The organism is Vibrio sp. 10N.222.55.C7 (assembly GCF_041473335.1).
Classification (GTDB): domain Bacteria; phylum Pseudomonadota; class Gammaproteobacteria; order Enterobacterales; family Vibrionaceae; genus Vibrio; species Vibrio crassostreae_C.
In genome coordinates this window covers 1-45754 of sequence record NZ_JBFRSC010000066.1, presented here as the reverse complement: position 1 = coordinate 45754, position 45754 = coordinate 1, and the positions used below count along the sequence as shown (strand labels likewise).

The following is a 45754-nucleotide window of genomic DNA, read 5'->3' as shown; positions in this document are numbered from 1 at the left end:
GCACTAGCGGAAGCTGATGCTGAATCAACACCAGAACCAGTAACGCCAGCTATTGATGCTCAACCAAGTGTTGAGCCTCAAACTGAAGCCCAAGTTATAGCTCAGGCGCAAGACGACGAAGAGTTTTCGTTTGATGATTTCGACTTACCAGAGTTTAGTGAAGAAGACGCACTAGCGGAAGCTGATGCTGAATCAACAACAGAGCCAGCAACGCCTGCTATAGACTCTCAATCAAGTGTTGAATCGCAACCTACCGCTGAGCCTCAGTTAGATGCTGCACCACAAGTTGAAACTGCGAAACCAGAAAGCGAAGAAGAATTCTCGCTTGATGACTTCGAACTACCAGAGTTTGGTGAAGACGATGCGTTAGCGGAAGTGGTGAGTGAACCAGATGAAGCACAGTTAGAGCAAGACTTAGCGCCTGACACAGAGAAGTTCGAGTTCGATGACCTTGATCTTCCGGAGTACGATGAAGAAAGCGCAAAAGCAGACTCTGTTTTAGATGATATTGAGCAAAGCAATGCCGAGCCGGTGGCGGAAGCCCAAGGCGTAGAGTTCGATGAGTTTGATTTACCGGAATATGGTGAAGATGAAGCCATCTCTGATGCGTTTGCTGAGAAGCCAACACCACTGACTTCTTTCAGCCCACAAGGCGAAGAGCAAGATGCGTTGCATGATCTGTTCTCAAATCCGCAGAGCTATAGTCAGGCTGATGATTTCTCGAATGCTGAAGACTCTGAACCGGCTGGTTTTGCACAGCCAGAACAATCACTGAGCGCGGCTTCAGAGCCAAACTCAACGCCTGCAGCGGTTCAAGACGAGCCACTAGAAGGCTTTGATGACTTTGATGAGACAGCATTAGCTGAGTTGCTTTCTGAAGATGTTCAAGACTCTGTCGACAACATGTTCGATAAGCCATTGGACGCAACTTCGATTGATAGCGCAGGGTTAGATATTGACGCCATGCTTGAAGTCGGCGGCGAAGACTGGAAAGGCTTTAACCTAGCGCCAGAACAACAATCGAGCATGCATAATGATGTGCCTGATGACCAACAAGAGATTTGGGCATCGGCTGAACAGCAAGCTGAACCGAAAATCAAAGAAGAGAATTGGGCTGAACAAGACAATCTAACCGAATCAGGCAACAGTCGTGATAAGCAGTACATGACGATTGATGAGCTAATGGCTCAAGTCGAGCAAGAAGGTGAAGAAGTCATTAATCCAGACGATGAAGAGCTTAAACTGGATGTGGGTCTTAACGAATTCCCTGATGTTATCGGTGATATTGGCAATTATGATGTCGACAGCAATGCAGAAGCTGCGGGTAAGCTTGATTTGGCCAAAATCTACATCGAGATGAGTGACTCGCAAGGGGCAATTAAGCTTCTAGAAGAGGCAATCGTTGACGGCAGCGATGATATTCGTCGAGAGGCAAAAAATCTTATCGATACGTTAAACGGTCGATAAATTTACAAATCAGAAAGGGTAGCGTTGGCTACCCTTTATTTTAAGGCGATACAGAGCGCTATCGTTTCATTTGGTTTTTCAACAGCATCGTCTCGGTCGATGCTGATTGTTTATTGAAGTTTTAGCCCCATCCTATTTGGGCTAGCACTGATTTCCGTATATAATTCTCGCCCATTTTCAAAGAGAACAAGAACATGAAAATTGCTTTAGGTATTGAATATAACGGTACCCACTACTTTGGTTGGCAGCGCCAACGAGACGTGAAAAGTGTCCAAGAAGAATTGGAAAAGGCTCTTTCAGTTGTCGCGAATCACCCTGTAGAAGTTATGTGCGCAGGTCGTACAGATGCCGGTGTTCACGGTACGGGACAAGTCGTTCACTTTGAAACTAATGTCGATCGTAAAATGGTGGCATGGACAATGGGCGCGAATGCCAACATGCCAAAAGATATTGCGGTTCGTTGGGCGACAGAAGTGAATGAGGATTTCCATGCTCGTTTCTCGGCAACTGCTCGCCGTTATCGCTACATTATCTTTAACCATGCACTACGCCCAGGCATTTTGAATTCAGGCGTGAGCCATTATCATGGTCACCTTGATGAGAAAAAAATGCATGAAGCGGGTCAGTACTTACTTGGTGAGAATGACTTCACTTCGTTCAGGGCAACACACTGTCAATCTCGTAGCCCATGGAGAAACATGATTCACTTAAACGTGACTCGTCATGGACACTACATTGTGATCGATATTAAAGCGAATGCGTTTGTTCACCACATGGTGAGGAATATTACTGGTAGCCTTATTGCCGTAGGTAAAGGTGAGCAGAAACCAGAGTGGATCCAGTGGCTTTTAGAAGCTAAAGATCGAAAAGTAGCCGGCGCAACTGCAAAAGCGGAAGGTTTGTATCTGGTGGATGTTGATTATCCTGAACATTTTGAGCTACCACGAGAGCCAATTGGTCCTCTATTTTTGCCGGATAATTTGAACTAAATGTGAGACTTAGGTTCAAAAATTATTACGGTTTAGTGCGTAAGATAGTCCCAGAAAATAGGTACAACCAGTTTTTTATCTACAGTCGCTGTTTTATGTGCTTTAATTCCCACGCATAATTCCCAAATTTATTTCTTTCGCAATCAAGCGGAAGAATCGAAACAAAAAGGTCTTCCATGAGTTGGCTTGAAAAGATTTTAGAAAAAAGCAACATCGTAACATCTCGTAAAGCATCTATCCCTGAGGGTGTTTGGACTAAATGTACTTCTTGTGAGCAGGTTCTGTACCATGCTGAACTAGAGCGTAACCTAGAAGTATGTCCAAAATGTGACCATCACATGCGCATGAAAGCACGTCGCCGTCTGGATACATTCCTAGACAAAGGTGAGCGTGTTGAACTAGGTGCTGATCTTGAGCCACAAGACAAGCTGAAGTTTAAAGACTCTAAGCGTTACAAAGAACGTATCTCTGCTGCTCAAAAGAACAGTGGTGAAACAGACGCATTAGTTGCAATGAAAGGCGAACTATTGGGTTTACCTATCGTAGCGTGTGCTTTTGAATTCTCATTCATGGGCGGCTCAATGGGTTCTGTTGTTGGTGCTCGTTTCGTGAAAGCGGTAGATGCTGCTATCGAGAACAACTGTGGTTTAGTGTGTTTCTCTGCAAGTGGTGGTGCTCGTATGCAAGAGGCATTGATGTCTCTAATGCAAATGGCGAAAACCAGTGCTGCGCTTGAGCGTTTATCTGCGAAAGGCCTACCGTTTGTTTCAGTTATGACTGATCCAACAATGGGTGGTGTTTCTGCAAGTTTGGCAATGCTTGGCGATATCAATATTGGTGAACCAAAAGCACTGATCGGTTTTGCTGGACGTCGTGTAATCGAACAAACGGTACGTGAAGACCTTCCTGAAGGTTTCCAACGCAGTGAGTTCCTACTAGACCACGGTGCTATCGACATGATTGTTGACCGTCGTGAGATGCGTCAGCGCGTTGCAAGCCTTGTTGCTAAAATGACCAACCAGCCTTCACCATTAGTAGTTTCTGTGAACGATTCACCGAATGAAGCTACTTATGAAGTACCAGAAGCGCCAGAAAAAGGGTAAAGTACCTTCTAACAAACCAACTTAATTATGGTTATGAGTTAGATGAGTCAACAACCTATTCCTCAAGCCACATCCTCTTTGGAGATGTGGCTTGATTATTTATCAAACATCCACACAAGCGCTATTGATCTTGGATTAGACCGAGTTCAGGCCGTCGCCTCTAAGGCAAACCTCACCAAACCTGCTCAACATGTTATTACTGTTGCCGGAACCAATGGCAAAGGCTCAACATGTGCACTGATGGAAGCGATTCTATTGGACGCTGGTTACTCAGTTGGTGTCTACAGCTCTCCTCACTTAATTCGCTATAACGAACGTGTTCGTATCAACGGCCAAGATCTATCTGATGAAAAGATGGTTCAGTCTTTCGATTTCATTGAGAAAGAGCGTGGCGAAATCAGCCTGAGTTTTTTCGAATATGGCACTTTAGCGGCGTTACGTGCATTTCAAACTGAAGCGGTTGATGTTGTGCTTTTAGAAGTGGGTTTAGGCGGGCGTTTAGACGCGACCAATATCGTTGAGCATGATGTTTCTGTGATTACTAGTTTGGCTGTCGACCATGTTGACTGGCTAGGTGATGACATTAATGTGATTGGTTTTGAGAAAGCGGGCATTTATCGTAGCGGTAAACCCGCTATCTGTGGTCAACCCAAGCCACCGGCTACGGTTGCAGCGCACGCTGATGACATTAAGGCTGAGTTCTACCAAGTCGGTATTCAATACACTTATGATGTTGACGGTGATACGTGGAACTGGCGCAGTGGTGCATTCCAACTAGAATCGCTACCTATTCCAAGCCTGCCGTTACCTAACGCTGCAACAGCGTTGATGGCATTGGGCACATCAGAGCTTAGTATTAGCGACGTGAACGTGGTTAACGGCATGAAGAATGCGCAGCTTCCTGGGCGTATGCAGCAAATTAGCGAACAACCGGTGATTGTGCTTGATGTAGCACACAACCCGCATTCTGCTGAGTACTTTGCGCAGCAAGTCGCGAAGAAGTATGCAGGCAAAAATTTACACGTTGTAGTCGCCATGCTTCATGACAAAGATATCCCTGCGACATTGGAAGTATTAGCACCAATCACAACACATTGGTACCCAGCTTCGCTGAACGGTCCACGAGCCGCAACAGCGGCTGAATTGTGTCAAAGCTTACCTCAAGGAGTAGAGCAGCATTCAAACCCTGTAGCAGCGTTTGAAGCGGCTTTAGCTTCTGTTAAAGGTGACGATGTTGTACTGGTGGTCGGTTCTTTCCATACTGTGGGTGAAGTATTGGAGCATTGGCAGAAAAAAGGAAACTAAATGGCAAGTAAATTCCAAAGCCGATTAGTCGGTACCATCATTTTAGTGGCCATTGGTGTGATTGTATTGCCCGATGTGCTAGATGGTAAGAAGCTCCACTATAAAGAAGAGTTTGCAAGCATTCCGATTAAGCCAGAGCTTGATAGTAATGTTGAAGTGTTTGAAGTACTCGACCCTGTTGAAGATCAGATTGCACTGCCGGATTCTCCGGTTGAGCGAGTGGTTGAAAGTGGTGTTGATAATTCAGATAAGCAAACTGCGTCGGCTGCCAGTAACAAAGAAGCGGATAAAGTGGCAGTGGTGGTTAAGCCAGTACCGGAAAAAAATGAATACCAAGACAGTGCTTGGATTATTCAATTGGTGGCTTTGAAGAATGCAGATAATGCAAGAGTTGTAGCTGAAGGGTTACAAGAGCAAGGTTACCCTGCTTATACGAAAAAAGAAAAAACATTTACGCGAGTAATTATTGGCCCGGATGTCTCTAAATCCAAACTTGAGCGACAAATTAAGGAATTAGAAAAAATTACGGGTTTAAAAGGCCAGTTGCTTAAATTTAAACCGTTAAACCCATAGGAAAACGTTTGCGTCAGCATTTTTTATGTTAAAATGCGCGCCAACTTAAGATGAAGAATTCATGAATTGGTTAGATTTTGTCATTTTAGGCGTGATCGGCTTCTCTGCCGTGATCAGTTTAGTTCGCGGTTTCGCTAAAGAAGCGTTATCACTTGTTATTTGGTTTGGAGCATTTTTTATTGCTAGCCAGTACTACGCTAAATTAGCCATGTACTTCACCAATATCGAAGATGAGATGTTTCGAAACGGAACTGCGATAGCAGCATTATTTGTTGCAACGTTAGTTGTTGGTGCCTTAGTTAACTATGTCATCGGCCAACTAGTTCAGAAAACAGGTTTATCTGGTACTGATAGAGTGTTAGGTATTGTCTTTGGTGCACTGCGGGGTGTACTAATTGTTTCAGCAATACTTTTCTTTGTTGATACGTTTACTAGTTTTAATAAAAGTGAATGGTGGGATAATTCTCAACTCGTTCCACATTTTAAAATGGTAATTGAGCCTTTTTTTGAACATATCGAAGCGACATCAAGTTTCTTATCTTCTGGCGCGCTTTAGCGCCAGTTAATGTCGAAAATCGAGGATTAGGACATGTGTGGTATTGTTGGAATCGTGGGTTCAACACCTGTAAACCAGTCTATTTATGACGCTTTAACGGTATTGCAGCATCGTGGCCAAGATGCCGCTGGTATTTGTACCATAGAAAGCAATCGTTTCCGTCTGCGTAAGGCGAACGGTTTAGTAAAAGATGTTTTTGAAGCAAAACACATGCAGCGCCTACAAGGTGAAGTTGGTATTGGCCATGTTCGTTATCCTACTGCGGGTAGTTCAAGTGCGTCTGAAGCTCAGCCTTTCTACGTAAACTCTCCTTTTGGCATTACGTTGGCGCACAACGGTAACCTGACGAACGCAAACGAAGTTCGTGAGAAGTTGTTCGAAAAAGACCGTCGTCATGTAAACACAACCTCTGACTCTGAAGTTCTACTGAACGTATTAGCTCATGAGATCGATACTGTTAAAGGTAACGTAACTTCAGATGACGTTTTCCGCGCTGTGGCAAATGTGCATCGTACAATTCGTGGTGCTTACGCCGTAACGGCGATGATCATCGGCCACGGTATGATCGCATTCCGTGACCCACATGGTATTCGTCCATTGTGTCTTGGTAAGCGTGAAGTTCAAGGTAAAACAGAGTACATGGTTGCGTCTGAATCGGTAGCACTCGATGCTGTTGGTTTCGACTTCATGCGCGACGTAGCACCAGGTGAAGCTATCTACGCAACGTTTGACGGTGAGCTTTTCACTAAGCAATGTGCAGACAACCCACAACTAAACCCATGTATCTTTGAGTTTGTATACTTTGCACGCCCAGATTCATTCATCGACAAAATCTCGGTTTACAGCGCACGCGTTGAGATGGGTGAGATGCTTGGTATGCGTATTAAAGAAGAGTACGCAGACTTAGACATTGATGTAGTTATTCCAATCCCTGAAACATCAAACGATATTGCGCTACGAATCGCTCAAGCGATCAATAAACCATACCGTCAAGGTTTCGTGAAAAACCGCTATGTTGGCCGCACATTCATCATGCCAGGTCAGCAACAACGTAAGAAGTCGGTTCGCCGTAAGCTCAACGCAATTCGCTCTGAGTTTAAAGGTAAGAACGTTCTTCTGGTTGACGATTCTATCGTTCGCGGCACAACATCAGAGCAGATCATTGAGATGGCTCGTGATTCTGGCGCAAATAAGGTCTTCATGGTTTCAGCTGCTCCAGAGGTTCGCTTCCCTAACGTTTACGGCATTGATATGCCGAGCGCGACAGAGTTGATTGCTCATGGTCGTGATAACGAAACGATTTGTAAGCAGATTGGCGCAGACGCCTTGATTTTCCAAACGCTACCAGATCTGATTTCTGCAGTGGGCATGGGCAATCAAGACATCTCTCGTTTTGATACTTCTGTATTTAACGGCGAGTATGTAACGGGCGATATCGACCAAGTGTACCTAGATTTCCTAGACTCTTTGCGTAATGACGACTCAAAGGTTCAGCGTGAGATTCAACAAGATCTTGCTAACTTAGAGTTACACAACGAAGGCGCTTAACTAGCGTTTCGTTAGTCATACAGAGTTTCGCTAGCGATACAGAAAATAAAAAACCAGAGCATCGGCTCTGGTTTTTTGTTTATAGAGAAGGGGATTGACCTTAATGAATGTGGTATGCGATCACAAAATCAATAAACAATCTCACTTTCTCTGGTAGATGGTCTTTGTGGTTATAAAGCATGTAAATATCACGAGGGTTAGCGCTCCAGTCTTCTAAGACTTGCACTAAGCTGCCATCTTCAATGTATTCACGAATCATCACGTCAGGCATCAGGGTGATACCTAGGCCTTCTGAGCACGCTTGTCTTACGACATTAAGCGCATTGGCGTTGAAACGGCCTTTCTCGCTATTCACCACCGTCTCTTCATTCGAATTACTCAGCTGCCACTTAATCAGCGGGTAGCCTTTGAGTAGCGAATGGTTCGCTAGCTCTTCAGCATGGCTTGGAGCTGGGTTCTTCGCTAAGTACTCAGGGCTCGCGATGAGAATATCTTTGACTTCACTGATTTTTCGAGCGATTAGGCTTGAATCACGCTGAGGGCCGACTCGGAAAATTACGTCCCACTCCGTTGGATCCAGCTGATCCGCTTGGTTGTTCATCATCAGCTCAATATTGATATCAGGGTATTGAATCATGAATTCACTGAACATTGGCATCATCATGCGCTTGGTCAGGTTTGAGGGTGCCGTAATACGAATCTTACCGGAAGCGCCTTTGCACACGTCAGTTAACTCTTCTGCAGTAGAAGAGAGACGTTGCAACAGCGGAGAGCATTCATTGAAGAAACGTTCGCCTGCCTCTGTTAAAGAAAGTTTACGCGCGTGTCTATTGAGAAGCCTAAGGTTCAAAGAATCTTCTAAGGCTTGGATGCGTCGTGTGATGGTCGCAACCGGAATCATAGTCTTGCGCGATGTTGCGGTGTAGCTCCCATTTTCAACGACGAGTCGAAAGAGGTTTAAATCATCTAATTTCATAAATCCAGACACATTTGTTTACAATCTCATCTAATTTATACGTAACAGTGAGATCAATGTTTGCGTTACGTCAACTCGTTGCACTATTTACAAGTATTCCAACCCTCGTCACGAATTACCAGTAAAGAGTGCAAATTTGTGTATTTAGCATTTTATTACTAAGTTTTATATTAGTTCTTAGAACAGATAACAATAATAATTCGACTTAGTTTTGTGAGGTTATAGATTATGTACAAAACTCACAGTCAGCCAGTAATGACCTCGGCTCAGGAAGTAATTAACCAAAAATGCGTGATGTTGGTTGATGATGATCCTATTTTTCGCCGTATAACCAGCGCGTACCTAGACAAGGTCGGTTATAAAGTGGTTGAGGCTGAAAATGGACTGGACGCTTTGCAGAAACTTAGAGACTCAGCGCCAGATTTAATTGTGTGTGACTTATCAATGCCAATACTTGATGGCATAGAGCTTGTGGAAGAGCTCAGTTTAGAGTACCCGTCACTGCCTATGATCGTTGTGTCTGGCACTGATGATATGTCTGACGTGGCGAAAGCCTTGCGATTTGGTATTAAAGACTTCTTGGCGAAGCCGTTAGAGGATCACCGTCACCTAGGAAGTGCGATTGCGAATACATTGACAGATTCGTTCGATAACATTTCAGACCAACGAGATTTTTCGAGCCAATGGTTCTGTGTGGATGATGGGGGAGAGATCCCTGAAGACCAAGAACTGCATTGGCACCTGAATTACCTTCAAGATAACCCAAGCGCAGCAAAAGACTTACTGCATGCGCTGCTTCCAGAGAAAGATACGCGACAAGGCTCATGGCGTTGCAGTTACCGGTTACTGCAATCAACAGAGATGATGCCACTTGTGTTTGACTATGCGTGGATGATGAACGGGCAGTTTGCTTTTTACCTCGTCGATTCATCGTCGTCTGATAATGGCGGCTCCGCGACAACATTGTTAGTGAGAGCGCTGTTCCACGATTACATAAGAAACAGAAAAGATTTTAATGTTGATCTCAAAGATATTGCTGAAATCTTAGAGAAGGGGATTCGTTGCTCTAAATGCTCCACCCCAGTGAATGCCTTGTTTGGTGTTGCTGACCTTGCCGAGGGAACCATCTCCATTTTGCCTGCGGGTCTAGACGGGCAATGGTCGAATGGTGAATTGAATCAATATATTGCAGCAGGTGAGCGCTTGGGTGAGAACTGCAAGAAGAACTTTATTACGCGGGACCTTCCGATCGAACAGGGCTGCCAACTGTCGTTGAGCCTACTTGGAGCGGCAAGTTTTAGTTTAGACATACACCAAGGGTCTACTGATTAACCCTATATTTCCTCGGTTTTTGTGAATAATTGATTAAGGTATAGTTGCGCAAATGGTGTGGCTATGCCTTTTTTGTTAAATGTCGATTTAGCAAAGCGGGTTTGGTTCGCCGGATACTTACCTTCACTAACAAAAACAAGAAGCAATCATGGCAGATAACAAAGACTTTCAAGACCCGTTTAATGTATTCTACTTTTTAGGATTTTTAGCCGCATTTTTAATGATTCCATTGCTACCAGCAACACTTACGTTGATCCGTGTATTCAATGGTTACGCAACATTCTAGTTAAGCTGTCGTCGCCGATTGGTGATAGCTAACTCAAGGAGGCCACAATTAGCGTTCGAGTTTTAAGCCTCAATATTGCTGGTGGCCTTTGTATATTTCTCGCAGTTCTAGGGATAGTTTTGCCCGTTCTGCCAACCACTCCTTTTCTCCTTCTTGCCAGCGCATGCTTCATGCGAAGCAATCCGAAAGTTCATAAATGGATGCATGAGCACAAAACGCTGGGTCCTTTGCTGAACAATTGGTATCAACATGGTGCCGTCACCAAACAAGTTAAAACGCGTGGCGTATTCTTTATCGTGTTGAGTTTTGCGTTATCCATCTACTTTGCCCCTATCATTTGGGTCAAGGCTTTCCTAATTTGTGTACTTGTTATTCTTCTCACATGGTTTATGCGACTTCCAACCCATGAGTTGGTTGCTGACAGCAAAGAAAATCACTACCATTAAGCCAGTGTGCCTGCTTGTATAGCGGGCGTTTATTATTTCAGCAATCAGAGTTATGACTCTCGTTGCAATGAATACCAATCGTACCTTTCCTTAATTCCGAGCGTTGATGTTTGATTCGTTAACGAGAGTTTGGAAAGCGGCCTAATGAAGTGCATAAGATTATGAACACAGAAAAAATCTCTCTGATCAAAGCAAGCATCAAAAGCATTCCTGATTACCCTAAAGCGGGTATTTTGTTCCGTGACGTAACAAGCTTGATGGAAGATCCAGTAGCTTACAAAGCGACTATCGACCTGCTAGCGGAAACATACAAGGACATGGGCTTTACTAAGATCGTTGGTACTGAAGCTCGTGGTTTCCTATTTGGTGCGCCTTTGGCACTTGAGCTAGGTGTTGGCTTCATTCCTGTTCGTAAGCCGGGCAAGCTGCCTCGTCAAACTGTGGCACAATCTTATGAGCTTGAGTACGGCACCGACACTCTAGAAATCCATACTGATGCTATCGTTGAAGGCGATAAAGTGTTGATGGTTGATGATTTGCTAGCAACGGGCGGTACGATTGAAGCAACAACAAAGTTGATTCGTCAGCTTGGTGGTGTGGTAGAACACGCTGCATTTGTTATTAACCTTCCAGAAATCGGTGGTGACAAGCGCTTACAAGGCTTAGGTCTAGAAGTGTTTAGCATCTGCGAATTCGACGGTCATTAATCCTTTTCGGAATTATTCATGAGCTATCTTGCGTTAGCGCGAAAATGGCGACCAACCAAATTCAAAGAAGTGGTTGGTCAAGCCCATGTTTTAACAGCATTAGAGAATGCCCTTAGCCAGAATAGGTTGCACCACGCATACCTGTTCAGCGGTACACGAGGTGTTGGTAAAACAACCATCGGTCGTTTGTTTGCTAAGGGACTCAACTGTGAAACAGGCATTACCTCAACACCTTGTGGTGAATGTGCAACCTGTAAAGAAATCGATGAAGGTCGCTTTGTTGACCTGCTCGAGATCGATGCGGCATCACGAACTAAGGTAGAAGATACCCGCGAGCTTCTGGACAATGTTCAGTACAAGCCTGCACGTGGTCGCTTCAAGGTTTACCTAATCGATGAAGTCCACATGCTTTCCAGGCACAGCTTTAACGCGCTTCTAAAGACCTTAGAAGAGCCGCCTGAGTATGTGAAATTCTTGCTCGCAACAACGGATCCACAGAAGCTTCCAGTAACGATCTTGTCGCGTTGTTTGCAGTTCCATCTCAAGCCGATCAGCGTTGATAATATTCACGAGCAGCTCGATCATATTCTTGAACAAGAAGATGTGACGTCTGAATCTCGTGCGCTTGGAATGATTGCTCATGCTGCTGATGGCAGTATGCGTGATGCGCTAAGCCTTACAGACCAAGCTATCGCATTAGGTAACGGCAATGTCGTAACAGATACTGTTGCTCACATGCTAGGAACACTGGATACCGACCAAGCTATCCACTTGCTTGAAGCGATTAGCAGTAAGCAGCCACAGCAAGCGATGGCGTGTATCCAAAGCCTTGCTGAGAAGGGTGTCGAGTGGGATGGTTTGCTGAATCAGCTTGCGACTCAACTGCATCGTCTTGCGATGTTCCAAGCTTTGCCATCTACACTAGATAAGGCACAGCCTGACGCTGAGAAGCTTGAACTACTGAGCAAAGCGCTTAGCCCACAAGACATTCAACTCTACTACCAGATCGTGTTGAAAGGTCGTGAAGACTTACCATTGTCGCCAACCGCTCGCGTTGGTATTGAGATGGTGGTTTTACGCATGTTGGCATTTAGACCAGCTGAACAAGCGGTTGCTACGGCAATCTCGACTCAGTCGGCAAGCCCAGCGCCAGTTCCAGCAGCTCAAGCTCAGAACGTTGCTCAGTCAGTGAGTCAACCTGCGCCAATGGCAGCTCCGAGACAGCCTAAGATGCAACAACAGGCGCCTCAACAGCAAGCTATGCAGCAGCCACCCGTGCAGCAGAATCCAGCACAGTATTCAGATTCGCAAGGTTACGCTGAACATTCAGGCAACCAAGGTTATCCTGAGCAGGATTACCCGCATAGCCAGTATGACGCGCCTCCTGCTTATGATGAGCGTCCAAGCTACGGTGCAGAGCAACCTCAGCAGCAACAAACGAATTATCAAAACCAGAGCCCGGTTCAACAGCCAAGCGCTGCACCTTCTGCTCCGCAAGAGCAGCCAGCGCGTGCAACTTCGCCTGTGAGTGGTTTACGCCACCAATTACGTTCTCAACGTAGAGGCAGTTCGGCAACAGAAAACAAAGGCTCGGCGTCAAAAAAGGCTAAAGCGACACCAGCTAAAACTTCAGTTCTTGATCGAGTTGCTCAGCAACACGGTGGTTCTGAGCGGGTGTCGCCAGCTTCTTTATCAGCCTCTTCGACAGAGAATGTGACCAATGATAATGAACCTTATCGCTGGAAACCGTCTAAACCTGTAGTGAAAGAGGTAAGCAAAGAGCTTACACCTACTCAAATAAAGCGTGCGTTAGAGCATATTAAGACACCGGAAATGGTCGACAAATTGCTTCAAGAGTCGATTGCTCAAGATGAATGGTCAGCCACGATTCAAAAGCTAGAGACAGCCAAGCTTGTTGAACAGTTAGCATTGAACTCAGTGTTTGCTAAAAACGACACATCAATCACTTTAACGTTAAGAGCGAGCCAAGCTCATTTGAATACCGACCGTGCGCAGAGTGAGCTATTGCAGTCTCTCAATACTGTGCTTGGGGAAGAGTGTCATTTGAGTGTTGAAATCGGTGATGGTGGAGAAACGCCGCTAGAATTACGAGAACGATTGTATCAAGGTAAGTTGAAAGACGCGTTTACCGCTTTAGAAAACGATGCCAACGTACAGTTCATTGAAAGACGTTTTGCCGCTGAACTCGACAGAGACAGCGTTCGTCCTATCTAGAACGTTTTCTTGTTTAGTGACCGGCGTATCATCCCAGATAAGCAAATCTGAGAACTGAACATCGAGGGGTTGAATCACACTGTTTTAACCCCCATTTAAGCTCGTATAGCTTAATTAATTTTTAATAAACCAATTAGACCAGAGAGTATTAACATGTTTGGTAAAGGCGGTATGGGCAACATGATGAAGCAAGCCCAGCAAATGCAAGAGCGCATGCAAAAGCTTCAAGAAGAAATCGCAAATATGGAAGTTACAGGTGAGTCAGGTGCTGGCCTTGTAAAAGTAACGATCACTGGTAGCCACAGCGTTCGCCGTGTTGATATCGATGAAAGCCTAATGGAAGACGATAAAGAGATGCTTGAAGATCTTATCGCTGCAGCTTTCAACGATGCGGCTCGTCGCGTTGAAGAAACTCAAAAAGAGAAAATGGCTAGCGTAACTGGCGGAATGCAACTTCCACCAGGTATGAAGATGCCTTTCTAAGAAACTATTTCTAAAGGTTTATTCAGGCTGCGGTTTGTGTTGAACAGGCTATTACTTGAAAATTAGAACGGTTAAATATGCGTACCAGTCATATGCTGGAGCATTTGATGGAGGCCTTACGTTGTCTACCTGGGGTTGGCCCCAAGTCGGCGCAGCGTATGGCCTTTCATTTGTTACAGCGCGATAGAAAAGGCGGCCTACAGTTGGCTGAAGCTCTTAGCCAAGCAATGACCGAAATTGGTCACTGTAATGAGTGCCGTACTTTTACTGAAGAAGATACCTGCCACATTTGTACCAATCCTAAACGTCTGGAAAATGGTCAAATCTGTGTAGTAGAGAGCCCAGCAGACATTGCAGCTATCGAAGCAACAGGCCAATATTCTGGTCGTTACTTTGTGCTTATGGGTCACCTTTCACCACTTGATGGTATTGGTCCAAGTGATATCGGTCTCGATGTTCTGGACTACCGCTTACGCCGTGGTGATATCTCTGAAGTAATCCTAGCGACCAACCCGACAGTTGAAGGGGAAGCGACAGCGCACTACATTGCTGAGCTATGTAATGCCCATGAAGTGAACGCAAGCCGTATCGCTCATGGTGTTCCCGTTGGTGGTGAGCTAGAGCTGGTGGATGGCACCACGCTTTCGCACTCCTTACTCGGTCGTCATAAGATCTAAAAAAGCCGCTCATTGAGCGGCTTTTTATTTGTTTTAAACTCATACCTATTTAATGCTTAATCCTTCCCACGTATTGCTTTGTATATCACGGCTCCAATCACGGCTCCAATAATCGGTGCAACCCAGAATAACCATAGTTGCGAAACAGCCCAATCACCGACAAATACGGCTACACCAGTACTTCGCGCAGGATTCACCGAGGTATTGGTTACAGGGATACTGATAAGGTGAATTAGGGTCAAACAAAGACCAATTGCGATAGGTGCAAACCCAGCGGGTGCTTTCGAATCCGTCGCGCCCATAATCACGAATAGGAACACCATGGTCATGACCACTTCACAAACGAGAGCTGCTGTGAGCGAGTAGCCGCCCGGTGAGTGTTCACCATAACCATTTGAAGCAAAGCCAGATGCCGCAGCGTCAAAGCCTGCTTGGCCTGAAGCAATCACAAATAACACACCACCCGCGATAATACCGCCAATGACCTGGGCAATAATGTAAGGTGCGACGTCTTTGGCATCAAAGCGGCCACCGCTCCAAAGACCAATTGTAACAGCAGGGTTGAGATGACAGCCGGATATATGGCCAATAGCAAAAGCCATGGTGAGTACGGTTAAACCAAACGCGAGGGAAACCCCGAGTAAGCCGATACCTACATCGGGAAAAGCAGCGGCTAAGACGGCACTACCACAACCACCTAACACCAACCAAAATGTACCGAATATTTCTGCGATATACCTATTCATAACGATCCTTATTAATCTGTACCAGTATCAACAAGATAGTTTAGATTTCGCAGAAGTGTGAAATCTTGTGTATATAGTTGAAAGAAAGAACAGAGAATCTTATGTAATCACTTCGAACTCGCACTAAAGATCGTTAAGGTCAGTCGTATTCTATCGCTATTTTAGCAAGTAAGAGTGACCTGATAATTAGCCGTATTTGTGTCAGTATTCTTTTTATTTAAACTACGATGAGTTGATAAAAATTAAGTAAGTTCTACTTCTACCAACACCCCAAAGTGATCTGATACAACCGGATAAAAATCGTGATTAAAAATCACCTTATGCTGCTTTACCACTACAGGCTGATTACTAAGTACTAAATCAATGCGTAACGCTTGGCTATTTTGCTCCCAACCATCAATGTTTTTAATGACAGTGGTTCCATCATCTTTGATTTCAGCAACTTCATAACAATCCATCAAACCGCGTTGTAATACGTAATCATAGCCTTCATTACGTATATGGCTTGGGTTGTTGAAATCGCCTAATAGAAAGCTCAACTCTGTTGGTAAAGTTGCCTTGATTCGGTCGAACTGATCCTCAAATGAGTTCTCTGAGTCATTCCACCAGCCACAATGACAATTATAAAGATTAAAATCACCCTGTTGAGAGGTCACTTTAATACGCACTGCTCGCCGATGTTTCCAAAAGCTCACATCATAGCTATCACTTAAATCAATGACCTCATGTTCGACAATCGGTAGTCGCGTTAAAAATGAGAGCCCCTCTTGATATACTTCATAACTTTGATGAACGAAATCCCACGTAAGTTGGTAGTGATGACCGTATTCCATGAGTTTTTTCTGTAATAAATAACCATAGTTATTCGCCAACACAGTGTGATTGGTTAATATATTGGCATCAACGGCCGGGCTATCTTGATGTTGATTCACTTCCTGTAATGCAACCACATCGCACCCTTGCTCGATAATGGCTTGCGCGACCACATCTAACTTTTCTAGCTGTTTTTCTTCTTGCCAACTGTGGGTATTTAGTGTCATTAACTTCATTATTATTCACTTATTTATTCTAGTGAGATAAAACGCAGCGCAAGGCTGCGTTTCTCGAGGTTATTTGATCTAAAAAGAATTACGCAGGTTGTGCTGAATATTTCTCTATTAACTTAGATTTAATAACATCCACCCCAGGGCCATAAATAACTTGTACACCCTGTTCTTTAATCACAGCACCAAGAGCCCCTGTCGGCTTCCATGACGCATATTCAGCAACCAACTTCGGATCATTAACTGTAATACGCAAGCGAGTCATACAAGCATCAATCTCAGCAATATTGGCACGGCCACCTAAATTCTGAATAATAATGTTCATCTTCTCATCTTCTGACATCGATTCTGAGCTTTCATCCAGGTAGTTACCCATACGACCCGGTGTTGGTAACTTCAATTTCACGATTAGGAAGCGGAACAATCCATAGTTAACCACAAAGAAAACAATAGAAACTAATGCAAAGCGAACCAGATCACCACCGATGCCCGCTGAAACCATCATAGGTATACGAGTGAGTAACTCAATCAAACCAAAGGCATGTACACGTAGGTCCATCACATCGACCAACGCAAATGCAACTCCTGTTAACACAGCATGTGCAACATACAAAACGGGAGCGATAAACATAAACATGAATTCAATAGGCTCAGTCACACCGGTTAATAACACAGCAAGACAGGCAGATAAGAACATTGGCTTATATTGTGCGCGCTTATCACTATCAACACAGTGATACATCGCAAGTCCAATACCAATCAATGAAGAGGCTGCGATAATAACTTGGCCTGCTTTAAAGCGTGCTGGGTGCACCGTATCTAACAGGTGTTGGTAAGTTGTCGGATCGCTTAATTTAAGATTATTTAAATCGCTGACCCAAGCAAGCCATAATGGATCTTGACCATAAACACTTGAGCCCGCATTCATCCCAGTCAAAAGCTCATAAGTACCACCCAACTCGGTGTAATTCATTGGAATAGTTAAAGTGTGGTGTAAACCAAATGGCAGTAATAAACGCTCTAACGTACCATACAAGAAAGGAGCAGTGATCGGCGCAGTGTCTTTAGAGGTAGCAATCCATTGACCAAAATCATTAAGCGCACCTTGAATTAAAGGCCATATTACAGATAAACCAAACGCAATAATCAGCGAATAGAAAATAACAACAAAAGGTACAAAACGCTTACCGTTGAAAAATGCTAATGCCTGAGGTAAGCGAGCGAAGTCATGATAGCGGTTAAATAAGTTGGCACCTAAATAGCCAGACATAATACCGATAAACACACCCATATTTAGGGCAGGAGCACCCAAAATATTCGTGAAGAATTGAGAGACAGGTAACTCAGAACCAAATAGGCTCATCACAACCGCTTCTGGGTCACTGAGCATAGCGTTATCCACGCCCAATATAACCCCAGTGATACGGTTGATTAAGATGAAGGCAATTAGCGCGGCAAATGCGCCACCTGCACGCTCTTTTGCCCACGAGCCACCAATCGCGACCGCAAATAATAGGTGAAGGTTAACAATGATCCCCCAACCTATGTTTTCCATTATAGCGCCTAGTGTTTCAATGGCACCAAACCCACCCGCATACATTGCGACCACTTTACCTAGTGATATCATGATACCAGCGGCAGGCATCACCGCGATAACAACGATAAGGGACTTCCCAAATCGTTGCCAAAAATCAAACGATAGTAACTTACTCATAAATAGTTCCTTGATTTAAATACAGGCTAACGTTATCAGCGCCTAGCCATAAATATAATTTAGTGCTTTCTTGCAAATATATACGCGGCATAAGCGGGGGCTATTTGCGTTGTTATAAAATCTGAGCGAACGTGTTCATTGTTAATATTCTGATTATCAAGCATTAACTCGCCTAATTGGGTGCAGTCGATATCAACAACGCTCTCTTGTGGACTTAAATTGGTAATAATGGTCCATGTCATATCTTGAGCAACACGTTGATAAACATAGATATTAGGATCGTTAGCTAGCAGTAATTGATAACGGCCAACCACTAAGCTTTCATGTGACTTGCGCAAAGCAATCAACTGCTTATAGAAACCTAAGATCGAATTTGGATCTTGCTGTTGTTGCTCAACATTGATATCTGCATACTGTTGATTCACCGAGAACCAAGGTTGCACCTCAGAAAAACCGGCAAAATCCTGGTCATTCCATTGCATTGGCAAGCGACTGTGGTCGCGGGATACTTGATTTAACAAGGCTAAGATATCGGCATCGCTCTGACCTTGTTGCGATAGCTTTTGAATTAAATTTCTCGCAGACACATCGTTAAATTCGTCAAGAGAAGTAAACTGATGATTTACCATACCAATCTCTTGGCCCTGATAAATAAATGGAGTTCCTTTCATCAAGAAATAACAACTCGCTAACGCGGTAGCACTGGCATACCTAGAGTTAGGATCGGCAAAAGTATCAATACTACGAGCTTGATCGTGGTTTTCTAAATAAAGCGCATTCCAGCCTTTACCTTCTAAGGCATCTTGCCAACGCGATAAAATGCGTTTGAACGCCACGAGATCGAAATTCTCGTTGCTTTGTTCTTCCGACCATAGCTTCATGTGTTCAAACTGAAAAATCATGTTAAAAACACCACCTTGATCGTGCTCGGTCGCTTCAGCAACCCAAGGCAATGCGTTGTCGGCCGTCACCCCATTGGCCTCACCAACGGTCACGATATCAAAAGGCGAAAACGCCTGCTCTTTTAACTCATACAGATGTTTTTCAATCCCTGCCACATTCATATGATAATCGAATGAAGAGACATAGTTTTCACCCTTTGGATTGGGTAAAGAGGGTAAACCAGCTTGTTTTTGAATATGGCTAATTGCATCGACACGGAAACCATCAATACCTCGTTCCAACCACCAATGAATCATTTTAAATAGTGCTTGTTTAACTTCAGGGTTTTCCCAATTAAGATCTGGCTGTTTTTTAGAAAATAGGTGCAAATAATATTGTGCAGTTTTGTCATCATATTCCCATGCACTACCATGAAAAATACTTTCCCAGTTATTTGGTTCGCAAGTCGGCTTTTCAGCTGTAGGCTCACAACCATCACGCCAAATATACCAATCACGCTTAGGGCTATCTTTGTTATCTCGCGATTCGATGAACCATGGATGCTCATCGCTAGTGTGGTTTATCACTAAATCCATAATAATGCGAATGCCACGTTCATGAGCAGCAGTGATTAATTTATCCACATCCTCAAGGGTTCCAAAGTCAGGATGAATCGCTTGATAGTCACTGATATCGTAACCGTTATCATCATTCGGTGATGCGTAGAATGGGCAGATCCATATTAAATCAATGCCCAAATCAGCAAGATAATCTAGCTTAGCAATGATCCCATTGATGTCACCAATACCGTCCTGGTTTGTATCATAAAAACTACGGGGATAAATTTGGTAGGCAGTTGCTTTCTTCCACCACGCGAGTGGTTTTGAATGTAGATTATTAGCGAGTGTCATCGGTTATACTATGTGTGTTATCGTTAACACATAGTGTTAAATGGAACCTATTTGGACTCAATACAATTTCAGAGAAACTGTGAACTTTCTCTCATTCTTATGTCGAATGTGCCTTCAACGGAACTGAAATCGCGCTTGAGCAATTTTTTGACAGCTTGGTAGCCCACTTGATAGTAGTTAAAAGCGACAGTAGTCAGGCTTGGGACTAACAAATCGCTGTAGTCATAGTCACCCATGCCTACAATCCATAAGTTATGACCAATCTTGAGTTGCTGTTCTTTGGCGCGACGATATAAACGAATAGCAATATTATCGGTGGCACAAAAGTAGACATGATTAGGCTGTAATTGAATTGCTTGGTAGCCGGCTTTGTCCTCCGAGTTGGCTAGAGCTTGTAGTGAAAAATTCAACTCAGGGACGGTGTCAGTAATGGTGGCTTGCATCAACTTAGTACGGCTGGAAAGCATACGCTCATCATAAATATAATGTACGGCTGCCAGCGGTGCCTGCTGTTGTTTTAACTGAGTGATGGTTTGGGAAACGAGTGCTTTAATTGCAGCATGGTCGGGGTAATATAAACAGCAATGGTGGGGGGTGTTTTTACCAATAAATAACACATTGTCTAAGGTTTGATAAAACGTCTCTTCGACACTGTGCTTTGAAGCAATAATAATAGTGCCCAATGCATTTAAGCCATTAAACTCTCTCACAGCTTGGCATTCTGACTCATGGTTAAACCCTGAGGCATGAAAAAGCATTCGTACTTGTGATTCATTGGCAGCCGCCAGCGCCCCTTTGATTACTAAACTGGTTGTATATGACTCAATGCGAGGAGCAACGAAACCAATAATATTAGATTGGCTACGAATGGAACGAGCAAATATATTAGGGGTATAATGATTTTCTTTGACGATAGCATCAATTTTAAGGCGATTTTCAGCCGAGACATAACCGTCATTAAAGTAACGTGACACGGTCATTGTTGAAATTCCAAGCTGTCTTGAAATCTCCGCCATGGTCATTTTTTTACTCATCACATTTTCCTTCCATAATGTATTATTGCCATATTATCCAATATATTGGCTGACAACAAAGTAAATAAAAACGCTACCTGATGATATACACATAGTACTTCAAGTTTATAAGATATTGTCCACTTCTTGACCTGAACTGAATACCCGTAGTTACGGCCTTGCTCGCTCAGGTCTTCAGTGCAACGACTGCTAATTTAAAAATGGGCAGGAGATATCACCGACGTAGCTACAAACAAATATTGGCTATAATTAGTTGCCATTATTGACCTTTATTCAAGGCAAGTTATTGGTTGGTTTATGGGTACGAGAATAAAGGCCTCATTGATCTGTGATGTCTTATCGATGGCTTTATTTCGCCGAGAGTTTCCTGAAACGGTTATTACTCATAGCGAGGTAGTCAGTATTGTTTGAAAGACTATTGAGGCCTCATAAGCACCTATAACCTAAAGCAAAGTATGAGTAGGAAAAGAAATTGCTGGGATATAGAAAAGGGCTAATACGCTTAGGTAATAGCTTCTAACTCGATCAGGTTATCAAGGGCTTCTTGGTCGGTTTTACCACAAATGACAGGGCAAGCTTTGAATTGGTGACATACCTTCGGGCGTGAAGGTTGACCAAATAATTTGCAGAGATCTTGCTCATTTAATTGGATGCAGCGTACCCCAGCAGGCTTACCATTAGGCATTCCAGGAATAGCAGATGTAATACTTGGAGCGATACAGCATGCTCCACAACCTAGGCGACATTCCATCAAATTAAACTCACTAAATAACAGGGTGCGCGATAGTAGCAAAAAATGATGAGAGTGACAGCTGTTGATTGAATCAAAGAATGAACAATTATTATCCTTGAACTTTTTATGGGCTAGCGGTATAACACGCACCCCAGTAAAAGAGTAAGAAGTAATCCTATGACGAATCCATTTTGGCAAGAAAAGACACTAGAACAGATGACCGAGAATGAGTGGGAATCACTTTGCGACGGTTGTGGTAAGTGCTGCCTACATAAACTAATGGATGAAGATAGCGATGAAGTTTACTACACCAATGTGGCGTGTAGCTGGTTAAACGACAAAACATGTTCGTGTAAAGATTACCCGAACCGCTTCACTTCAGGTGAAGAGTGTTTGAAGCTGACTCGTGACAAGATCGATGAGTTTCACTGGCTACCAGACACTTGTGCTTACCGCCTTTTATCAGAATCTAAGCCGATCCCTGAGTGGCACCCATTGATCACCGGATCAAAAACAGAGATGCATGCAGCAGGTGAAAGCGTTCGTAACAAAGTAGTGTACGAAATTGATGTGGTGGATTGGGAAGATCACATCTTGAACCACCCGAACCGCTAGTTAACGAAGACTAGTCAATCACCCGAATAAAAAAAGGCTCACATTTCTGTGAGCCTTTGTCGTATTTAGGAGGGTCCAAATCAATGGACTGTGTCATGGCTAATGTCAAGCAAGCGGTAAGTCTGCAACCACCTGGTTGAACGTGATACGAGCATTCTGAGCTTGCTCAGATAACTCGATCTTTTTCGCTTGTGCGGCACTAAGATTACTCTCGGCCTGCTCAAGTGCTTGTTGTAGGTTCTCTGGTAACTCGTGAGTTTCCATTTGTGAACCTTGTTCTAACACATAAGCGCGAATTTCTTTCTTCACTGCGGCAAGTTCTGTGTAAGCAACACGCTCAAGTTCTGCGGCTTCTTGTGCTGCATCTCTTTCTTTCTCAAACTGAGCCAACGCCATACCTTCAGCAGACCAAGGGTCCATGTCTGGCAGTTCTTCGATGTTGATCGTTGGCTCGATATACGCATCTTGATGGCGTAGGTCGAGGTTAGTCGCACGAACCGCTGAAATCATCAGCATCACAGAGATAGCAAGCAGTGGTAAGCCACCAACAATCGCCGCCGTTTGTAGCGTACTTAGACCGCCTAAGAACATTAGAATCGTTGGTAAGAACGACAGAGTAAATGCCCAGAACATACGGTTCCAGCGCATTGGCTCTTCGGTCACGTTGTTTTGTACAACAGACGCTAGGATGTATGAGATAGAGTCAAATGTTGTTGCCGTGAAAATGATACACAGCATTGTAAATACAGCGATAACCAGCGTGCTCATTGGCAATTGTGCAAGCATCGAGAAGATAGCTTTGGTTGCGCCTTCCGCATTCAAAATGGCAACGACATCTAGCTCACCAGAAAGCTGCAGTGATAGGCCGTAGTTACCTAAGATCATGAAGAACAGGAAACAACCTAGAGAACCAAAGAAGATCGACCCTGACACCATTTGTTTGATGGTTCTGCCGCGAGAGATACGCGCAACAAACAGACCCATACTCGGTGCAAATACTAGCCACCATGCCCAGTAGAAAATCGTCCAGTCTTGTGGGAAGTGAGTGTTTTCGAATGTACCGTAACCACCAAATGGTTCAGCCCACGTTGCCATCACGAAGAAGTTAGACAGTAGGCGACCAATCGAGTCTAAACCTGTTTCTAGCATGAAGATTGTTGGACCCGCGATCAGAACGAAAGCCAACAGACCCATTGCACCCCAGAAGTTGATGTTACTTAGGATCTTGATGCCTTTTTCCAATCCAGCATAAGATGAGTAAGCAAAAATCGCAGTACACACTAAAAGCACCATCACTTGCGTTAGGTTATTTTTAGGTAGACCAAATAGGTGATTCAGACCTTCAGTGATTAGAGGTGCAGCTAAACCTAGTGTTGTTGCAGCGCCGCCTAATAGACCGAAAATGAAAAGGATATCGACGATTTTTCCGGGTACGCCTTTACTGCGGTGTTCACCAAGAACAGGCATTAACGCACTAGAGATCTTTAGAACTGGCTGTTTACGTACATAGAAGAAGTAAGCGATAGGAATTGCAGGGATCAGGTAGATAGACCACGCGATTGGTCCCCAGTGGAACAAACCGTAAGTTGCCGCCCAACGAACCGCTTCTTCGCTGCCAGGTTCTAGTTGGAAAGGCGGTGATTGGTAGTAGTAAGCCCACTCAATACAGCCCCAATACAAGATACTTGCACCGATACCGCCACAAAATAGCATGGCAGCCCATGATGCAGTTTTAAACTCAGGCTCTTCATCGGCTTCGCCCAGTTTAATTTGTCCCATATCACTGAACACAACGTAAACCATAAATGCACAAGCCGCGAGGCCTAGAGCAAGATATAGAAATCCAAGTTGGTCCGTCATGAATGTTTTCGCAACCGCAATCCAGTCTGCACCCTGTGCTGGGAACAAAATGAGCGGGAAAACTATCGTGAGTAGGAGTGCAATAGCACCAAAGAAGGTCGGCTTATCAATAAGCTCAAAAGTGTTTTTCACGAGTATTATTCCATTAAAATGAGAGCGGAATTATGGAATGAACTCGTTTTTTAGACCAAATCGGGTCTGTTGTCGTGACGACAAATTGCTTTTGGCAAAGAGTAATAGGCAAGGCATGAGGTGCCAATGCAAAAGAGGGCAGTGGAAGGAATAGTGTAGAGTGAGGGCAACGTTATATCAGAGCGAGCAAGATGCCACCAACGGTTGCCGCTGCGGATAAGTATTGCCCTGCTGAATAAGAACCATCGTCCTCTTCTTCAATCTTATCTGGATGATCCATACCTAGAGCGCCATGAGCAAATGACTCAACCTTATCGGTAACGGTCGCGTTTTCAGCTTCGACTTTCTTAGCTTCTTTATCGATCTCTTTAAGGGCAGATAATAGGGCTTTGCCTTCATCAGAAAGCTTCACGGTATTTTGCTCAACCTTAAGCGGCGCAGGCTTTTCAGCTTCAGTGCTTTTAGCTTGTGCATTCATTTGCGAAGGTGAATACAGCTGAGTATTACTCGTTCCTATTGGCGTCATATCGCTCTCCTTACCTATCCTTAAATATAGTATCGGCAGAGGTGTGAAAAACTTGTGCAATTAATCATCGATAGTGATGTTTTTTATTCGCACATTACATTTTCGTCTGCTTGGTTAAATCGCCTATTTACTAAGCAAGTCTTGTGCCGATAAGAATGTTTGATTTTAGATAGAGTTAGGATGAATGATGGGAACGTGATCAAATTGTGACGATGGACTAATTATCTAGGATTAGCCCATCGATTCTTTAGCTTAGAAGAGTGGATCAACAGATCCTACTCACACTCTAGGCTAGCGCTGCGTTTTGACAGATGCTTGTATGCCTTCATGCGGTTCTCTTTCTTAACAAAGCGAGCCGGTGGCGAAAGCACTTCAAGCTGATAATCACCGCTATCCGCTGAGATCGCTTCAACTGGGCTGATGATGGCGATTTTTAAATCAGGGTTACGACGTAGAATTGATGCTGCTGTCCCTAAACCACCCTCAGTGTGGAACTTGCCAGCCACGTGAATCACTTGTTTATTTGGGTTCGATGCTAGGTAATCCACAATCGACTCAGCCATGGTTTCGTCCCAGGTAACCTGAGCGGCAAACTGCTTTTCTGTTTGCTCTGGCGTACCGTGGTGCATAGAAGCCATGAACTTTTCTTTGTAAGGGCTATCGCCAGTATCCACTTCGGCGGCAATCCATTGGCGTTGCTCGGTCGATAATTGGTCTAGGTAAGGCAATCCTTTACGGCCAATACACTGCACAAATGGTTTTGGTGCGTTTGCTGCAATAACATCGACGTCGTTGGTTTTTGCGAACTCAACTAATGCGCGGTAATCACTTTCATAGTTCGGCCAAGCTGCCGCTTGAGACATGAGAATTTGTTCGCCAATTTCGCCGTTTAAGTATTGGTCAAGTGTGGCTTGGTGCTCTCGAGTGAACTGTTCCATTGAAAGCGCAATGTTCGATGTTGCGTTGTGGCGCGCTTTTAAGAAGTCGGTTTGGAAGCGGTGAATAGCAGAATGCGTGTGCCATTCGCCAATTAGAACCACATCAGCGTCAATCAGCTGCTCGGGTAATGCATCGAGAGAAAGTGTTTCGCCTTGTGGAGAAGCGAACTGGTAGTCATAGAATGTGGAAACGGATTCCGTTTGAGCCACTTTTTGAGAAGTGGATTTTGCAGGTTGATTAGCACAAGCCGTGAGAAGAGTAGCTAATCCGATAAGAATAATACGTTGCATGAAATGCCTCCTTGAAGAACACGCATACTAAAGGAGGCAAGATAAGATTTCAATGCAAACGATAATCAATATCAATTAAATTAGTTTGCGGTACACTCGCAGCATAAAGTCAGCTTCACAGTTGAATTGCTCTGCCTCGGTGAGTTGTTGTTTAAACTCTTCACTCGCCTTCCAAGCAAACGGCGTCATCTGTAGCAGGTCGAATGCATCTGACCCCGATAGTTCCATCATATAGTTTAGTTGCTCTTGATGCTCAAGCGTAAAACCTTCGATCACTTCTGGATCTTCATCGTGCAAGCGAACGCCATCATAAATTGCATCACGCAGTTGATACAGGTGTCGGCTAGCTGGTGTCACGGTGATCACCACACCACTGTCTTTGATGGTGCGTTGTAGCTCTTCAGCCTTGCAAGGCGCGTAAATGCGTAGAATGCCGTCTAAGCTGTTTTCAGCAAAGGGTAGGCGATGGCTTGATGCAACTGAGAAGTCGACAGCAGGGTAGCGTTTAGCGGCGTATTTGATAGCAATCTTAGAAATGTCTAGGCCAAAAGTAGCACCATTCTTCTCTTGAAGATTCACAGCAATTTCGTTGGTGTAATAACCTTCGCCACAACCAATATCCAATAGGCTAGGCGCCTCTTCTGGTAGGTAGCGAGAACACAACGTCACCACCGCTTGGCGCATTGGGTCATAGTGGTTACCTTCAAGGAAGCGACGACGTGCCTGCATCATCTCTTTGTTGTCACCTGGATCTTTTGAGCGTTTGTGGTGCGCAGGCATCAAATTGACGTAGCCTTCTTTCGCTAGGTCGAACTGATGGTTCTTTTCACACTTAAACGTACGATCGTTTTGAGATAAAGGTTGGTGACACAAAGGGCATTGGTAAGTCATGGAGACCTCTAAAGGAGAATAGACAGCGCAAGTGTAACGAGCTAAAACCAAAAAGTAAAAGAGCGACATAAAGCCGCTCAAAAATCGTTTTTTATAACTGTATTTATACGGTTATTGGGCACTAATCACAGTGATCAGTTGGTGGTTTTCACCCGGCCGGAGTGTTTTACCGGCTTCTAGGCTTGGTGCGTGCCGTGTTGATTCAACACACAACATGGTTAGGTAACCGTCGTCTTGCATGTCACCCATACCCGCAGCCCCTTCTGCCCACGGGTTCCACAGTACTGCAGAGTTATGACCGTGGTTTTCAACTGTTAGCGTGCGATCCAGCTTCTTGTCAGCAACAAAGATTTGCGCTTCTGGTTGCGTGTAAACGCGGTCAATCGTGTCGGTCAGTACCAGTTCAGATCCACCTTGGCAGATCTTGCCACCTTGCAGGCTATCAATGTACTCAGCACCCATACCAGTGGTGGTTGTGTTGTGGATATCGCCAACGTTTAAGTAAGTGTGTAGTGCACCAGAGAAAGTCCATGGCTGAGAATCAGTGTTCTTCACGTCCAGCGTTACTTTTAGTTGTTCGCCGATCTCAACATTCAAGCGAGCATCAAACTGATGAGGCCATACTGCTAGCGTCTCTTCGCTTGGCTTCAGACCTAAGCTAACAATCACGCCAGCTTCGCTTTCACGGTGTTCAACCAATTGCCATTCACTTGAACGGGCAAAACCATGTGCTGGTGCTGCAATGCGACCAAACCAAGGCCAACATACTGGAATACCACCACGCAGAGCCGTTTTACCATCGAACTTAGCTTGTTGGCTCATCCAAATTAGGTCTTCTTGACCTTGCGGTTGGAATGACACCACATGGCCGCCAAACAGTGAAATCGCTGCGTTTGCTTTATCGTGGATAACGCGAACCAGTTTTACACCTTCGTGTTCAACGATAGTGACGTTGTCAGAAAGTACCGCCAGTGCAGGTAGAGTAGATAAATCCATTACATGATCCTTCTAAGGAAATTGAATTCAAATGCTGACTAGAGTGATGCTTGTGTTTTCATGAGTAACAAGCAGAGTCAGTATTAGAATTGAATTTTGCGTTTGGGCTATCTTGATGAGCTTAGACAGACGCGGTTTAAAAGATAGCAGGCATTAAAAAGGCGACACTAAGGTCGCCTTTTTCAAAGTCTGCTCAAAACAGTCTTCGCTAATGCTTATCTAAAGCGATTTCTAAAAAGAAATTACTTAGAGATGTGAGCGATTAGGTCTAGAACTTTGTTTGAGTAACCGATTTCGTTGTCGTACCAAGATACAACTTTAACGAATTTGTCAGTTAGAGCAACACCAGCTTTAGCATCGAATACTGAAGTTTGAACTTCACCGATGAAATCTTGTGATACTACTTGGTCTTCAGTGTAACCAAGAACGCCAGCCATTTCGCCTTCAGAAGCTTCTTTCATTGCAGCACAAATTTCTTCGTAAGATGCAGCTTCTTTTAGGTTAACTGTTAGGTCAACTACAGATACGTTAGCAGTTGGTACACGGAAAGCCATACCAGTTAGAAGGCCGTTTAGTTCTGGAAGAACAACGCCTACAGCTTTAGCAGCACCAGTTGAAGATGGGATGATGTTTTGAGAAGCACCACGGCCACCGCGCCAGTCTTTAGCAGAAGGGCCATCTACAGTTTTTTGAGTTGCTGTAGTAGCGTGAACTGTAGTCATAAGACCAGACTCAATGCCCCACTTATCGTTAAGTACTTTAGCGATAGGTGCAAGACAGTTAGTAGTACAAGAAGCGTTAGAAACGATGTCTTGACCAGCGTAAGATGCTTGGTTAACGCCCATTACGAACATTGGAGTTGCATCTTTAGAAGGACCAGTAAGAACTACTTTCTTAGCGCCAGCAGTGATGTGCTTACGTGCAGTCTCGTCAGTTAGGAAAAGACCAGTTGCTTCAGCAACTACGTCTACGTCGATAGCATCCCACTTAAGGTCTTCTGGGTTACGCTCAGCTGTAACACGTACAGTTTTACCGTTAACGATTAGGTTACCGCCTTCAACTTCAACAGTACCGTTGAAACGGCCGTGAGTTGAGTCGTACTTAAGCATGTATGCCATGTACTCTACGTCGATTAGATCGTTAATACCTACTACTTCGATGTCTGCACGCTCTTGAGCTGCGCGGAATACGAAACGGCCGATACGGCCAAAACCGTTAATACCTACTTTGATAGTCATTGTAGTTGCTCCACAACTTAATTTCTGATTAAAGATAACTGGTAGTAAAATTACAGAATCCAGTATACATCTGCAATAGATAATCCGACTTAACTTGTTTAATGTCAAAAAAAAGCGACGCTTTTCTTAACAATTGGGTGTAAGTGATTGAAAATTGACCATTGCAAGTGGCTCTGTACCCTTCCAGTTGGGTAAAATACCCCTAAATGATGATTCACTTATGAGTGTATATGTACAATGTTTCCTGGTGAGAAAGTATGTGCTACAAAACGACTCATATGCAAGCCTTTATAGAAAAAAGTAAATATAATAACTGAGAATGTGGAGAGATATTAACGTGATTCAAAAGGGAGGAAATATGATAAAGCCTGATGAATACTGGCGTGAGCGCCTAACGGACGACGAATTTTCAGTGTGTCGTGAGCGTGGTACTGAAGCCCCATATAGCGGCAAGTTACTGCACAACCATAAGACTGGCGTCTATAGCTGCACATGCTGTGAAAGCCCTTTGTTTCTGTCGGATAACAAATATGACTCTGGGTGTGGTTGGCCAAGCTTTGATGCCCCAGTGAATGATGAAGCAGTACGCTATATAGAAGATCTAAGTCACGGAATGAAGCGTGTAGAGATCCGTTGTACCGCCTGTGATAGCCATTTAGGTCACGTTTTTCCAGATGGCCCGAAGACCACAGGTGAACGGTTCTGTGTTAATTCAGTGTCGTTAATTTTCAACAAAAATGACGAAAGTACGAAATAACTTGTAACTATTGTCTAATCCTTACAGGTCGCATTTGTCGATTTAGGAATGCTGAAACGCCCAAGATTTCAGATTTAACTCTAGTACAAATAAAAACAGCTACCAAAAAGGTAGCTGTTTTTATTTGAAAGCAGGTGAATAAGAAGCTTAAGTAAGAACACTATAAATGAAGCGATCAGTAACTCGGGACGATTGAAGGGCTGTAAATTCCATCCTCAATCGCTTCGACGATGTTATCTGCGTCTTTATTTAGCTTCTTATAGGTTGCCTTGTCGAAATGGTACAACACCGTGAGCTCGGCTTCAGAAGCAATCGGCACGTCAAAGTCTTTGGCAACCATTGCCCAAACGTACGCTTTTTCCATATGTCCTAGGCTGTGGTTGATACTGGCCATCGACTTGAAGATTTCAGTGTTGGCTACCGAGCCATTAGAAAGCGTTAGCGCATTATTGAGTAGCTTAAGTGTCTTTATATGATTGCGGGTGGTATAGAAGGTTGCCAAGGCATATTGCATCTCAGCTGTGTTTAACGCTTCAGAGCCTTCTAGTTGTAGGAAACTGCGTCTGGCATTGGTGTCCCCAGTTTGCGACCACAAGAAGTAAAGCGTTTCCGGTGTATCAGATTTCGATAGCTCATCAACAATGCGCTCAGACTCTTCGATACTGTGCATTAAAGAGGTAAAGCGACGCTCTTGCAGCTTAGATTGATCGATCGTTTCGATCTGTGCCGCGAGCTCTAGGCACTTTTTGTAGGCAGTGACTAATTCGAATTCTTTAATTTTGTTGATTTCGGTGGGTTGCTTCTGAACTTCAAATCGATGCCAGATGAGGTCGGTACGTGCGACACGACATTGCCCATCGTTCATGTTCAATTGTTCACACTGAAGACCCGGATTGCTTTGGCACAGTTGATCGGTATTTTTGTTCCCTTCAAGACACCCAACCAGAGTGAAAGGCAATAGGCTAATCGCCAACCATTTCATAATTTTCATATTCCTTCACTTGTGATCAGATGCACTTATTATTGGTCAGGTTCTTGACTCAATTCTGTTACGGGTTATTTTCTGGTGAAAATTGTTAAAACTAAGGCTTTACCATGGATGCAGAACAACTTCTTAGCGCAATGACACCCGAGGTCTACGAACGTTTAACCTACGCAGTTGAAACGGGTAAATGGCCAGAAGGTACGGCGCTCTCAAAAGAACAGCGCGACTCGTGTATGCAAGCGGTTATGTTATACCAATCTAAACATAACTCTGAAGCTCAACATATGACAATTGCAGCTGGTGGTGAGATTAGCTTTAAATCTAAGTCTGAACTAAAGAAACAGTTTAAGTCAGATCAAGAAGACATTGTTAGGGTTAACCCGAATCATTAAGCTTAAATTACAACAAAGGGGTGGCAATGTGCCACCCCTTTTAGTTTAACTCGTTTATTTATAAGCAATAAAACGATTTAGTTCACGTTAAGCCGCCGTTACTTTCATAGAATAACTGGCTTTAACGTGAATCCTTGAACAGGTTATAAGCTCATCTCACCGCGCAATACTTGTTGCATCTGAGCCTTCACTTCTTCGTAGCCTAGGTTTTGGCTTAATAGATAATGCAACTTCGCCAGTGCCGCTTCTGGTGTCATATCGTAACCACTCACCACGCCCGCTTCTGCTAGTGCACAACCTGTCGCGTAACCACCCATGTTGACTTTACCAGCCAAACATTGAGTTAGGTTCACCACAATAACACCGCGCTCTGAGGCATCTTTCAGGTGCTGAAGCAGTTCTGGGTTTTGTGGTGCGTTACCCACACCGAAAGTAAGCAGAATCATCGCGTTAACAGGTTGTAATAGCGTGTTACGGATAACTTCGTGTGAGATGCCTGGGTACATTGTGATTACGCCGATAGGTTGCGGAGTAATGTTATGAACCTTGAAAGCACCTTTAGGTTGTTCGTTTACCTTTACGTTATTGCTAAGTTGGATATTGATACCCGCTTCTAGCAATGGATTCAGGTTTGGAGACGTAAACGCATTGAAGCCATCTGCGTGTGATTTTGTGCTGCGGTTACCACGCATCAACTTGTTGTTGAAGAACAGTGTCACTTCGTTGATAGGGTAGTTTGCGGCAATGTGTAGCGCATTCAGCAGGTTTGCTTGTCCGTCTGAACGAAGCTCTGCTAGTGGGATCTGAGAGCCCGTAACAATCACAGGTTTGCCGAGGTTTTCAAGCATGAAAGACAGTGCAGAGGCAGTGTAAGCCATAGTGTCTGTGCCATGCAGGATAACGAAACCATCGTACTTATCGTAGTTCGCGCGAATGTCATCAGCGATAGTCTGCCAATCAAGTGGCGTCATATCTGAAGAGTCCATTAATGGAGAGTATTCGTGAATGGTGTACTTAGGCATCTCTGGGCGATGGAATTCAGGCATGCCAGCTAGCTGCTTATCCATGAAACCTGCGACTGGAACATAGCCGTGGTCAATAGACTTCTGCATGCCAATTGTGCCGCCGGTGTACGCGATATAGATGTGTTTTCTTTCCATGGCGATTAATACTTAGTGTGATGTAGGGAACAGGGGGGCGATTATAGCGAATTATCATGCAATAAAAAGAGGCACCTCACACAGAGGTACCCCTTAGTCATTGAGTTATTGGCTCAACTTATTGAACTTGGCAATTTAAGCAGAAAGCGTATCGGCCTTGTGGGTCGTTAAAGCTGCCTAACAGCTGGCTATCTTGAGCTAACTGCTGAGTAACAGGCTGTAAACTGCTTGGTATCATCGATTGAATATCTAGGCCTATCGACATCTGAACTTGGTTCATAAATTCTTGAATAAATTGTTCAGTGGCCGAAAGTGGCTCTTCTACCCAGTAGATGTTGTAGCTTTCAAGCTCTGCAAGTGAAGCCGCAGCTGCAACCGCATCATCGAAATCACCAATCTCATCGACTAAGCCTTTCTGAATCGCATCTTGACCTGTCCAAACTCGACCTTGAGCAATCTTGTCGACAGCATCGACTTCCAGACCGCGATTTTCTCCAACTAGGCTGATGAATCGGCGGTATCCGTTTTCAATGCCCATTTGGAACGCGTCTTTCGCGCCATCGCTAAGTCCAGTTGTAATACCAAGACCTGAGAAAGGTGAGGTGCCAACGCCATCAGTGTAAACACCAATATCGTTCAACCCTTTTTCGAAGGTGGTGATAACACTGAAGATACCAATTGAACCCGTTAGTGTGGTTGGCTGAGCTAGGATCTTATCCGCACCCATCGAGATCCAGTAACCACCCGAAGCAGCAAGGCTCGACATCGACACAACAACCGGTTTACCCGCTTGCTTGATCGCTTCTATTTCATTACGGATAACTTCAGAAGCAAAGGCACTGCCACCTGGGCTATCGACACGAAGTACAACCGCTTTCACTTTATCGTCGTTACGTGCTTGGCGCAGTAGGGCTGCTGTGGTATCGCCGCCAACGGTGCCACGTGGTTGCTTGCCATCCATAATTGCGCCGCTCGCTACAATCACGGCAACGTCGTGTGATTCACTAGTCATGTTTGGAAGCATGGTTGTACGGTATTCGTAGTAACCAAACGCGTTGTAGCTGTCTTGGCCGTCACTGCCGAAAACATCGGCAAGCTCTAGTCGAACTTGCTGGCGTGTCGCTAGCTCATCCACTAAGCCAAGTTTCTCGGCCAGTTTTGCAATGTCACCGTCCACAGACTCAAGTTCTTTCAAGAAGGTGTCCATGCTTGGGTTCAGTGTCTTAGCGTCTATTTGACGGTTGTTGCTGACGTCATCAACGTACGCACCCCATAGTTGGCTTAACCAACGAGAAGCGGACTCTTTCGCTGCGTCTGACATGTCATCACGAATGAAAGGCTCAATAGCTGACTTATAAGTGCCCACACGGAACACGTGCGTGTTTACGTCTAGTTTCTCTAACAACGTTTTGTAGTAAAGCGAGTAAGCGCTATAGCCTTTAAGAAGAACCCCACCATCTGGTGATAGGAAGACCTTAGTTGCGTAGCTGGCTAGGTAGTATTGGCTTTGGTTGTAAAAGTCACCCACCGCATAAATCGGTTTGCCTGTTGCTTTGAACTCATTCAATGCTTTAGCAATGTAGCGTAGCTTGGTCAGGTTGGTTTCTGGCAGCTCTTTGAGAGCTAAAACGATACCAGTAACCTTGTCATCGTCTTTTGCGTAGCGAATCGTTTCAACGATATCAAACAGGATGTTCTCTTTTGGAAGGTCTTTGCCAAGTAGTGAACCTGTGACCGAATCCATCGGATTGATATAGCGGCTTTGTTCCACAATAGGGCCAGACAGATTAAGCACTAAAGCCGAATCCTGAGGAACCGTCGGTTGAGCCGTATCTGAATGGAAGTACACAAAGTAGATGATGGCGATACTGAGTAAAAAGACTAGGTTAACCAGCGCAAGACGTACAAACGTAATGAGCTTCCAAATCCCTTTAAAGAACATGCCTATAAATTTGAATATTTTTTTCATTCTGTCTCCGCAGTGAGATCACGTCGCTTTAACAAGCCGTAGTACCATTAATCTCAATAATATGAACTGCTTAGTATCCTACGATAATTCCCAAGCTCAAACTACACCAAGAATTGTTAATCGATATATATTCTCATTAAGTGTAGTCAAATTAAGGGCTTCTGAACGATTAATACGTGCAGCATTATGATCGGTGTTACAAAAATGTAAACGGTTGTTTGAACTTTTGGTAATTGAACTATACTGTGGTCAGACCACAAGGATAAAATAATAGAAGTGATGTCTGCCATGTACCCACATTTACTTGAACCACTCGATCTTGGATTTACCCAGTTACGTAACCGTGTATTGATGGGATCAATGCATACAGGTTTAGAAGAAAATAAAGAAGGTCTCCACAAACTCGCCGCGTTTTATGAAGAGCGAGCAAAAGGAGGCGTTGGCCTTATTGTTACCGGTGGTTTCTCTCCTAATTTACGTGGCAGATTAACCCCATTCAGTGCTGAATTCAGTAAAGTAAAGCACGCTAAAGCGCACCAAGTTGTTACCGAAGCCGTCCACAAGCACGGCGGTAAAATTGCGCTTCAATTGTTGCATGCAGGTCGTTATGCGATGCACCCATTTGCGCAAAGTGCGTCTGGCATTAAAGCGCCTATCGCTAAGTTCGCTCCAAGTGAGATGAGCCCTCGTCAGATTAAAAAGACCATTGGTGCCTTTGCCAACAGTGCCGAACTCGCCCAAGTCGCGGGTTACGACGGCATTGAGATTATGGGATCTGAAGGTTACTTGATTAACCAATTCATCTGTAAACGTACCAATATGCGTTACGACGAATGGGGCGGTTCTTATGAGAAGCGCATGCGTTTCCCGCTGGAGATTGTTAAATCGATTCGCGAAGCAGTGGGTGACGACTTCATTATTATTTTCCGACTGTCGATGCTGGATTTGGTTGAGCAAGGCAGCACCTTTGAAGATGTTGTTCTATTGGCTCAAAAGCTGGAAGAAGCAGGCGTGACTATTATCAATACCGGCATCGGTTGGCATGAAGCGCGTGTTCCGACTATCGCGACACAAGTACCACGTGGTGCATTCTCTTGGGTGACGGAAAAAGTGAAACCATACGTGTCGATCCCAGTGGTGACATGTAACCGAATTAATACGCCAGAAGAGGCCGAACGTATTCTTAGCTCTGGGCAGGCTGATATGGTGTCTATGGCGCGTCCATTCTTGGCAGACCCGGATTTTGTTAATAAAGCAGCTCAAGACCAAGCTCAGTTCATCAATACCTGTATCGGTTGTAACCAAGCTTGCCTTGATAACGTGTTTAAAGGTAAACGTGCGAGCTGTTTGGTGAACCCACGCGCTTGTTACGAGACTGAAATTGTTGTTCAGCCAGCGCAAGCGACTAAGACCATTGCGGTTGTCGGCGCAGGCCCAGCCGGTTTAGCCTGTGCAACGACTTTAGCTCAGCGTGGGCATAAGGTTGACTTGATTGAGAAAAATGACCGTATCGGCGGTCAGTTTAGATTGGCAATGCAGATTCCGGGTAAAGAAGAATTCAGAGAAACGATTCGCTACTTTGCTAACCAAATCGACGCATCAGGCGTGAACCTGAAACTGGATACTGAGGCAACGTTTGAGATGTTGTTGAAGTACGATGAAGTCGTGATGGCGGCTGGCGTAGAGCCAAGAAAGCTCGATATTGAGGGCATTGACCAAGAAAACGTGGTCGATTACCAAACCTTGATTCGCGAAAAGACACCAGTAGGCGAAAAGGTCGCGATTGTTGGTGCTGGTGGTATTGGTGTCGATGTGGCAACCATGCTGACAGAACCGACTTCACACAGCCTAGACGATTGGCTGCATGAGTGGGGCATCGATAAGAATATGGAACACCCAGGCGGACTTTACCCTTACCCTGATTCATTCAGCGATAAAACGGTGTGGGTGATGCAGCGTAAAGCGGGTCGTGTTGGTAAAGGTCCGGGCAAAACTACAGGCTGGATTCACAAACGCACACTAGAAAAACGCGGTGTTAATCTACTGGGTGGCGTGAGCTACAACAAGATTGATGACCAAGGTCTGCATATCAGCGTTGGTAAGAAAGAGCAGGTGCTGGATGCTGACTCGGTTATCGTATGTGCAGGTCAGGTGTCAGTTCGTCCATTCGAAGACATGTGGCAAGAGTTTGGTGGCAAACTGCATGTGATAGGCGGCGCCGATTACGCGGGTGAATTGGATGCAGTACGCGCAATTCGTCAAGGTGTTGAGCTAGCGATTAAGTTATAGAATCAGCTATCAAACTGTAATCTTATCAGTAGATATTGTTACTTAATTTGCTGAGTTAGATTTTGAACAAGGCTCCTAAGTCATAGATTTAGGAGCCTTTATTGTTTCTAATCTAGCCTAAATGGACAGCCGTTGAGATTTATTATCGTTTGTATTCTGTGCTAAAGTTCAAGTATACAAATAATAAAGAAATAGTAAGGACTTCAAATGGATGCTTTGGATCTATTGCTCAACAGACGCTCAATCGCAAAACTCTCTGATCCAGCACCTGAAGGTGTGGCGTTAGAAAACATCATCAAATCAGGGCTGCGTGCTCCAGACCACGGTGCACTAACACCATGGCGCTTTGTTATCGCGCAAGGTTCAGGCCTACAAAAGCTTTCAGACATCTTGGTGCGCGCCGCTGAAGCGGATGACAGCGAAGAAGCGGTTATCGAGAAAGTAAAAAAAGCGCCGTTCCGAGCTCCGATGGTGATTACTGTGATTGCCAAAGTAACTGAGCACGAGAAAGTGCCTGCTATCGAACAACATCTGTCTGCGGGTTGTGCTGCACAGGCGATGCAAATGGCCGCAGTCGCACAAGGTTTCCAAGGCTTTTGGCGCTCAGGTAAATGGATGTTCCACCCAGAAGTACACCAAGCATTTGGCCTAGAAGGCGACGATGAAATTGTTGGCTTCCTATACCTAGGCACTCCAGGCTGTACACCAATGAAAGTGCCAGAGCGCGACTTCTCTAAGTTCGTTGAGTTTTTATAAGTGAGCAAAAGCAGCCCAAGATAGGGCTGCCCAACTAAATCTAAAAACTAAATCTGGTGATAAAAGCCATAATAGCTGTAGGTAGTTGAAAGTCTTCAGCAACTAAGAAGTCGATAATCGCTAAAACTGATTCTATTACATCTAGTAAAGAGTTTAACTTTTGAAACATGCCCATATACTCGTTTAAGTAAGTTTAGCACGTTGTTTTTTACATAGACTTTGATATGATTCGCCTTGAAACAAGCCATCATAATCGTTGTCTTAAAGTTTAAAGTCTTCTCCTACAAAGACTTTAAACTCTGCTTATTACAACGTGAGTGATACAGATAAATTAGCCCGCTTTGAGTGGGCTTTTTTATTGCTTAGAATAAGTCATGTTACCTCCCTAAATTCGATTTGTCCTTAGACTACATATAGCCTTAACTTGCACTTCTAATACAACATATTGTGCCCAATTAAACGAGAACCACCAACTTTGAGTATTGATTTAGGTCAATAAAAGCCCCAAGCTGACTAAGATCAATTCATTATTATTACGTTAGTTCTCTCTTTAGGAAAAAATAAACAAAACCAATTATATAGTGTCAAAATCGTTGCTTTTTCTAGAGCCATTGCAGGCAGTGGCCGCGTAGTTATTGGGAGATACAAAACAAGGCGGCTAGTTACGAAAGCTTGTATCAGGCATGTTTTAGTCGTGCATATTTAGTAGTCAGTAGTTTTTTGAATGCTAACTGTATAAACAACCAGTTTTTCTTGATTTATTAGAGCCACATTAGATAATGTGGCTCTAATTGTTTGTAGCATCTGGAAAAACATGTCTCGCCTTATTATTGCTGAAAAACCAAGCCTCGGCCGCGCGATCGCCGCTGCACTACCTAATCCACAAAAGAAAGACCAAGGGTTTATCAAATGTGGCAATGGGGATGTGGTGACTTGGTGTATTGGACACTTATTGGAGCAGGTTGAGCCGGATGCTTATGACGACCGTTATAAGAAGTGGAATTTAGCCGATCTTCCTATCGTGCCGGAGCAATGGCAGCTAAGACCGCGTAAGACTTCAAGCAAACAGCTCACGGTGATCCGAAAGCTATTGAAGGACGCCACTCAAATTGTTCACGCCGGAGACCCGGATAGAGAAGGGCAGTTGCTGGTTGATGAAGTGATTGATTACTGCAAAGTCTCTAAGGCTAAGAAAGAGTCGATGGACAGGCTACTGATCAGCGACTTGAACTTACCTGCCGTAAAACGTGCACTTTCTCAAATGCGCAGCAACCGTGACTTTATTCCGCTTTCTATTTCCGCATTAGCGCGCTCTAGAGCCGATTGGCTGTATGGCATGAACATGACTCGTGCTTATACCTTACTCGGTCAAAAGGCTGGCTACCAAGGCGTGTTGTCGGTCGGGCGAGTACAAACGCCTGTACTTGGTTTGGTGGTAAGGCGCGATGAAGAGATCGAAAACTTTATTCCGAAAGATTACTTCACTTTGCACGCTTTGATCCCTTATCAAAATCACGGCCAGAGCTTTGATATTCGTGCGCGTTGGAAGCCAAGCGAAGCATGTAAACCATGGCAAGATGAAGAAGGGCGCGTGCTCAATCGAAAGCTGGTTGAGAATGTGGCTAACCGAATTGCGAATCAACCCGCGACGGTGACGGAATCAGAGCAAAAGCAAAGTAAACAAGCTGCGCCACTGCCTTACTCGCTGTCAGCCTTGCAGATTGATGCGTCTAAGCGTTTTGGTATGAGTGCTCAACAGGTGTTAGATACGTGTCAGTCATTGTACGAGAAACACAAACTCATCACTTACCCACGTTCTGATAGCCGCTATCTACCTAAAGAGCACTACTCGCAGCGAGAATCGATCGTTGATGCTATCGCTAACAATGCGAAAGAGCTGCAAAGTGGCGCTCAAGGTGCGGACCTTTCTCTTAAATCAAAAGCATGGAACGACAGTAAGGTCGATGCTCACCACGCGATTATTCCTACTCCGAAGAAGTCATCGGTGAACGGCCTGTCTGCCAACGAGATGAAAATCTATCAGCAAATCGCTCGTCAGTATCTAATGCAGTTTTACCCACCTGCGGTTTTTGCTGATGCTAAGCTGGTCTTTGATATCGCTGGTGGCGTGTTCATCGCAAAAGGGCGTCAGCTTATCAACCCGGGTTGGAAGGTGTTGATGGGTAAAACGGATACCGAAGAAAAAGGGGATGGCACGGATACGGTTCCTCCATTGGATAAAGGTACGGTGTTGAGGTGCCGTGAAGGCGTGATTGGTGATAAGAAAACTGAGCCACCAAAACACTTCACGGAAGCGACATTGCTTCAAGCGATGACAGGTATCGCGCGTTTTGTTGCGAACAAAGATCTCAAAGCCATTTTGAAAGAAACCGATGGCCTTGGCACAGAAGCAACCCGTGCGGGTATTCTAGATACTCTATTCAAAAGGCAGCTGCTAACGCGCCAAGGTAAGAGTATTCACAGTAGCCCTGCGGGCAGAGGCTTGATTCATGCCTTACCTGAGGATTCTACCTTCCCAGACATGACGGCACATTGGGAGCACCAGCTGCAAGGCATGGCAGAACGAAATCAAGCGTATCAGCCTTTCATGCAAGCGTTAGAAAGCAAGATTGATGGTTTAATGGGTAAAGTAAAAACGGGAGAAGTTCCTGAATCACTCCGCCACCTTCCTAAAGTCGAGAGACCTGCCTTCAAACGCCGTAAAGGCGGTGGGGCGAAGAAGTCTTACGCCAAGACAGGTACGTATGCTAAGAAAGGTACTTCCGCTAAAAAGAGCACTAAAAGCTAAGACTTATTGAGGTTAGGATTAGCGACCGACTTTACGGCCACAACGTTTAAACAGTTGCTGCCAATAGTCAACATGGCGACGAGTGGATGATCGAAAGGCTTGATGTGCATCTTGGATGGGAAAGTAATAACTGTGCAGTTCAGGTTGCGCGTCAAACATTCCTAGTTGCGGGGCTATGTGCTGATAGTAGCCATCCAGTTGCGCCATGTAAGGCTGAACCTTACCTATGTATTGTTGCTCGAACACATTGTTGAGATAGCGGAACTTAGTGGTGTCTCGTTGTTTACCACAGATGATCTTGTCATCAAAAGTTGTCAGCTGTTTGGTGATGGTATCAAGCTCAACTGACGCCCGAGCGAGCGAGTAGTATAAATCCCCAAGGGTCGAACTCTTCTCTAATACTTCTTGAACCTCAGTGGTTTTGCCGGAAACGAGCGATGTGTTTAACGCTTGATTGATGTGTTCTAACGCATCACTGGTTTGTCGTACCTGATCGCCTATATCAGCGCGTAACCACTGACTACCCCGCATTTGTGACTGCATAGCATCGCTGGCATAGATGAGATTCCATTGATGCAGTGGAAACTGTGCGAGTTTCTGTTGCTCAATTTCTCTTAGTAATTCTACGATCTCTGGGTCTAATTCATTACTGGATAAACATTTGCCCAAGCCTTCAAGTAGCGCGACTTGATAATCGTAATTACGAAACTCATCCGCGACCTTGCCCAGAACCGAATTTCTTTCTGCAATCAGGTTGAACAATCCACACTGACGAAGCTGGTAGCTGTCGATGAGGCCGATAGAGAGTGAGGGCACGTCAAGCAGCAGTTCTCGTTTTCTCGGTAGGCTTTCAAATTCCCATTCCTCTATTATCTCGTCAGCATCTTGTACTCTGGCTATCTTTGTTTGATAGTCGTCGAACAAGTCGCCGGGGCCATCACTGAAACAGCCAGCTAGCATCACTGTTAGACAAAACAGCGTTGAGTGCTTAACTAGGTTTGAGAGATGCCCTGCATTCATCTGTGGATTACCAGTCAATTTCGCTGCCATCGAAATTGAAGAAGTGACCACTCACTTCGGTATTCGCTGACTCGATGACTTCAATCAGGCCGGAAGCTGAAGTGTCGGTGTCGATCAGAGCATTAGGGCCACCCATTTCAGTCTGCACCCAACCTGGATGCAGTGCTAACACCGTAAAGCCATCATCGGTTAAGTCGTTGCTTAGGCTCTTCACCACGGAGTTTAGAGCGGCTTTAGAGGAGCGATAGATGTAACCGCCGCCTGAGGTGTTCTCTGACATACTGCCGACTCTAGAGGATAAACAAGCGACCTTTTTGATATCGCTGTCTTTGAGTAAAGGCAATAGCGTTTCGACAAGCTTTAGTGGAGCGATGGTGTTGACTTCGAATACACGACGCCACTCTTCAACATCGGTATTACCCAGCCCGTAGCCTTTAGGGCCATAGTAGCCAGCGTTGTTGATCAAGATATCAATCGACTCTATTTGTGAAGGGAGTTGGCTTACTGCTTGGTAATCGGTTATCTCTAATTGAATACAGGTAAGGTTGGTGTTGTGGTCTGCGAGTGAGAGCAGTTCTTTTGCTGAATTGTCATCACGATAAGTCGCGTACACCTTGTGATTACTTTCCAAGTATTGTCGAGTCAGGCTTAAGCCAATGCCGCGGTTCGCTCCAGTAATAAAAATAACGCTCATGGTGATTCCTTTTCAGTTCAATTAGTTAAGTTTGATGGCTTAACACGAGAAAATCAACGCTCCACCAACTGGCCATTAGCATTCCTACAAAAATCATTACTGCTGCCGCTGAGCCGCAGATCACCCCAAAGATGAGTATTACGTTTTTCATTATGGTCTCTACTTTATAATTAATAACAATGATAACCATTATCATTAATTAAGGTTGTCGCCAAGTTTGAGGCTGTTATGATTTTGAGAAAGATACGCAATTAGCCTGATTATGATTCCTTTAATTTACCACCCAATCTATTCACAGTTACCTTTACCAGAAGGTCATCGCTACCCAATCAACAAATATCAGTTGTTGCATAGTGCTGTTGAGGCGCTGATGAATAGCGAACCTCGATGGAAGTGCAAGTTTGAAGTGTGCCAACCAACGCCGGTTTCGGTTGAGCAAGTAAAACAGGTACATGATAGCGAATATGTTGATTTGCTCGTGTCTGGTAAGTTACCTGCAGCAAAGATGAGACGTATCGGTTTCCCGTGGAGCGAGCAACTTATCGAAAGAACACTCTACTCAAGTGGTGGAACCTGCTTGGCCGCTGAAATGGCAATAGAGACTGGTTTAGCGATTCATTTGAGTGGTGGTTATCATCATGCGCATCATGATTTTGGAAGTGGCTTTTGTTTGTTGAACGATTTGGTTTTAGCGGCAAAACACGCGCTGACCTTTGAACATATCGATAAAGTGCTGATCGTTGATAGCGACGTTCATCATGGTGATGGCACAGCAACTCTTTGCCAAGACAACGACGAAATCATTACTCTGTCGTTCCACTGCGATAAAAACTTCCCTGCACGAAAGCCGCTATCCGATTTAGATGTGCCATTAAGTCGTGAAACAGAAGATGAAGAGTTCCTACGTTGTTTTGAACAAGTCACTAAGTTAGCGATTGCTCACCATCAACCTGATCTGATTATTTATGATGCGGGGATCGATATCCATCAAGACGATGAATTGGGTTATTTGAATGTCTCGACACAAGGGATATTTGAGCGCGACTGTTTCATGATTGAATTAGCGAAATCAGAGTCTATTCCGATGGCCTGCGTAGTCGGTGGCGGATATCGAACTCAACATCAAGATTTGGTGCCGATTCACATGCAGCTGTTAAAAGCGGCTTATCATGTTTACGGTTAACCTCTCAAATTAGCGCCTGATAGCTCATTGAAATGATGGTGTGAAATAAGCGTATCTTGCACCATAAAAGACACGGTTGCACCATTGTGATTCATATAAAGTGCTTTTTTATTAATTAGTTACGTATTTGTGTGATTAATTGTGGTCTGTAAATTGCTTTACCCATGTGTCTATAAAAACACAAGGGATAAAAATGAACCTGACGGACAAGGAACGTAGTTGGCTTAATTGGTTTGGCGCAACAGGAAAACTGGCTATGCGCAGAGCTTGTTTCCTCAATCGAAGTAGGACGGAAGAGCTTGAACAAGCTTTTGAAAGCATTGCTCACACGCGAGTTCAACTTCTGCATAATTGGGTCAAGAATCAATGGGATTTTTTAGAAGACTCTGCGGTTTATTTAGCAAGTCGAACGGAAGAGCAAGCACAGGGGACGTTAGCTAGCCTTCTTAAACGCAGTACGGATTTTTCTGAGTTAGCGATCGTTGATGCTAAGGGGATCGCACAAGCATCGAGTTATCATGAACATGTAGGGGTTAATCTTGGAGACAAGAAGGCTTTAGTTGAAGGAGCTTCAAAGCGTTATCTTCATGGGCCGTATATGGATCCACGCACGTTGAACGTAGGGGCGTCGAGTTCATCGTTTCATGACCAAGTAACGCTGATGTTTTATGTCCCCTTTTCTCGGGATGAAGGTGCCCAGCAATTCCTATGTGGTCGTGTTCCTAATGATGTTATTGGTGACATTATTCAGAGAGAAGCGGGGCATATTTATAGCGAGTCGGGTGATAACTATATCTTTATGGTCGACTCCATTCATGATCCTCATACTCAGCCGGGGGTTGCGCTCTCTCGTTCTCGCTTTGAAGATAATACCTTTTCACACGGCGAGAACTTAAAGCAAGGGGTTCATACTGATTGGGGAACGGTTAAGATCCAGCACCACACCGAATTTGAGATTCGCTTTACGGACCCAGCCACTAATCAGCTTCACCCAGGCGTAAGAGAAACCATTAAAAATGGCAATAACTTGTTTATTGGTTATCCGGGGTATTCTGACTATCGCCACATACCCGTTATTGGCAAAGGTATCACTTTTCAATTGGATGGTTCACCAGATACCTTTGGCATGATGTGTGAGTCCGATTTAGAAGAGGTCTACAGAGACCGAAGTCTAAGTTATACCTTATCTAAGCACTTTATCAGCTGCATGCTACTGCCTCTATTTGTTCCATTACTGTTTGCCAACCTTTATACACTCACACCTTTTATGCAGAGTGGTATTATGTTCGCTTGCGCGTTGCTTTCATTGGGCTTATTCCGTTTAGTTAGCGCCAAACCACTAGCGAAGAAGATTCATGAAATGACCGGGGTAATGCAGACCTTAGCCGAAGGTGATGGCAACTTAAGTCGGAGACTTGATCCCACCACATTCAGTCATAATGAACTTGGCAACTTAGGGCGCTGGACTAACAGTTTTATCGACAATTTAGATAACACGGTGAGTGAGTTGATCCATGCGAGTCACGAAGTTAGAGAGGTTTCGGAATCGATGTTTCGTCGCAGTGTCGTGATGAAGCAAACCAGTGATGATGCATCACAAGCGTTAAGCAATATGCTTCAGTTGAGTCAGTATCAACAGAGCGAAATTACTCATGCGAGTGTCTCAGCAACGCAAATGGACACGGTGATGAAACAAGCCGTCCTGAGCGCAGAGAAGGAGTACAATCAGTCCGTCGAAGGCATGGAGATTGTTCGCAATATCGTAGAAAGCTCGGCGCATAGCGTGAATGAGGTGAATAATGAAATGACTAAGGTGTCTGACATTATAGATATCATTACTGACATTACCGCGCAGACTAACCTTTTGGCCTTGAATGCGGCCATTGAGTCGGCAAGAGCAGGTGAACACGGGAGAGGGTTCTCTGTCGTCGCTTCTGAAGTAAGAACTCTGGCTGACCGAACTTCACAAGCTGCTAACCATATTAGTGACCTAATGAAAGAGCTGCATAGTAAGTCTCGCAGTGCTGTTGAGTCCATGGAGCGAGGTGTCGAGAATGTGAGTAAAGGAAACTTAACAGTCGACTCAAATGCTCGCAGTGAGCAAATTCAATCAGCGGTGAGTGACCTCTTTACCACGATGTCTAACTTAGATGAAAACAGTCAGAAAAATGGACAAACGGCAGATAAAGCCCAACGTTCAATATCTGACTTACAACTGTCTACTAAGCAACTCGCACGTCGAGTGTCCTTGATGGGCAATGCATTGAGCCGTTTAGACCAATTGATTGGGCGTTTTGAAGTGAGCCGAAAGGTGGCGTAGTGGAAAATACGTAAGTTCTTTACGCAAACGCCTGTCTCGTCCTAAAATACGTTGACAGTATTTCTACTAAGCCAACAGCATCAGCTGTTGGCTTTTTTCATGCACCTCATTTGGAGTTTTCATCCTGAGACTAAGGTGCGGCCTCATATTGTTATAGGTACTTATAGACTCTTTTACTAGTTGTTTA

The 45754-nt window shown here is 44.5% G+C and carries 40 protein-coding genes and 1 pseudogene; 23 read left to right on the top strand and 18 right to left on the bottom strand.

The window, feature by feature from the left end; all coding sequences use genetic code 11:
• From AB4482_RS20960 to purF, 7 genes are all read left to right on the top strand, one after another.
• Nucleotides 1–1467: FimV/HubP family polar landmark protein (locus AB4482_RS20960; RefSeq protein ID WP_372058219.1), on the top strand; the 1467-nt coding region annotated here is incomplete at its 5' end.
• 194 nt (nt 1468–1661) lie between these two features.
• Nucleotides 1662–2456, top strand: coding sequence for a tRNA pseudouridine(38-40) synthase TruA (gene truA, locus AB4482_RS20955; protein WP_004734161.1), 795 nt, complete (start codon nt 1662–1664; stop codon nt 2454–2456).
• Between the two features lie 176 nt (nt 2457–2632).
• On the top strand, nt 2633–3559 hold the full coding sequence (gene accD / locus AB4482_RS20950) for an acetyl-CoA carboxylase, carboxyltransferase subunit beta (protein WP_017062348.1): 927 nt from the start codon (nt 2633–2635) through the stop codon (nt 3557–3559).
• A gap of 42 nt (nt 3560–3601) precedes the next feature.
• On the top strand, nt 3602–4864 hold the full coding sequence (gene folC, locus AB4482_RS20945; RefSeq protein ID WP_102428819.1) for a bifunctional tetrahydrofolate synthase/dihydrofolate synthase: 1263 nt from the start codon (nt 3602–3604) through the stop codon (nt 4862–4864).
• On the top strand, nt 4865–5437 hold the full coding sequence (locus AB4482_RS20940; protein ID WP_372170760.1) for an SPOR domain-containing protein: 573 nt from the start codon (nt 4865–4867) through the stop codon (nt 5435–5437). It begins immediately after the preceding gene.
• Between the two features lie 61 nt (nt 5438–5498).
• A complete protein-coding gene (locus AB4482_RS20935; RefSeq protein ID WP_017080899.1) occupies nt 5499–5993 on the top strand; it encodes a CvpA family protein in 495 nt (164 codons plus the stop codon).
• A gap of 33 nt (nt 5994–6026) precedes the next feature.
• On the top strand, nt 6027–7541 hold the full coding sequence (gene purF, locus AB4482_RS20930) for an amidophosphoribosyltransferase (protein ID WP_017062345.1): 1515 nt from the start codon (nt 6027–6029) through the stop codon (nt 7539–7541).
• 100 nt (nt 7542–7641) lie between these two features.
• Here the strand turns inward: purF and AB4482_RS20925 are convergent, their stop codons facing one another.
• Nucleotides 7642–8517: a LysR family transcriptional regulator gene (locus tag AB4482_RS20925; RefSeq protein WP_017062344.1), complete on the bottom strand. Its 876-nt coding sequence runs from the start codon at nt 8515–8517 to the stop codon at nt 7642–7644.
• 228 nt (nt 8518–8745) lie between these two features.
• Between AB4482_RS20925 and AB4482_RS20920 the strand changes: the two genes are divergently transcribed.
• From AB4482_RS20920 to recR, 7 genes are all read left to right on the top strand, one after another.
• Nucleotides 8746–9849, top strand: coding sequence for a response regulator (locus AB4482_RS20920; RefSeq protein ID WP_102332530.1), 1104 nt, complete (start codon nt 8746–8748; stop codon nt 9847–9849).
• Nucleotides 9850–9997: 148 nt separating this feature from the next.
• On the top strand, nt 9998–10135 hold the full coding sequence (locus AB4482_RS20915; RefSeq protein WP_017067606.1) for a hypothetical protein: 138 nt from the start codon (nt 9998–10000) through the stop codon (nt 10133–10135).
• A 74-nt stretch (nt 10136–10209) separates the two neighbouring features.
• On the top strand, nt 10210–10581 hold the full coding sequence (locus AB4482_RS20910) for a YbaN family protein (protein WP_210445761.1): 372 nt from the start codon (nt 10210–10212) through the stop codon (nt 10579–10581).
• Nucleotides 10582–10742: 161 nt separating this feature from the next.
• Nucleotides 10743–11288: an adenine phosphoribosyltransferase gene (apt, locus tag AB4482_RS20905; RefSeq protein WP_017062340.1), complete on the top strand. Its 546-nt coding sequence runs from the start codon at nt 10743–10745 to the stop codon at nt 11286–11288.
• Between the two features lie 18 nt (nt 11289–11306).
• Entirely contained in the window at nt 11307–13523 is a 2217-nt protein-coding gene (gene dnaX / locus AB4482_RS20900; RefSeq protein WP_372181585.1) for a DNA polymerase III subunit gamma/tau, read from the top strand.
• A gap of 153 nt (nt 13524–13676) precedes the next feature.
• A complete protein-coding gene (locus AB4482_RS20895; protein WP_017062338.1) occupies nt 13677–14006 on the top strand; it encodes a YbaB/EbfC family nucleoid-associated protein in 330 nt (109 codons plus the stop codon).
• Between the two features lie 77 nt (nt 14007–14083).
• Nucleotides 14084–14683, top strand: a complete 600-nt coding sequence (gene recR, locus AB4482_RS20890; RefSeq protein WP_372181583.1) for a recombination mediator RecR — start codon at nt 14084–14086, stop codon at nt 14681–14683.
• A 56-nt stretch (nt 14684–14739) separates the two neighbouring features.
• Here recR and aqpZ read toward each other — a convergent pair whose 3' ends face one another.
• The 5 genes from aqpZ to AB4482_RS20865 all read right to left on the bottom strand — a co-directional run bounded on the left by aqpZ (nt 14740) and on the right by AB4482_RS20865 (nt 21013).
• Nucleotides 14740–15429 (bottom strand): aquaporin Z, encoded by a 690-nt coding sequence (aqpZ, locus tag AB4482_RS20885; protein WP_372181582.1) that lies wholly within the window; start codon nt 15427–15429, stop codon nt 14740–14742.
• A gap of 242 nt (nt 15430–15671) precedes the next feature.
• Nucleotides 15672–16478: an endonuclease/exonuclease/phosphatase family protein gene (locus AB4482_RS20880; RefSeq protein WP_170962780.1), complete on the bottom strand. Its 807-nt coding sequence runs from the start codon at nt 16476–16478 to the stop codon at nt 15672–15674.
• 79 nt (nt 16479–16557) lie between these two features.
• Complete coding sequence (locus AB4482_RS20875; RefSeq protein WP_017070319.1) at nt 16558–18186, bottom strand: PTS transporter subunit IIBC; 1629 nt, start codon at nt 18184–18186, stop codon at nt 16558–16560.
• A 59-nt stretch (nt 18187–18245) separates the two neighbouring features.
• On the bottom strand, nt 18246–19979 hold the full coding sequence (locus AB4482_RS20870) for an alpha-glucosidase (protein ID WP_102320046.1): 1734 nt from the start codon (nt 19977–19979) through the stop codon (nt 18246–18248).
• Between the two features lie 68 nt (nt 19980–20047).
• A complete protein-coding gene (locus AB4482_RS20865; RefSeq protein ID WP_017070321.1) occupies nt 20048–21013 on the bottom strand; it encodes a LacI family DNA-binding transcriptional regulator in 966 nt (321 codons plus the stop codon).
• Between the two features lie 140 nt (nt 21014–21153).
• On the opposite strand from AB4482_RS20865, the pseudogene AB4482_RS20860 reads away from it, so the two are divergent.
• Nucleotides 21154–21495 (top strand): annotated as a pseudogene (locus tag AB4482_RS20860) (DDE-type integrase/transposase/recombinase); the annotation flags it as partial.
• Between the two features lie 20 nt (nt 21496–21515).
• Here the strand turns inward: AB4482_RS20860 and AB4482_RS20855 are convergent.
• Nucleotides 21516–21764 (bottom strand): YkgJ family cysteine cluster protein, encoded by a 249-nt coding sequence (locus AB4482_RS20855; RefSeq protein WP_017059389.1) that lies wholly within the window; start codon nt 21762–21764, stop codon nt 21516–21518.
• Nucleotides 21765–21923: 159 nt separating this feature from the next.
• Between AB4482_RS20855 and AB4482_RS20850 the strand changes: the two genes are divergently transcribed.
• The gene (locus AB4482_RS20850; RefSeq protein WP_017059388.1) at nt 21924–22361 is read left to right on the top strand and encodes a YcgN family cysteine cluster protein; all 438 of its coding nucleotides are present in this window, start codon (nt 21924–21926) and stop codon (nt 22359–22361) included.
• 105 nt (nt 22362–22466) lie between these two features.
• Here AB4482_RS20850 and AB4482_RS20845 read toward each other — a convergent pair whose 3' ends face one another.
• From AB4482_RS20845 to gap, 6 genes are all read right to left on the bottom strand, one after another.
• Nucleotides 22467–24353 carry a BCCT family transporter gene (locus tag AB4482_RS20845; protein ID WP_017063436.1) on the bottom strand — a complete coding sequence of 629 codons (1887 nt, stop codon included), beginning with the start codon at nt 24351–24353 and terminating at the stop codon, nt 22467–22469.
• Between the two features lie 172 nt (nt 24354–24525).
• Complete coding sequence (locus AB4482_RS20840) at nt 24526–24879, bottom strand: hypothetical protein (RefSeq protein ID WP_372181580.1); 354 nt, start codon at nt 24877–24879, stop codon at nt 24526–24528.
• Nucleotides 24880–25154: 275 nt separating this feature from the next.
• Entirely contained in the window at nt 25155–26108 is a 954-nt protein-coding gene (locus tag AB4482_RS20835; RefSeq protein ID WP_372181579.1) for a ChaN family lipoprotein, read from the bottom strand.
• A gap of 75 nt (nt 26109–26183) precedes the next feature.
• Nucleotides 26184–26999: a 23S rRNA (guanine(745)-N(1))-methyltransferase gene (gene rlmA, locus AB4482_RS20830; RefSeq protein WP_372181578.1), complete on the bottom strand. Its 816-nt coding sequence runs from the start codon at nt 26997–26999 to the stop codon at nt 26184–26186.
• Nucleotides 27000–27110: 111 nt separating this feature from the next.
• Nucleotides 27111–27995: a D-hexose-6-phosphate mutarotase gene (locus AB4482_RS20825; RefSeq protein ID WP_372181577.1), complete on the bottom strand. Its 885-nt coding sequence runs from the start codon at nt 27993–27995 to the stop codon at nt 27111–27113.
• Between the two features lie 242 nt (nt 27996–28237).
• Nucleotides 28238–29233 carry a type I glyceraldehyde-3-phosphate dehydrogenase gene (gene gap, locus AB4482_RS20820; RefSeq protein WP_017059382.1) on the bottom strand — a complete coding sequence of 332 codons (996 nt, stop codon included), beginning with the start codon at nt 29231–29233 and terminating at the stop codon, nt 28238–28240.
• 319 nt (nt 29234–29552) lie between these two features.
• On the opposite strand from gap, the gene msrB reads away from it, so the two are divergent.
• Nucleotides 29553–29990, top strand: a complete 438-nt coding sequence (msrB, locus tag AB4482_RS20815) for a peptide-methionine (R)-S-oxide reductase MsrB (protein WP_080582205.1) — start codon at nt 29553–29555, stop codon at nt 29988–29990.
• Nucleotides 29991–30165: 175 nt separating this feature from the next.
• On the opposite strand, the gene AB4482_RS20810 is transcribed toward msrB, so the two are convergent.
• Nucleotides 30166–30972: a DUF2989 domain-containing protein gene (locus AB4482_RS20810; protein WP_017059380.1), complete on the bottom strand. Its 807-nt coding sequence runs from the start codon at nt 30970–30972 to the stop codon at nt 30166–30168.
• A 113-nt stretch (nt 30973–31085) separates the two neighbouring features.
• Here AB4482_RS20810 and AB4482_RS20805 point away from each other — a divergent pair, with 113 nt between their 5' ends.
• A complete protein-coding gene (locus AB4482_RS20805) occupies nt 31086–31367 on the top strand; it encodes a YeaC family protein (RefSeq protein WP_010437067.1) in 282 nt (93 codons plus the stop codon).
• 143 nt (nt 31368–31510) lie between these two features.
• On the opposite strand, the gene ansA is transcribed toward AB4482_RS20805, so the two are convergent.
• Nucleotides 31511–32527, bottom strand: a complete 1017-nt coding sequence (ansA, locus tag AB4482_RS20800; protein WP_017063439.1) for an asparaginase — start codon at nt 32525–32527, stop codon at nt 31511–31513.
• Between the two features lie 118 nt (nt 32528–32645).
• Nucleotides 32646–34496, bottom strand: a complete 1851-nt coding sequence (gene sppA / locus AB4482_RS20795; protein WP_029235699.1) for a signal peptide peptidase SppA — start codon at nt 34494–34496, stop codon at nt 32646–32648.
• Between the two features lie 279 nt (nt 34497–34775).
• Between sppA and AB4482_RS20790 the strand changes: the two genes are divergently transcribed.
• The 3 genes from AB4482_RS20790 (at nt 34776) to AB4482_RS20780 (ending at nt 40350) form a co-directional block, all read left to right on the top strand.
• On the top strand, nt 34776–36785 hold the full coding sequence (locus tag AB4482_RS20790; protein ID WP_017070327.1) for an NADPH-dependent 2,4-dienoyl-CoA reductase: 2010 nt from the start codon (nt 34776–34778) through the stop codon (nt 36783–36785).
• A gap of 207 nt (nt 36786–36992) precedes the next feature.
• On the top strand, nt 36993–37541 hold the full coding sequence (locus AB4482_RS20785; protein ID WP_372181576.1) for an NAD(P)H nitroreductase: 549 nt from the start codon (nt 36993–36995) through the stop codon (nt 37539–37541).
• 814 nt (nt 37542–38355) lie between these two features.
• The gene (locus AB4482_RS20780) at nt 38356–40350 is read left to right on the top strand and encodes a DNA topoisomerase III (protein WP_372181574.1); all 1995 of its coding nucleotides are present in this window, start codon (nt 38356–38358) and stop codon (nt 40348–40350) included.
• Nucleotides 40351–40368: 18 nt separating this feature from the next.
• Here AB4482_RS20780 and AB4482_RS20775 read toward each other — a convergent pair whose 3' ends face one another.
• Both AB4482_RS20775 and AB4482_RS20770 read right to left on the bottom strand, forming a co-directional pair.
• Nucleotides 40369–41400 carry a DUF3080 domain-containing protein gene (locus AB4482_RS20775; RefSeq protein WP_372181572.1) on the bottom strand — a complete coding sequence of 344 codons (1032 nt, stop codon included), beginning with the start codon at nt 41398–41400 and terminating at the stop codon, nt 40369–40371.
• Complete coding sequence (locus AB4482_RS20770) at nt 41378–42064, bottom strand: SDR family oxidoreductase (protein WP_017059372.1); 687 nt, start codon at nt 42062–42064, stop codon at nt 41378–41380. The genes AB4482_RS20775 and AB4482_RS20770 overlap by 23 nt, the downstream gene beginning before the upstream one ends.
• Nucleotides 42065–42326: 262 nt before the next feature.
• Here AB4482_RS20770 and AB4482_RS20765 point away from each other — a divergent pair, with 262 nt between their 5' ends.
• On the top strand, nt 42327–43247 hold the full coding sequence (locus AB4482_RS20765) for a histone deacetylase (protein ID WP_372181570.1): 921 nt from the start codon (nt 42327–42329) through the stop codon (nt 43245–43247).
• A gap of 193 nt (nt 43248–43440) precedes the next feature.
• Nucleotides 43441–45567: a methyl-accepting chemotaxis protein gene (locus AB4482_RS20760; protein WP_372181569.1), complete on the top strand. Its 2127-nt coding sequence runs from the start codon at nt 43441–43443 to the stop codon at nt 45565–45567.
• The last annotated feature ends 187 nt before the right edge of the window (nt 45568–45754 follow it).

Bases quoted from the DNA above. Each gene is read 5' to 3' on its own strand.
- truA (WP_004734161.1), top strand. From the start codon at position 1,662: ATGAAAATTGCTTTAGGTATTGAATATAACGGTACCCACTACTTTGGT.
- accD (WP_017062348.1), top strand. From the start codon at position 2,633: ATGAGTTGGCTTGAAAAGATTTTAGAAAAAAGCAACATCGTAACATCT.
- folC (WP_102428819.1), top strand. From the start codon at position 3,602: ATGAGTCAACAACCTATTCCTCAAGCCACATCCTCTTTGGAGATGTGG.
- AB4482_RS20940 (WP_372170760.1), top strand. From the start codon at position 4,865: ATGGCAAGTAAATTCCAAAGCCGATTAGTCGGTACCATCATTTTAGTG.
- AB4482_RS20935 (WP_017080899.1), top strand. From the start codon at position 5,499: ATGAATTGGTTAGATTTTGTCATTTTAGGCGTGATCGGCTTCTCTGCC.
- purF (WP_017062345.1), top strand. From the start codon at position 6,027: ATGTGTGGTATTGTTGGAATCGTGGGTTCAACACCTGTAAACCAGTCT.
- AB4482_RS20925 (WP_017062344.1), bottom strand. From the start codon at position 8,517: ATGAAATTAGATGATTTAAACCTCTTTCGACTCGTCGTTGAAAATGGG.
- AB4482_RS20920 (WP_102332530.1), top strand. From the start codon at position 8,746: ATGTACAAAACTCACAGTCAGCCAGTAATGACCTCGGCTCAGGAAGTA.
- AB4482_RS20915 (WP_017067606.1), top strand. From the start codon at position 9,998: ATGGCAGATAACAAAGACTTTCAAGACCCGTTTAATGTATTCTACTTT.
- apt (WP_017062340.1), top strand. From the start codon at position 10,743: ATGAACACAGAAAAAATCTCTCTGATCAAAGCAAGCATCAAAAGCATT.
- dnaX (WP_372181585.1), top strand. From the start codon at position 11,307: ATGAGCTATCTTGCGTTAGCGCGAAAATGGCGACCAACCAAATTCAAA.
- AB4482_RS20895 (WP_017062338.1), top strand. From the start codon at position 13,677: ATGTTTGGTAAAGGCGGTATGGGCAACATGATGAAGCAAGCCCAGCAA.
- recR (WP_372181583.1), top strand. From the start codon at position 14,084: ATGCGTACCAGTCATATGCTGGAGCATTTGATGGAGGCCTTACGTTGT.
- aqpZ (WP_372181582.1), bottom strand. From the start codon at position 15,429: ATGAATAGGTATATCGCAGAAATATTCGGTACATTTTGGTTGGTGTTA.
- AB4482_RS20880 (WP_170962780.1), bottom strand. From the start codon at position 16,478: ATGAAGTTAATGACACTAAATACCCACAGTTGGCAAGAAGAAAAACAG.
- AB4482_RS20875 (WP_017070319.1), bottom strand. From the start codon at position 18,186: ATGAGTAAGTTACTATCGTTTGATTTTTGGCAACGATTTGGGAAGTCC.
- AB4482_RS20870 (WP_102320046.1), bottom strand. From the start codon at position 19,979: ATGACACTCGCTAATAATCTACATTCAAAACCACTCGCGTGGTGGAAG.
- AB4482_RS20865 (WP_017070321.1), bottom strand. From the start codon at position 21,013: ATGAGTAAAAAAATGACCATGGCGGAGATTTCAAGACAGCTTGGAATT.
- AB4482_RS20855 (WP_017059389.1), bottom strand. From the start codon at position 21,764: ATGGAATGTCGCCTAGGTTGTGGAGCATGCTGTATCGCTCCAAGTATT.
- AB4482_RS20850 (WP_017059388.1), top strand. From the start codon at position 21,924: ATGACGAATCCATTTTGGCAAGAAAAGACACTAGAACAGATGACCGAG.
- AB4482_RS20840 (WP_372181580.1), bottom strand. From the start codon at position 24,879: ATGACGCCAATAGGAACGAGTAATACTCAGCTGTATTCACCTTCGCAA.
- AB4482_RS20835 (WP_372181579.1), bottom strand. From the start codon at position 26,108: ATGCAACGTATTATTCTTATCGGATTAGCTACTCTTCTCACGGCTTGT.
- rlmA (WP_372181578.1), bottom strand. From the start codon at position 26,999: ATGACTTACCAATGCCCTTTGTGTCACCAACCTTTATCTCAAAACGAT.
- AB4482_RS20825 (WP_372181577.1), bottom strand. From the start codon at position 27,995: ATGGATTTATCTACTCTACCTGCACTGGCGGTACTTTCTGACAACGTC.
- gap (WP_017059382.1), bottom strand. From the start codon at position 29,233: ATGACTATCAAAGTAGGTATTAACGGTTTTGGCCGTATCGGCCGTTTC.
- msrB (WP_080582205.1), top strand. From the start codon at position 29,553: ATGTGGAGAGATATTAACGTGATTCAAAAGGGAGGAAATATGATAAAG.
- AB4482_RS20810 (WP_017059380.1), bottom strand. From the start codon at position 30,972: ATGAAATGGTTGGCGATTAGCCTATTGCCTTTCACTCTGGTTGGGTGT.
- AB4482_RS20805 (WP_010437067.1), top strand. From the start codon at position 31,086: ATGGATGCAGAACAACTTCTTAGCGCAATGACACCCGAGGTCTACGAA.
- ansA (WP_017063439.1), bottom strand. From the start codon at position 32,527: ATGGAAAGAAAACACATCTATATCGCGTACACCGGCGGCACAATTGGC.
- sppA (WP_029235699.1), bottom strand. From the start codon at position 34,496: ATGAAAAAAATATTCAAATTTATAGGCATGTTCTTTAAAGGGATTTGG.
- AB4482_RS20790 (WP_017070327.1), top strand. From the start codon at position 34,776: ATGTCTGCCATGTACCCACATTTACTTGAACCACTCGATCTTGGATTT.
- AB4482_RS20785 (WP_372181576.1), top strand. From the start codon at position 36,993: ATGGATGCTTTGGATCTATTGCTCAACAGACGCTCAATCGCAAAACTC.
- AB4482_RS20780 (WP_372181574.1), top strand. From the start codon at position 38,356: ATGTCTCGCCTTATTATTGCTGAAAAACCAAGCCTCGGCCGCGCGATC.
- AB4482_RS20775 (WP_372181572.1), bottom strand. From the start codon at position 41,400: ATGGCAGCGAAATTGACTGGTAATCCACAGATGAATGCAGGGCATCTC.
- AB4482_RS20770 (WP_017059372.1), bottom strand. From the start codon at position 42,064: ATGAGCGTTATTTTTATTACTGGAGCGAACCGCGGCATTGGCTTAAGC.
- AB4482_RS20765 (WP_372181570.1), top strand. From the start codon at position 42,327: ATGATTCCTTTAATTTACCACCCAATCTATTCACAGTTACCTTTACCA.
- AB4482_RS20760 (WP_372181569.1), top strand. From the start codon at position 43,441: ATGAACCTGACGGACAAGGAACGTAGTTGGCTTAATTGGTTTGGCGCA.